This window comes from Arthrobacter sp. NPDC056727 (assembly GCF_042790555.1).
In the GTDB taxonomy this organism is placed as follows: Bacteria; Actinomycetota; Actinomycetes; order Actinomycetales; family Micrococcaceae; genus Arthrobacter.
In genome coordinates this window covers 1-55,915 of sequence record NZ_JBHTZA010000017.1, presented here as the reverse complement: position 1 = coordinate 55,915, position 55,915 = coordinate 1, and the positions used below count along the sequence as shown (strand labels likewise).

Annotated in this window: 51 protein-coding genes; 29 read left to right on the top strand and 22 right to left on the bottom strand. The window is 67.3% G+C overall.

Annotated elements, in window-relative coordinates:
- Positions 1-103: 103 nt before the first annotated feature.
- Positions 104-319: an AsnC family protein gene (locus ACFRAH_RS16850; protein ID WP_377992048.1), complete on the bottom strand. Its 216-nt coding sequence runs from the start codon at positions 317-319 to the stop codon at positions 104-106.
- Positions 320-592: 273 nt separating this feature from the next.
- Here ACFRAH_RS16850 and ACFRAH_RS16845 point away from each other — a divergent pair, with 273 nt between their 5' ends.
- Positions 593-775 carry a hypothetical protein gene (locus ACFRAH_RS16845; protein WP_377992047.1) on the top strand — a complete coding sequence of 61 codons (183 nt, stop codon included), beginning with the start codon at positions 593-595 and terminating at the stop codon, positions 773-775.
- A gap of 76 nt (positions 776-851) precedes the next feature.
- The gene (locus tag ACFRAH_RS16840) at positions 852-1,385 is read left to right on the top strand and encodes a GNAT family N-acetyltransferase (RefSeq protein ID WP_377992085.1); all 534 of its coding nucleotides are present in this window, start codon (positions 852-854) and stop codon (positions 1,383-1,385) included.
- On the opposite strand, the gene ACFRAH_RS16835 is transcribed toward ACFRAH_RS16840, so the two are convergent.
- The 3 genes from ACFRAH_RS16835 to ACFRAH_RS16825 form a co-directional block, all read right to left on the bottom strand.
- Positions 1,369-2,655 carry an MFS transporter gene (locus tag ACFRAH_RS16835; protein WP_377992046.1) on the bottom strand — a complete coding sequence of 429 codons (1,287 nt, stop codon included), beginning with the start codon at positions 2,653-2,655 and terminating at the stop codon, positions 1,369-1,371. The genes ACFRAH_RS16840 and ACFRAH_RS16835 overlap by 17 nt on opposite strands.
- Complete coding sequence (locus ACFRAH_RS16830) at positions 2,652-3,113, bottom strand: MarR family winged helix-turn-helix transcriptional regulator (RefSeq protein ID WP_377992045.1); 462 nt, start codon at positions 3,111-3,113, stop codon at positions 2,652-2,654. The genes ACFRAH_RS16835 and ACFRAH_RS16830 overlap by 4 nt, the downstream gene beginning before the upstream one ends.
- Before the next feature lie 101 nt (positions 3,114-3,214).
- On the bottom strand, positions 3,215-4,051 hold the full coding sequence (locus ACFRAH_RS16825) for a helix-turn-helix transcriptional regulator (RefSeq protein ID WP_377992044.1): 837 nt from the start codon (positions 4,049-4,051) through the stop codon (positions 3,215-3,217).
- An 85-nt stretch (positions 4,052-4,136) separates the two neighbouring features.
- Here ACFRAH_RS16825 and ilvD point away from each other — a divergent pair, with 85 nt between their 5' ends.
- Entirely contained in the window at positions 4,137-5,996 is a 1,860-nt protein-coding gene (gene ilvD, locus ACFRAH_RS16820) for a dihydroxy-acid dehydratase (RefSeq protein WP_377992043.1), read from the top strand.
- A 27-nt stretch (positions 5,997-6,023) separates the two neighbouring features.
- Here ilvD and ACFRAH_RS16815 read toward each other — a convergent pair whose 3' ends face one another.
- Complete coding sequence (locus ACFRAH_RS16815) at positions 6,024-6,482, bottom strand: MarR family winged helix-turn-helix transcriptional regulator (protein WP_377992084.1); 459 nt, start codon at positions 6,480-6,482, stop codon at positions 6,024-6,026.
- Between the two features lie 94 nt (positions 6,483-6,576).
- A complete protein-coding gene (locus tag ACFRAH_RS16810; RefSeq protein ID WP_377992042.1) occupies positions 6,577-7,695 on the bottom strand; it encodes a LacI family DNA-binding transcriptional regulator in 1,119 nt (372 codons plus the stop codon).
- 104 nt (positions 7,696-7,799) lie between these two features.
- Here ACFRAH_RS16810 and ACFRAH_RS16805 point away from each other — a divergent pair, with 104 nt between their 5' ends.
- From ACFRAH_RS16805 to ACFRAH_RS16785, 5 genes are read left to right on the top strand one after another with little or no spacing between them, the layout of a single operon-like run.
- Positions 7,800-8,735: a carbohydrate ABC transporter permease gene (locus ACFRAH_RS16805; RefSeq protein WP_377992041.1), complete on the top strand. Its 936-nt coding sequence runs from the start codon at positions 7,800-7,802 to the stop codon at positions 8,733-8,735.
- A 2-nt stretch (positions 8,736-8,737) separates the two neighbouring features.
- Complete coding sequence (locus ACFRAH_RS16800) at positions 8,738-9,682, top strand: carbohydrate ABC transporter permease (RefSeq protein ID WP_377992040.1); 945 nt, start codon at positions 8,738-8,740, stop codon at positions 9,680-9,682.
- A 43-nt stretch (positions 9,683-9,725) separates the two neighbouring features.
- Positions 9,726-11,069: an ABC transporter substrate-binding protein gene (locus ACFRAH_RS16795; protein ID WP_377992039.1), complete on the top strand. Its 1,344-nt coding sequence runs from the start codon at positions 9,726-9,728 to the stop codon at positions 11,067-11,069.
- Between the two features lie 34 nt (positions 11,070-11,103).
- Complete coding sequence (locus ACFRAH_RS16790) at positions 11,104-13,131, top strand: beta-galactosidase (protein ID WP_377992038.1); 2,028 nt, start codon at positions 11,104-11,106, stop codon at positions 13,129-13,131.
- Positions 13,132-13,180: 49 nt separating this feature from the next.
- Positions 13,181-16,363, top strand: coding sequence for an Ig-like domain-containing protein (locus ACFRAH_RS16785; RefSeq protein WP_377992037.1), 3,183 nt, complete (start codon positions 13,181-13,183; stop codon positions 16,361-16,363).
- A 59-nt stretch (positions 16,364-16,422) separates the two neighbouring features.
- On the opposite strand, the gene ACFRAH_RS16780 is transcribed toward ACFRAH_RS16785, so the two are convergent.
- Positions 16,423-17,634, bottom strand: a complete 1,212-nt coding sequence (locus tag ACFRAH_RS16780; protein ID WP_377992036.1) for an ROK family protein — start codon at positions 17,632-17,634, stop codon at positions 16,423-16,425.
- A gap of 10 nt (positions 17,635-17,644) precedes the next feature.
- Entirely contained in the window at positions 17,645-18,931 is a 1,287-nt protein-coding gene (locus tag ACFRAH_RS16775) for an FAD-binding protein (RefSeq protein ID WP_377992035.1), read from the bottom strand.
- Between the two features lie 212 nt (positions 18,932-19,143).
- Between ACFRAH_RS16775 and xylA the strand changes: the two genes are divergently transcribed.
- From xylA to ACFRAH_RS16760, 3 genes are all read left to right on the top strand, one after another.
- A complete protein-coding gene (xylA, locus tag ACFRAH_RS16770) occupies positions 19,144-20,334 on the top strand; it encodes a xylose isomerase (protein WP_377992034.1) in 1,191 nt (396 codons plus the stop codon).
- An 18-nt stretch (positions 20,335-20,352) separates the two neighbouring features.
- Complete coding sequence (gene xylB / locus ACFRAH_RS16765) at positions 20,353-21,828, top strand: xylulokinase (protein ID WP_377992033.1); 1,476 nt, start codon at positions 20,353-20,355, stop codon at positions 21,826-21,828.
- A 199-nt stretch (positions 21,829-22,027) separates the two neighbouring features.
- On the top strand, positions 22,028-23,779 hold the full coding sequence (locus tag ACFRAH_RS16760; protein ID WP_377992032.1) for an HNH endonuclease: 1,752 nt from the start codon (positions 22,028-22,030) through the stop codon (positions 23,777-23,779).
- Here ACFRAH_RS16760 and ACFRAH_RS16755 read toward each other — a convergent pair.
- Genes ACFRAH_RS16755 through ACFRAH_RS16725 form a run of 7 tightly spaced genes read right to left on the bottom strand, consistent with a single transcriptional unit; the run spans position 23,776 to position 31,015 of the window.
- Positions 23,776-24,906 (bottom strand): Gfo/Idh/MocA family protein, encoded by a 1,131-nt coding sequence (locus tag ACFRAH_RS16755; RefSeq protein ID WP_377992031.1) that lies wholly within the window; start codon positions 24,904-24,906, stop codon positions 23,776-23,778. The genes ACFRAH_RS16760 and ACFRAH_RS16755 overlap by 4 nt on opposite strands.
- The gene (locus tag ACFRAH_RS16750) at positions 24,891-25,589 is read right to left on the bottom strand and encodes a ThuA domain-containing protein (protein WP_377992030.1); all 699 of its coding nucleotides are present in this window, start codon (positions 25,587-25,589) and stop codon (positions 24,891-24,893) included. The genes ACFRAH_RS16755 and ACFRAH_RS16750 overlap by 16 nt, the downstream gene beginning before the upstream one ends.
- A gap of 50 nt (positions 25,590-25,639) precedes the next feature.
- Positions 25,640-26,644: a sugar phosphate isomerase/epimerase family protein gene (locus tag ACFRAH_RS16745; protein ID WP_377992029.1), complete on the bottom strand. Its 1,005-nt coding sequence runs from the start codon at positions 26,642-26,644 to the stop codon at positions 25,640-25,642.
- A gap of 8 nt (positions 26,645-26,652) precedes the next feature.
- The gene (locus ACFRAH_RS16740; RefSeq protein ID WP_377992028.1) at positions 26,653-27,861 is read right to left on the bottom strand and encodes a Gfo/Idh/MocA family protein; all 1,209 of its coding nucleotides are present in this window, start codon (positions 27,859-27,861) and stop codon (positions 26,653-26,655) included.
- A gap of 21 nt (positions 27,862-27,882) precedes the next feature.
- Positions 27,883-28,785 carry a carbohydrate ABC transporter permease gene (locus tag ACFRAH_RS16735; RefSeq protein ID WP_377992027.1) on the bottom strand — a complete coding sequence of 301 codons (903 nt, stop codon included), beginning with the start codon at positions 28,783-28,785 and terminating at the stop codon, positions 27,883-27,885.
- Positions 28,785-29,687 carry a carbohydrate ABC transporter permease gene (locus ACFRAH_RS16730; RefSeq protein ID WP_377992026.1) on the bottom strand — a complete coding sequence of 301 codons (903 nt, stop codon included), beginning with the start codon at positions 29,685-29,687 and terminating at the stop codon, positions 28,785-28,787. Before ACFRAH_RS16730 ends, ACFRAH_RS16735 begins: the two co-directional genes overlap by 1 nt.
- 5 nt (positions 29,688-29,692) lie before the next feature.
- On the bottom strand, positions 29,693-31,015 hold the full coding sequence (locus ACFRAH_RS16725; protein ID WP_377992025.1) for an extracellular solute-binding protein: 1,323 nt from the start codon (positions 31,013-31,015) through the stop codon (positions 29,693-29,695).
- Positions 31,016-31,295: 280 nt separating this feature from the next.
- Here ACFRAH_RS16725 and ACFRAH_RS16720 point away from each other — a divergent pair, with 280 nt between their 5' ends.
- From ACFRAH_RS16720 to ACFRAH_RS16700, 5 genes are all read left to right on the top strand, one after another.
- A complete protein-coding gene (locus tag ACFRAH_RS16720; RefSeq protein WP_377992024.1) occupies positions 31,296-32,333 on the top strand; it encodes a LacI family DNA-binding transcriptional regulator in 1,038 nt (345 codons plus the stop codon).
- A gap of 137 nt (positions 32,334-32,470) precedes the next feature.
- Positions 32,471-34,150, top strand: a complete 1,680-nt coding sequence (locus ACFRAH_RS16715; protein ID WP_377992023.1) for a sensor histidine kinase — start codon at positions 32,471-32,473, stop codon at positions 34,148-34,150.
- Positions 34,151-34,169: 19 nt separating this feature from the next.
- Positions 34,170-34,988, top strand: a complete 819-nt coding sequence (locus ACFRAH_RS16710; protein WP_377992022.1) for an HAD family hydrolase — start codon at positions 34,170-34,172, stop codon at positions 34,986-34,988.
- A 106-nt stretch (positions 34,989-35,094) separates the two neighbouring features.
- Entirely contained in the window at positions 35,095-35,337 is a 243-nt protein-coding gene (locus ACFRAH_RS16705; RefSeq protein ID WP_377992021.1) for a hypothetical protein, read from the top strand.
- 23 nt (positions 35,338-35,360) lie between these two features.
- A complete protein-coding gene (locus ACFRAH_RS16700; RefSeq protein WP_377992020.1) occupies positions 35,361-36,191 on the top strand; it encodes a glycerophosphodiester phosphodiesterase in 831 nt (276 codons plus the stop codon).
- A gap of 13 nt (positions 36,192-36,204) precedes the next feature.
- On the opposite strand, the gene ACFRAH_RS16695 is transcribed toward ACFRAH_RS16700, so the two are convergent.
- Positions 36,205-36,639: a hypothetical protein gene (locus tag ACFRAH_RS16695; RefSeq protein WP_377992019.1), complete on the bottom strand. Its 435-nt coding sequence runs from the start codon at positions 36,637-36,639 to the stop codon at positions 36,205-36,207.
- A gap of 184 nt (positions 36,640-36,823) precedes the next feature.
- Here ACFRAH_RS16695 and ACFRAH_RS16690 point away from each other — a divergent pair, with 184 nt between their 5' ends.
- From ACFRAH_RS16690 to ACFRAH_RS16680, 3 genes are all read left to right on the top strand, one after another.
- A complete protein-coding gene (locus ACFRAH_RS16690; RefSeq protein ID WP_377992018.1) occupies positions 36,824-37,045 on the top strand; it encodes a DUF6480 family protein in 222 nt (73 codons plus the stop codon).
- Positions 37,046-37,090: 45 nt separating this feature from the next.
- Positions 37,091-38,956 (top strand): thiamine pyrophosphate-requiring protein, encoded by a 1,866-nt coding sequence (locus ACFRAH_RS16685; RefSeq protein WP_377992017.1) that lies wholly within the window; start codon positions 37,091-37,093, stop codon positions 38,954-38,956.
- A gap of 74 nt (positions 38,957-39,030) precedes the next feature.
- A complete protein-coding gene (locus tag ACFRAH_RS16680; RefSeq protein ID WP_377992016.1) occupies positions 39,031-40,155 on the top strand; it encodes a glycerate kinase in 1,125 nt (374 codons plus the stop codon).
- 4 nt (positions 40,156-40,159) lie between these two features.
- Here ACFRAH_RS16680 and ACFRAH_RS16675 read toward each other — a convergent pair whose 3' ends face one another.
- Entirely contained in the window at positions 40,160-40,657 is a 498-nt protein-coding gene (locus ACFRAH_RS16675; protein ID WP_377992015.1) for a DUF6328 family protein, read from the bottom strand.
- Between the two features lie 177 nt (positions 40,658-40,834).
- On the opposite strand from ACFRAH_RS16675, the gene ACFRAH_RS16670 reads away from it, so the two are divergent.
- Positions 40,835-41,734 (top strand): SDR family oxidoreductase, encoded by a 900-nt coding sequence (locus tag ACFRAH_RS16670; protein WP_377992014.1) that lies wholly within the window; start codon positions 40,835-40,837, stop codon positions 41,732-41,734.
- Positions 41,735-41,793: 59 nt separating this feature from the next.
- Complete coding sequence (locus tag ACFRAH_RS16665) at positions 41,794-42,336, top strand: hypothetical protein (protein ID WP_377992013.1); 543 nt, start codon at positions 41,794-41,796, stop codon at positions 42,334-42,336.
- Between the two features lie 144 nt (positions 42,337-42,480).
- Here the strand turns inward: ACFRAH_RS16665 and ACFRAH_RS16660 are convergent, their stop codons facing one another.
- Positions 42,481-43,833 (bottom strand): uracil-xanthine permease family protein, encoded by a 1,353-nt coding sequence (locus ACFRAH_RS16660; RefSeq protein WP_377992012.1) that lies wholly within the window; start codon positions 43,831-43,833, stop codon positions 42,481-42,483.
- Between the two features lie 287 nt (positions 43,834-44,120).
- Here ACFRAH_RS16660 and ACFRAH_RS16655 point away from each other — a divergent pair, with 287 nt between their 5' ends.
- Positions 44,121-44,726, top strand: a complete 606-nt coding sequence (locus tag ACFRAH_RS16655; protein ID WP_377992011.1) for a malonic semialdehyde reductase — start codon at positions 44,121-44,123, stop codon at positions 44,724-44,726.
- A gap of 199 nt (positions 44,727-44,925) precedes the next feature.
- Here ACFRAH_RS16655 and pgm read toward each other — a convergent pair whose 3' ends face one another.
- Positions 44,926-46,575: a phosphoglucomutase (alpha-D-glucose-1,6-bisphosphate-dependent) gene (gene pgm, locus ACFRAH_RS16650; protein WP_377992010.1), complete on the bottom strand. Its 1,650-nt coding sequence runs from the start codon at positions 46,573-46,575 to the stop codon at positions 44,926-44,928.
- Positions 46,576-46,978: 403 nt separating this feature from the next.
- Between pgm and ACFRAH_RS16645 the strand changes: the two genes are divergently transcribed.
- Positions 46,979-47,866 carry an NERD domain-containing protein gene (locus tag ACFRAH_RS16645; protein ID WP_377992009.1) on the top strand — a complete coding sequence of 296 codons (888 nt, stop codon included), beginning with the start codon at positions 46,979-46,981 and terminating at the stop codon, positions 47,864-47,866.
- A 61-nt stretch (positions 47,867-47,927) separates the two neighbouring features.
- Positions 47,928-48,458, top strand: a complete 531-nt coding sequence (locus tag ACFRAH_RS16640; protein WP_377992008.1) for a DUF4190 domain-containing protein — start codon at positions 47,928-47,930, stop codon at positions 48,456-48,458.
- A 4-nt stretch (positions 48,459-48,462) separates the two neighbouring features.
- Here ACFRAH_RS16640 and ACFRAH_RS16635 read toward each other — a convergent pair whose 3' ends face one another.
- Positions 48,463-49,947, bottom strand: coding sequence for an amidase (locus ACFRAH_RS16635; RefSeq protein ID WP_377992083.1), 1,485 nt, complete (start codon positions 49,945-49,947; stop codon positions 48,463-48,465).
- Positions 49,948-50,116: 169 nt separating this feature from the next.
- Between ACFRAH_RS16635 and ACFRAH_RS16630 the strand changes: the two genes are divergently transcribed.
- From ACFRAH_RS16630 to ACFRAH_RS16620, 3 genes are all read left to right on the top strand, one after another.
- Complete coding sequence (locus tag ACFRAH_RS16630) at positions 50,117-50,443, top strand: rhodanese-like domain-containing protein (protein WP_377992007.1); 327 nt, start codon at positions 50,117-50,119, stop codon at positions 50,441-50,443.
- A 52-nt stretch (positions 50,444-50,495) separates the two neighbouring features.
- On the top strand, positions 50,496-51,476 hold the full coding sequence (pheA, locus tag ACFRAH_RS16625) for a prephenate dehydratase (protein WP_377992006.1): 981 nt from the start codon (positions 50,496-50,498) through the stop codon (positions 51,474-51,476).
- A gap of 92 nt (positions 51,477-51,568) precedes the next feature.
- Entirely contained in the window at positions 51,569-51,784 is a 216-nt protein-coding gene (locus tag ACFRAH_RS16620) for a hypothetical protein (RefSeq protein ID WP_377992005.1), read from the top strand.
- Here the strand turns inward: ACFRAH_RS16620 and ACFRAH_RS16615 are convergent.
- A complete protein-coding gene (locus ACFRAH_RS16615; RefSeq protein WP_377992004.1) occupies positions 51,781-52,842 on the bottom strand; it encodes a diacylglycerol/lipid kinase family protein in 1,062 nt (353 codons plus the stop codon). The genes ACFRAH_RS16620 and ACFRAH_RS16615 overlap by 4 nt on opposite strands.
- 55 nt (positions 52,843-52,897) lie before the next feature.
- On the opposite strand from ACFRAH_RS16615, the gene serS reads away from it, so the two are divergent.
- The gene (serS, locus tag ACFRAH_RS16610) at positions 52,898-54,178 is read left to right on the top strand and encodes a serine--tRNA ligase (protein WP_377992003.1); all 1,281 of its coding nucleotides are present in this window, start codon (positions 52,898-52,900) and stop codon (positions 54,176-54,178) included.
- A 126-nt stretch (positions 54,179-54,304) separates the two neighbouring features.
- Complete coding sequence (locus tag ACFRAH_RS16605) at positions 54,305-55,150, top strand: HAD family hydrolase (protein ID WP_377992002.1); 846 nt, start codon at positions 54,305-54,307, stop codon at positions 55,148-55,150.
- Positions 55,151-55,191: 41 nt separating this feature from the next.
- On the opposite strand, the gene ACFRAH_RS16600 is transcribed toward ACFRAH_RS16605, so the two are convergent.
- Positions 55,192-55,791: a hypothetical protein gene (locus tag ACFRAH_RS16600; RefSeq protein WP_377992001.1), complete on the bottom strand. Its 600-nt coding sequence runs from the start codon at positions 55,789-55,791 to the stop codon at positions 55,192-55,194.
- Positions 55,792-55,915: the final 124 nt, after the last annotated feature.

Genomic DNA, 55,915 nt, shown 5'->3' with positions numbered 1-55,915 from the left:
CGCGACTTCAGGGGCCTCCAACCCGTGGTATCTGGACAAAAACTCCTCCGCAGCGGGGGAGCCCCGCATGAACTTCGAGGAGTTCATGCGGGGCTCGTTGGCTTTATCTCTTGCCGTACTTCTTGTGCACAGCCTGCTTGCTGACGCCGAGTGCGTGCGCGATTGCCTCCCAGGACAGGCCCGCCAGCCGGGCCCGGCGGACGAGGGCCGCTTCCGCCCGCCCGATCTCGCGGTGCAGCTCGGCGACCGCCTGCAGTCCGTTCACCGGGTTGTCGCCATCCATGGATCCCACCAGGGTTTTCATACGCTCCACCTCCATTCCGTCAACTTTAATTGACGGCGAGGGTGGCGTCAACGAAAGTTGACCAGCTTTTCTTCGCCATTAGCGACCTGCGTCTCGATTCGTCAACCGGTTGACCGCTCTGGAATAATGGGTGGGAATCGGGTGTCCGGCGGAGCCGGGCACGGCCCCAGGGCGACGCAACAGACCCGCTGAACAGCCGGCGTCGTACGCCTTCTGCCCTGGCCCTCGCGATTTCCCCCATCACCATTTCTTGAACATCGCTCTGGAGAAAATATGCAAAGCGCCGGCATGATGGCCCTCTTCCTGTCCCGCTCCGACAGCCTGGCCACAAGCGCCCTGCCCGGGGCCCCGACTGTCGTTGAGGAGGCAGCGCCGCGGTCGGCGGCCTGGAATACGTTCCGGGGCCGGACTGCCAGCTTCCTGCACCGCCTCGCGTGGGCGGTCGAGCCCAGCGTGACCGACGGCCGCTGACCTAACTCATGGGGGCGACCCCAGCTGGGCCGGGCATAGACTCTTTCTGTTGCCCGCTCTCACGCTTGGAGTTTCGATGATCCGGAAGGCCGTTGCAGGGGACACTGCCGCCCTGGCTGAGCTGGCGGCGGCCACCTTCCCGCTCGCCTGCCCGCCAGGCGCCTCGCCCGAGGATATCGAGCTCCACCTCAAGCGGACGCTCAGCGCGGAGAAATTCGCGGAGTATCTCGCGGACACCAGGAGTGCCATCCTGGTGCTCGAGGAGGGCGGCCGGCTGGACGGCTACACTCTGCTCGTCGACCGCCAGGCAACTGACCCGGACGTGCTCCGTGCCCTGGGCGCAAGGCGGTCCGTCGAGCTCAGCAAGTGCTATGTGCACCCGGACCATCACGGCCGGGGCGCAGCCTCCACGCTCATGCGGGCCTCACTGGACTGGGCCGCGGAGCAGGGGGCTGCCAGCGTCTGGCTGGGCGTCAACAGCCAGAACGCGAAGGCCATCCGCTTCTACGGGAAGTCCGGCTTCACCAAGATCGGGGCCAAGTCATTCACCCTGGGCGACTCGGTGGAAAACGACTTCATTCTGGAGCGCGCCCTCACGCCGAAGGGCTGACGGGCTCGGCCGGTCCGCGCGGCGCACGCCTCCCCGGGAAGGAGGCGGACAGTTGCTGCCGCCAGGTAAGCGGGCTTTTCCGGACGACGGCGGCCACGGCAAGCAGTCCGGCCAGCAGCACCACCGCGCCGCCGGCGGCTACGGACCACCGGGCCCCGAAGGTGGTGCCCAGCCAGCCCATGAGCGGCGCCCCCAGTGCAGTCCCGCCCTGCAGGGTTGCCAGGTAAAGGGCCAGCACACGTCCGCGGAACTGCGGCTCCACGGAGAGCTGGATGCTCGTGTTGCAGCTGTTCAGGAAGGTCAGGGAGGCCAGCCCCACCGGGACCAGAACGGCGGCGTACAGCCAGAACGACGGCGACACGCTGGCTATCAGCGTGAACAGGCCCAGGCCCAGCGCCCCGCCAAGCAGGAAACGCAGGCGGGGGCGGGCCCTGCGCGCCGCCAGCAGTGCGCCGGACAGTGTTCCGACCGCCATGACGGAGCCCAGAAGCCCGAATTCGCCCGGCCCCATTCCGAATTCCGCCGTGGACATCAGGGCGTTGGTGATGGGGAAGTTCATGCCGAACGCGCCGAGAATGGCGACCAGGACCAGGATGAGCACCAGGTCGGGGCGCCGGCGCACGTAGGCCAGCCCCTCGGCAACCTGGTGCTTGCCCCGGACCGCCCGTACGGCCGGGGCCAGCTCTGATCTGCGGATCCGGGTCAGCGAGATGATGACGGCAATGAAGCTGGCCGCGTTGAGCAGGAAAACGGGGCCGGTGCCTGCCCACGCAATAAGGACGCCTGCGATCGCGGGGCCGGTGAGCCGTGCCGTGTTGAAGGAAGCCGAGTTGAGGGACACAGCGTTCGCGATGTCCTCCTGCCCGACGAGTTCGGAGACGAAGGCCTGGCGCGCCGGCCCGTCGATGGCGCTGGCGAGCCCGAGGAACAGGGCTGCCGCGTAGACCTGCCACAGCTGCGCCGAACCGGTCACCACCAGAAGCCCAACGACCAGCCCGCACAGGCCCATGGCCGACTGCGTCCACAGCAGGATCGCACGTTTGGGGTACCGGTCCGCCAGGACGCCCGCATACGGCCCGAGCAGCAGCATGGGAAGGAACTGCAGAGCCGTGGTGATGCCGACAGCGGTGCCCGAGTGGTCCGTGAGAACCGTCAGGACCAGCCAGTCCTGCGCCACCCGCTGCATCCAGGTGCCGATGTTGGAGACCAGGGCTCCGCCGGCCCACAGCCGGTAGTTTGGGTTGCCCAGCGCCCGGAAGGTGGTGCTCATTGGGCGATCATCTCCTGGAGGATGTGCGCGGCGCGGCTCAGGGTAAGCCGGTCCTCCGGGCTTAAGCCGGCCACGCGCTGGGCCAGCCAGGCAGTCCGCTGGTCCCGCGCTTCTTCCAGTGCAGCCTCCCCGGCGGGGGTGATGCTCACCTGGACCTGGCGGCCGTCCGCCGGGTGGGCCGAACGGGACACGAAGCCCTGCTCGGCGAGGGCGTTCACGATCCGGGTCATCGACGGTGCCTGCACGTGTTCACGCTCCGCCAGCTCCCTTGGTGTGTGGGGTCCGTTCCCGTTCAGTTGGGCCAGAACTGTGTACTGGCCCGGCGTGATGACATCGCCGGTTGCCTCTACGCGCAGCCTGCGGGAGGTTCTCATGACCGCCGTTCGCAGGTCGATGGCCAGGGCGTCCGGGCTGGTGAATTCGGTGGCTTCTGCGTCTGCCGCTCGGGTTGGTGGCATTTCGCGCCTCCTAAAATGGTGGTTAGCGCAGCTAATTAGCATTGCTAACTATTATTCTCCGAAGTTCGCGGTGCGGCAAGGGGGTGCCGTGTGAAGTGTGTCTAGCGGGAGCCGGACATCAGGCGCTGCATCTGGTGGCTTGCCTCGCTTCCGGGGGCGGGCGTGTAGACCACGATGTGGAGATCGGGCCGGTCCGAGGGGGAGAGCTGGTGGTGCTCCAGCTGCAGGACTCCCACCGCCGGGTGGTGGAACAGCCGCTCCCGGGATTCGAAGCCGAGGATGTCGTACCGGTCCCAGGCCGCCCGGAACTCTTGGCTGGCCTCCTGGAGCCGTTCCACCTGGTACTTGATGTCCGGATCACCGAGGCGCTGCCCGGTTTCGGCCCGGAACTCCGCGAGGAACCGCTTGCTGGTGACCTCCCAGTCGGGAAGCAGGTCCCGGACGTAGGGATCCGTGAAAACCAGCCACAGGAGATTGCGGTCCGGCGCGGGAACCGTGGCGATGTTGGGGTACAGTGCCGCGTAGGCGGTGTTCCAGCCCGCGACCCCCCAGTCGGGGAAGAGTGCGAACGCCGGGTTCGGATCCAGCGCATCCATCAGCCGCTGAACGTGGGCGGGCGCCGTGGCGGCCGCGGGGCTGGACGGCGCCGTTGATGCGTAGCCTCCGAGCGACAGGACGTACGCGAGTCCCGTGTCCGAAAGATGCAGGGAGCGGCAGATGGACTCCAGGACCTGCCGGGAGGGGCTGATGTCCCTGCCCTGCTCAAGCCACGTGTACCAGGTGACGCTCACCCCGGAGAGGAAGGCGATTTCTTCGCGGCGAAGACCGCGCTCGCGCTTCCGGGCTATGGGCGGCAGGCCGTACTCGGCCCGCACTGCCTGGTCCCGCCGGGCCCTGAGGAAGAGACCGAGCTCCTTGCGTGTTTCCGAACCCTGCACCCGTAAATACTATTACTCTGGTACCCCCACTACTAGTATCAGGACCGTCTTCCACCTGCCCCAAGGACCACGCAGGATGGTATTCATGCCTGCACTACGCTCAAAAACAGTCACCCACGGCCGCAACATGGCCGGAGCCCGCGCACTGCTGCGCGCCTCCGGCGTCGCCAACTCGGACATCGGCAAGCCCATCATCGCCGTGGCCAACTCCTTCACCGAATTCGTTCCCGGCCACACCCACCTCGCGCCTGTGGGCCGGATCGTCTCCGACGCGATCCTCGCCGCCGGCGCCGTGCCGCGCGAGTTCAACACCATCGCCGTGGACGACGGCATCGCCATGGGCCACTCCGGCATGCTCTACTCGCTGCCTTCCCGCGACCTGATCGCCGACTCCGTGGAGTACATGGTCAACGCGCACTGCGCCGACGCCCTGGTCTGCATCTCCAACTGCGACAAGATCACCCCGGGCATGCTCATGGCCGCGCTGCGCCTGAACATCCCCGTCGTGTTCGTCTCCGGCGGCCCCATGGAGGCCGGACGCGTGACCCTGACCGACGGCTCCGTGCGCTCCCTGGACCTGGTGAACGCCATTGCCGACGCCGTGGACGAGTCCATCTCCGACGAGGACATCAACCTCATCGAAGAGAATGCCTGCCCCACCTGCGGTTCCTGCTCCGGCATGTTCACCGCCAACTCCATGAACTGCCTCGCCGAAGCCATCGGCCTGGCCCTGCCGGGTAACGGCTCCGTGCTCGCGACCCACACCGCCCGCAAGGCTCTGTACGAGAAAGCCGGCGCCACCGTCGTCGAGCTGGTGAAGCGCTATTACGACGGCGACGACGATTCCGTGCTGCCGCGCTCCATCGCCACCGCCAAGGCCTTCGACAACGCCATGGCCCTGGACATCTCCATGGGCGGCTCCACCAACACCATCCTGCACCTGCTGGCCGCGGCCCAGGAGGCGGGCGTGGACTACGGCCTGGCCGAGATGGACGCCAAGTCCCGCCAGGTGCCCTGCCTGGCCAAGGTGGCCCCGAACGTCGCCAAGGACAAGACCTACTACATGGAGGACGTGCACCGCGCCGGCGGCATCCCCGCCCTCCTGGGTGAGCTGAACCGCGGCGGCCTCCTGCACAAGGACGTCCACTCCGTGCACTCCGACGACCTGGACGGCTGGCTGGATGACTGGGACATCCGCGGCGGCAAAGCCACCGAGGAAGCGAAGGCCCTGTGGCACGCTGCTCCCGGCGGCGTCCGCTCCTCCACCGCCTTCTCGCAGTCGAACGAATGGACCTCCCTGGACACCGATGCCGAAGGCGGCTGCATCCGCTCTGTGGAGCATGCCTACTCCAAGGACGGCGGGCTGGCCGTGCTGCGCGGCAACGTCGCAGTGGACGGCGCCGTGGTGAAGACCGCCGGCGTGGACGAGTCCATCTGGACCTTCCAGGGGCCGGCCGTTGTGTGCGAGTCCCAGGACGAAGCCGTGGAAAAGATCCTGAATAAGACCATCAAGGAAGGCGACGTGGTGGTCATCCGCTACGAAGGCCCCAAGGGCGGCCCGGGCATGCAGGAAATGCTGTACCCGACGTCGTTCCTCAAGGGCCGCGGCCTGGGCAAGAAGTGCGCCCTCATCACGGACGGCCGCTTCTCCGGCGGCACGTCCGGCCTGTCCATCGGTCACATCTCGCCCGAGGCGGCGTCCGGCGGCGCCATCGCCCTGGTGGAGGACGGCGACATCATCAGCATCAACATCAGCGAGCGTTCGCTGCAACTGGAGGTCTCCGATGAGCTCCTGGCCGAGCGCCGCGAAAAGCTCCTGATCAACGGCGGCTACAAGCCCAAGGACCGGGAGCGCCAGGTGTCGGCCGCACTGCGCGCCTACGCCGCGATGGCCACCTCCGCGGACAAGGGCGCAGTCCGGGACGTTTCCCTCCTGGAAAACTAACCGGCGGGCATTGCTGTGGGGCGGGGGTCAGGCCCCGCCCCACAGGGCCTTGCGAAGCAGCATCCTCAACTGGCCGGCTTCGGCGTCGGAAAGTGCCGTGAGCTGTTCCTGTTCGCAGGCTTCCAGTAATGCGCGGGCTTTGGCGTGGATCCGGCGGCCCTCCGCCGTCGAGACAATGATCTTGGCCCGCCTGTCCTGCTTGCCGGTGGCGCGCTCCACCAGGCCCCGGCGCTCGAGGTCGTCCACGAGGCTGACCACCTGGCTGGGATCCAGGCCCAGGAAAATGGCCAGTTCCCGCTGGGTCGGCTCCAGTCCGCTGCAGGCGAGCGTCAGCACCGAGAAGGACCGTTCCCGCAGCCCAAAATCCCCGAGGACCCGGTTGTTCAGTGCGGATCCGGCCGCGTGCAGCTTGGCCAGCAGCAGGCCGACGTCGTTGCCGATTTCAGCCGCCGCCAACCGCGGCGTTCCGGCTTTAGTGTCCTGCATAGCGATGCCTGCCCCGGTAGTGGTGAAAAACAATCATTGATCGTATCAACAATCGATCGTCACCTTTGCTGATGACAGGGGCTGCCGGGCCCCGTCAGTCCGCGCGTGGGGCCGCCGTGCTCTGCCGGATCACGAGTTCGGTGGGCACCAGGGTGACGCCGGGTTCGGTGGTGTTGGTGCTGAGCTGCTCTAGGACGTTGTCGACGCAGCGTTCGCCGACGTCGGCGAAGTTCTGGTGGACCGTGGTGAGCGGGGGAGCGTAGGAGGAGGCTTCGGGGACGTCGTCGAAGCCGAGGAGGCTGATGTCGCCAGGGACTGATTTCCCTTTTTCCCGGAAGGCCCGCAGCAGGCCGAGGGCCATGTGGTCGTTGGCGGCGAAAACGGCGGTGCACCCGGGTTCGTCGGCGAGCCGCAGGCCGGCGGTGTAGCCGGAGTCGGCTGACCAGTCGCCACGGAGCACCGGCGGGACGGGCCTGCCGGCGGCGGTGAGGGTGCCCCGCCAGGCGGCGGCGCGGCGTTCGCTGGCGAAGGATTCCTCGGGGCCGGCGACGTGCCAGACGGTCCGGTGGCCGAGGTCCAGAAGGTGCCTGACGGCTTTTTGGGCGCCGTCGGCCTGGTCGGTGTCGACAACGCTGTACTGCTCGCCGGCGTCGGAATCAACGACGACGACCTTCACTCCCGGTGGCAGCGTCACCGTGGCGGCGTCCAGAAGGTGGACTTCCATGATGGCGATCACCGCGTCGACCGCGAGTTCGCCCATCCTTGAGAACGCTCCCTGGATCCCGGCCTGTGTCGGGGCAGTGACCGGGATGAGCGTGATCGCGAAGTCCTGCCGGGCGGCGTGCAGGGCGATGGCCTCCAGGGTGCGCATGTTCCCCAGCGAGGAGAGCGAGAACGTGATGACGCCGATGGTCCGGAAGCTGCCGCGCTTGAGCGCCCGGGCGGCACTGTTGGGCCGGTACCCCAGCTCGTTCATCGCGTCAATGACCTGGCGCCTCGTGCTTTCGATGACGTCCGGGCTCCCGTTGGAAACGCGGGACACCGTCTGGGCTGACACGCCGGCAAGCTTGGCGACGTCGGCCATGGACACCTGCTGCTTCCGCCGCGGCGGTGAGCCCTCGGACGGTCTCGAGGAGGGCGCTGCGGCGATGTCCTGCGCGCGCAGCCCGGGCGACGCATTCTGGGCCGGGGGTTGACCGGGTAGGTGCTCCATGTCACCATCGTACCAACCATGTTTGCGCAAACACTCACAAAAACACTCACCAATGTTTACGCAAACAGAACACGTTCCGTCACCCGCCCGACAGAGGACCTTCCATGACAATGACGTCCCCGCACCTTGCGGCGCCGGCCGCCCCGGCCGCCCCGGCAGGCCGTCCCAGACGCACCAACCGCCGGTCCTGGGCGGGCTGGTGGTTCATCGGCCCCTTCATGGCGGTCTTCGCCCTGGTGTTCCTGGCGCCGATCGCCTATTCCATCTACCTCAGCGTCTTCCGCAACCAGCTCATCGGCGGCACGGCGTTCGTGGGCCTGGACAACTACGCCCGGGCCTTGGGAGACCCGCAGTTCTGGTCAGCGCTGGGCCGGGTCTCGCTGTTCCTGGCAGTCCAGGTGCCGGTCATGCTGTTCATCGCCCTTGTGGTGGCGCTGGCCCTGGACAGCGGCCGGCTCTACGGAAAGTCGTTCTTCCGGATCTCGATCTTCCTGCCCTACGCCGTTCCGGCCGTGGTGGCCACGCTCATGTGGGGCTTCATGTACGGCACCCGCTTCGGCCTGGTGGGAAACATCAACCAGGCCTTCGGCCTGAACCTGCCCAGCCCGCTCTCCCCGGAACTGGTCCTGGCCTCCATCGGCAACATCGTCACGTGGGAGTTCATCGGCTATAACATGCTGATCTTCTACTCCGCGCTGACCGTCATCCCCAAGTCCCTCTATGAGGCCGCCGAGATCGACGGCGCCGGCCAGCTGCGGGTCATCGCGGCCATCAAGCTCCCGGCCATCCGCGGCGCCATTGTGGTGGCCACCATCTTCTCCGTGATCGGCAGCTTCCAGCTCTTCAACGAGCCCAGCATCCTTAAGAGCCTCTCACCGAACACCATCTCAACGTTCTTCACGCCCAACCTGTACGCCTTCTCCCTGTCGTTCTCCGGGCAGCAGTACAACTACTCCGCCACGGTGGCGATCATCATGGGCCTGATCACCATGGCCATCGCCTACGCCGTCCAGGTCCGCGGCATGCGAAAGGAGCGCTGACCATGAGCGTCCAGACAGCCGCCCAGCCCCGCAGCGTTGGCACAGGCACGTCATCCCCGGCAAAGCTCCGCACCACACGTCTGCGGACCCCACGGACAGCACGGCGCTCGCGCCGGAGTGTGGCACTGACCCTCCTGATGGGGCTTGTCCTTCTCTACAGCCTCGCCCCGCTGTTCTGGCTTCTGGTCAATGCCACCAAGACCCAGGACGGGCTCCTCAACTCCTTCGGCCTCTGGTTCGCCGGCGATTTCGCCCTCTGGGACAACATCGCCCGGACAGCGACATACGACGGCGGGATCTTCCTGCGCTGGTTCGCCAACACAGTCCTGTATGTCGTCCTCGGCGCCGGCGGGGCCACCTTCCTGGCCGTCCTCGGCGGCTACGCCCTGGCCAAGTTCGACTTCCCCGGGCGGAAGGCCGTGTTCGCCGTCGTCATCGGTGCAGTTGCCGTTCCCGGCACGGCCCTGGCCGTTCCCACCTTCCTGATGTTCAGCCAAGTTGGCCTCACGAACACGCCCTGGGCCGTGATCATTCCCTCGCTCATCTCGCCCTTTGGCCTGTACCTGATGTGGACCTTCGCCTCGGAGGCCATCCCCACCGAGATCATGGAGTCCGCCCGGATCGACGGCGCGAGCGAGGCGCGCACCTTCTTCCAGGTCTGCCTTCCGCTGCTGACCCCGGGCATCGTCACCGTGCTGCTCTTCACCATGGTGGCCACCTGGAACAACTACTTCCTGCCGCTGATCATGCTGAAGAACCCGGACTGGTATCCCCTCACCCTGGGCCTGAATGCCTGGAACGCGCAGGCCGGCACAGCCGGCGGGGAAGCCATCTTCAACCTCGTCATCACCGGTTCCCTGCTCACCATCCTGCCGCTGATCGCAGCGTTCCTGCTGCTCCAGCGCTACTGGCAGTCCGGCCTGTCCGCCGGAAGCGTCAAAGAATAACGGCCCCCTCCCCCTCAATAACACCGCAGTTAGAAGGAAAACCATGATCAAGACCCTGACCCGCCGCGGCCTGCTGCAGAGCTCCGCCGTCGCCGCAGCACTCGCCCTCGGGCTCACCGCCTGCGGAAGCGGCGGCACCGCAGCACCGCAGCAGACCGTCAACAGCGACGCCGTCGAAGCCGCCCTCCAGAAAGGCGGCAAGCTCACGGTGTGGGCCTGGGACCCGTCGCTGAAGAAGGTCGCCGAAGGCTTCGAGGCCAAATACCCGAACGTGGACGTCAACCTGGTTAACGCCGGCACCGGCAACGACCAGTACACGGCCCTGCAGAACGCGATCTCCGCCGGCTCCGGCGTGCCCGATGTCGCGCAGATCGAGTACTACGCGCTTCCGCAGTTTGCCCTGGGCAAGTCACTGGCTGACCTGGGCCAGTTCGGCGCCAAGGATCTCGACGGCACCTTCACCGCCGGCCCGTGGTCCTCGGTGCAGGCACAGGGCGGCGTCTACGGCCTGCCCATGGACTCCGGCCCCATGGCGCTGTTCTACAACAAGGAACTCTTCGACAAGCACGGCATCGCGGTGCCCACCACGTGGGACGAGTTCCTCGAGGCCGGACGCGCACTGAAGAAGGCAGACCCCAAGGCCTACATCGCCAACGACACCGGCGACGCCGGCTTCACCACCAGCATGATCTGGCAGGCCGGCGGCAAGCCCTACCAGGTGGACGGCACCAACGTCGGCATTAACTTCTCCGACGAGGGCTCCGCCAAGTTCGCCGAAACCTGGCAGAAGCTCATCGACGAGAAGCTCCTGGCCCCCATCAGCTCCTGGAGCGACGAGTGGTACAAGGGCCTCGGCAACGGAACCATCGCCACCCTGTCAACCGGTGCCTGGATGCCCGGGAACCTCGTCTCAGGCGTCGCCGGCGGGTCCGGCAAATGGCGGGTCGCCCCGCTGCCGCAGTGGGAGAAGGGCGCCAGCAGCAGCGCCGAAAACGGCGGCAGCTCGCTGGCCGTCCCCGCCGCCAGCAGCCAGGCCGCACTCGCCTACGGCTTCCTGAAGTACACCAGCGTGGAGGACGGCATTCAGACCCGGATCGACCACGGGGCATTCCCCGCCACGTCCAAGGACCTCGCCTCGGAGAAATTCCAGAACACCGAGTTCAAGTACTTCGGCGGCCAGAAGGCCAACCAGATCTTCGCCGAATCAGCCAAGAACGTCCCCGCCGGCTGGTCCTACCTGCCCTTCCAGGTCTACGCCAACAGCATCTTCAACGACACCGCCGGCCAGGCCTACGTCTCCGGCACCAAGCTCAAGGACGGCCTGACGGCCTGGCAGGATGCCTCGCTGAAGTACGGCACCGAGCAGGGCTTCACGGTCAAGCAGTAACCACCCGCAAACACACCTCCGAAAGAGGAAATCCATGCCCTACCCAACCCACCACCGCTGGCTGCGCTGGCCGTCCCCGGGCACCAAGCGGCTGGCCTTCGGCGCCGACTACAACCCCGAGCAGTGGCCCCGCGAGGTCTGGGCAGAGGACGTCCGGCTCATGAAGGAAGCCGGGGTCAACATCGTGTCCCTGGCGATCTTCTCGTGGGCACGCCTCCAGCCCGCACGGGACACCTGGGACTTCACCTGGCTCGACGACGTCATCAACCTGCTGCACGCCAACGGCATCGCCGTGGACCTCGCCACCGCCACGGCGTCGCCACCACCCTGGCTTGCCGCCGAACACCCGGAAATCCTCCCGGTCACCCGGAACGGCGAAACCCTCTGGCCGGGCGGCCGCCAGCACTGGCGGCCCACGTCGCCGGTGTTCCGTGAGCACGCGCTGGCGCTCGTGCGGACCATGGCTGAGCGGTACAAGGACCACCCCGCCGTTTGCGCCTGGCACGTCTCCAACGAGCTCGGCTGCCACAACATCTATGACTACTCCGACGATGCCGCAGCCGCCTTCCGCGTCTGGCTCCAGGACCGCTACGGCACCCTAGAGGAGCTGAACGCCGCCTGGGGGACCGACTTCTGGTCCCAGCACTACGCGGACTGGAACCACGTCCTCCCGCCGCGCCAGGCCGCGTCCTATCCGAACCCTACTCAGCAGCTGGACTTCAAGCGCTTCTCCTCGGACTCGCTGCGGGACTACCTCCGCGCCGAGCGCGCGATCCTCGGCAGCATCACCCCGGACATCCCCGTCACCACCAATTTCATGGTGATGGGGGAGACGAAGGGGATGGACTACGCGGCCTGGGCAGCCGACGTCGACTTCGTCTCCAATGACCACTACGTGGTCCCGGGCCCGCAGGACCATGACGAGCTGTCCTTCTCCGCCAACCTGACCGGCAATATCGCCGGCGGCAACCCCTGGTTCCTCATGGAGCACTCCACCAGTGCGGTCAACTGGCAACCCGTCAACACCCCCAAGAAGCCCGGAGCCCTGGCCAGGGATTCCCTCACCCATGTTGCCCACGGCGCCGATGCCGTCTGCTTCTTCCAGTGGCGGCAGTCGCGGGCCGGTGCGGAAAAATACCATTCCGCGATGGTTTCGCACGCAGGCAGCAACAGCCGGCTCTTCCGTGATGTCACCGCCCTGGGGCAGACGCTGGACGGGCTGTGGGCGCTCGCGGGCAGCCGTCGTGAACCGGCCCGGGCCGCGATCCTGTTCGACTGGGACTCCTGGTGGGCGAGCGAGCTGGACTCGCACCCGACGGACCGCCTCCGGTACCGGCAGGAGGCGCTCGACTGGTACTCGGCGTTCCTGGCCAACGGCATCCGCGCGGATGTCCTCCCGGTGGCGTCCTCACTGGAGGGATACCAGCTGGTCATCGCGCCCGTCCTGCACGTGGTGCCTGCTGAGGTGCGCTCCCGCCTGACCGGCTTTGTCGAAGCCGGCGGCCACTTGGTGACCACCTATTTCTCGGGCATCGTGGACCAGAATGACCACGTGTGGCTCGGCGGGTACCCGGGGGCGCTCAGCGGGCTTTTGGGAATCCGGGTGGAGGAGTTCGGCCCGCTGGCGCCGGGGGAAGAGGCCATGCTCGACGGCGGCTCACCAGGCACGCTGTGGGCGGACTCCGTGGCCACCACGTCCGGGGAGACCAAGGTCCTGCGCCGGTTCACCTCCGGTGACCGCGCCGGAGAACCGGCCGTGACGCGGCGCAGCGTGGGCGGCGGGTCGGCCGGCTACGTGGCCACACGGCTTGGGCCCGACGGCCTGGTCCCCGTCCTGCGGGAATTCGCGGGCCTGGCCGGCGTCGAATCTGAACTGCCCGCGGAACTGCGGGGCGCCGTCGAACTCGCCGTCCGCACCGGGGAGAACGGCCGCTTCCAGTTCCTGATCAACAGGACGGACCACGCGGTGGACATCTCCGCAGTGCCCGGAGAGGCGCTGGCGGGCGAACGCACGGCCAAGCTCGCCGCCCGCGGCGTGGCAGTCCTCAAGAGCCCCGAGTAAAAGCAGCAATCCCCAGAGACCAGCACTTCACCGCACCGAAGGGACTTCAATGACGAACAGATCCAGACGGCCCTGGGCCGTGACCGCCGCAGGCGTCACCGCGGCGGTCCTCTCCGCAGGGCTCGTGGCCGGACCTGCGCTGGCCAGACAGGCAACCGATGAACCCGTGCCTGCCGGCGCCGTGACCGTGCGGCCGGACCCGTCCTACCAAGGCGACGCCTTCGAGGGGTGGGGTACCAGCCTGGTCTGGTTTGCCAACGCCACCGGCGGCTATCCGGACGAGATCCGCAACAAGCTCGCCGACATGGTTTTCGGCGACGAGGGGCTGAACCTCAACATCGCCCGGTACAACGTCGGCGGCGGCAACGCCCCCGACGTCAAGGACTACCTCCGTCCCGGTGGCGCGGTGCAAGGCTGGTGGAAGGCCCCCGCGGGCACCACCCGGGCGGACAAGGACTGGTGGGACCCGAAGAACCCGGACCACTGGAACCTTGACGCTGACCAGACGCAGCGCTGGTGGGTGGACCGGATCAAGAACGACATCACGCACTGGGAAGCCTTCAGCAACTCCCCGCCGTGGTTCCAGACCGTCAGCGGCTATGTGTCGGGCGGCTTCAACTCCTCGCAGGACCAGCTGCGGACCGAGAGCATCGACGACTTTTCCGCCTACCTGGTGGGCGTCGTCAAGCAGTTGGAAAAGGCCCACGGAATCAAGATCGATACGATCGATCCCCTGAACGAACCGAACACGCCGTACTGGGGAACCAGCCTGAACACAGCGGGCGAGCCGGTGGGCGGCCGACAGGAAGGCGCCCACGTCGGCCCGGAACTGCAGCAGAAGGTGGTCCAGTCGCTCGCCAAAACCTTGGCCGGTGCGGACACGGGCGCCGTCATCAGCGCCATGGACGAGACCAACCCCTCGACGTTCGCCAGCAACTGGAACAGCTATTCCGCCGAAGCCAAGGCCGATGTCGGGCAACTGAACGTCCACACCTACGGGACCGGGCAGCGCACGGCGGTCCGGGACATCGCCAAGGGCGAGGACAAGCCGCTCTGGATGAGCGAAACCGGCGGCTCCTGGATGGACGGGCAGAACTTCACCAGCATGCAGCCCGGCCTGGGCCTGGCCCAGCACATGGTCAACGACCTCCGCGAGCTGGAACCCTCGGCCTGGGTGTTCTGGCAGCCGGTCGAGGACTACAACAACATGAAGCCCGGCGGCGAAAGCGCCATCGGATCCAACTGGGGCGAGATCCAGCTGCCCTTCAACTGCGCGTCCGGGGACACCCTCCAGAGCTGCCCGATCTACACGAACACCAAATACAACACCGCGCGGAACTTCACGCATTACATCAAGCCCGGGGACCGCCTGGTCAAGGTGAACGACCAGAACAGCACGGCCGCGGTCACGGACGCCGGCGCCACCGTGGTGCACGTGAACGACAGCAAGCAGCAGCGCCCGGTCGCCCTGGACCTTTCCGGATTCGGGGCCGTCCAGGGGAACGCCACCGTGACGCCGGTGACCAGCGACGCATCGGGCGCCCTCGTGGAAGGTCAGCCGGTCGCCGTCGGAAAGGACCGCACGGCGGTCCTCACGGTGCCGGCCGAGTCGGTCACGACGTTCCTCGTCAAGGGCGTGCATGGCGTGGCCAAGGACGCCGCCCTTGTGCAGGCAGACCATGTCTACCGGCTCCAGGGCGTTGAGAGCGGCAAGTCCCTCACCCAGGGAACCGACGGTGCCGCCGTTATCCGTTCCGGTGCCGGCGCCGGCCAGCAGTGGAACCTTCGCCGCCTCAGCGGCGAGGACAGCAACCGTGCCCGCTACGCAATTGAAACGCCCGACGGCGGCCGGCAGCTCGCCGTCGTCGACGGCAAGCCTGCACTGGTCCCGGCGGAGCCCGCACCGGCTGCCGCCTCGCAGTGGACCATGTCCACCACCGGCGACGGCACGTACACGTTCGTCAACGCCGCCACCGGCCGGCTGCTCGAAGTAGGCGGACACGCCACCGCTGACGGGTCGCCGGTGACGCTGTGGACCGGCAACTCCGGCGAGAACCAGCGCTGGCGGGTCAGCGATGAAACTGTTCAGGGATTCCAGAACGTCACGGCCTTCACCGTCCCGGGCAGCTCTCCGCAACTGCCCGCCACCGTGGTGCCGGTCTACCGCGACGGCGCGCGCGGCGAACTGCCGGTGACGTGGACCATGCCGCCGTCGAGCCGCTGGAGCAAGCCGGGAACCGTTGGCGTGCGCGGAACGGCGACCGACGTCCTGGGCGTTGCCCATCCGGTGACGGCCAAGGTCACCGTGGACACGCTGGTCTCGACGCTCCCGGCCCGCGCCAAGACCTATGCCGGCGGAACGCCCGAGCTGCCTGCCACCGTGACTGCTGTGACTGCCGGCGGCAGCAAGGTGGAGCGGCCGGTTGCCTGGAATGCGGCCGGACCGTTCACCACCACCGGCGTAGCCACCGTTGAAGGCACAGCCGACGCCGCCGACGGCCGGTCGCTGCCGGCCACCGTGCGGGTGCAGGTGACCGAAGGAACGGCCGAGAACGTGGCCAATGATCCCGGCACGGTCTTCAGCGCCAGCTTCACCGAACCGGGCTACGGCGCCGCGGGGCTGGGCAACGGCAACCTGACGGACAAGGCCTGGTCCAACTGGAAATCCGGTACCAAAAATGCCAGCGACACGCTGTCCGTGGCGCTGGCCAGCCAGAAGACAGTGACCGGCGTGAAGGTCCACTTCTTCCGCGACGGATCCACCGACAGCTACGCCCAAAGCCTGCAGGTGCAGACCAAAGCGGCCGACGGCACGTGGCGGAACGCCGGCGGTGCCGTGCAGGTTCCCGGCGGCAGCCCCGCACCGGTCGTCACAGTTCCGGTTGCCAACGTGGACACCAAGGACGTCCGCGTGGTGCTCGCCGCCCGCCCGAACACCCACATGACGGTCAGTGAAGTGCAGGTTCTGGCGCTGGCCCCGGGCAAATCCTCCGACGCCGCTGCGGCAGGCATCTCAGTTGATGGCCAGCCGCTGGCCGGCTTCGACCCGGCCGTCACCTCGTACCGGGCCGGCGCTCAGGGCAACCGGCAGGAGGTCACCGCCACCGCGGTGGACCCCTACGCCACGGTCACCGTGCAGCAGGCGGACACTCAGTCCGGCACCGCCGTCGTCACGGTACGAAGCGAGGACGGAAGCCAGACCCGGACGTACGAGGTGGTTTTCGGCCGGTAGGTTCAACGGCGGTTTCACCGCAGGGCACCGGGCGTCCCCGACGGGCGCGCCCGGTGCCCTTATTCCGTGGCGGAACCCAAGCCGGCAGGATCCGCCAGGAAGCGGGCGAACCCCAGTTCCGCCGCGCCGATCATCATCAGGTTGGACCCAAGCGCCGCGGGGTGGACCTTGACCTGGCCGGCCGGGCCGTCCATGGCCTGGGACAGCAGTAGGTCATCGAGCGCGGACGGGGCGAGCCCGTAGAGGACACCCAGGAACCCGTCGAGGATGATCACTTCCGGATTGAAGGTGTTGACGGCGTTTCGCAGTGCGATGGCCAGGTAGCCCAGCTGCCGGGCGACTTCCCCCGTCACGGCGGGGCTGTCCGAAGCGCGCAGGGCCTGTTCCAGCTGGGCTGTATCACCGCCGGGGAGATCCAGCAGCTCGAAGAGCCGACCCTGCGACACCTCCGTTTCCAGGCAGCCCGTGGCGCCGCAGTGGCACCTGGCGCCATCAGTCCGCACGAGCGTGTGGCCCAGTTCCCCGGCATAGCCGGATGCGCCGCGCAGCAGCCTGCCGTCGGAAATGATCCCGCCGCCGATGCCGCTGGCCCCGCCGTTGAGGTACACCAGGTTGTCCCGCCCGGCACCTGCCCCGAAGATCAGCTCCGCCTCCGCCGCGAGCGACGCGTCGTTGGCGGCCTGGCATGCGTAGCCCGTGGCCTCGCCAAGCATCCGCGCCACCGGCTCGTCCCGCCAGCCCAGGTGCGGCGCATGGCGGACCGTCCCGTCGTCGGGGTTTACCAGGCCGGGGACAGCCACACCGATCCCGGTGATTCGGTACGAGTGGTCCAGCTCGGTGCGCATCCCCTCGATCACTGCCGCGGCGATATTGACCGCTTCCCGGGCGCTGGGAATCCGTTCGGTGGCGAAGCGGATTTTTTTCTGGACGATGCCGCCGAGGTTGACCAGCCCGATGGTGACTGCGTCGATCTCCGGGTAAACGGCCAGCGCCGCGATCGAAGGACTCGGTCGCACTTCGGGACTCGGCCGGCCCACCTGGGCTTCACCCGTCGGCGCCGTCTCGTACACCAGGCCGAGCGCAGCCAGCTGGCCGATCAGGGTTCCCACCGTCGACCTGTTGAGCCCAGTCCTTCGGGTCAGTTGCGCCCGGCTGAGGACACGGTGATGGTGGACCAGGGACGTGATCAGGGCCAGGTTGTTCCGGCGGGAGGGGTCGAGCTCGCTCGGCGGGGCGGTCGGGGCAGCCCGTTGGCGAGGGGAAGGCATCATCGGAACAGTATCAGCTGCCGAAAACTGCCCGGTCCAGGAAGCCGTTGCGGAACTTCCCCTCCGGGTCGAGCCGGCCGGCCAGGGCCTTAAAGTCGGCGAAGCGGGGGTAGAGCGGCGCGAGGCGGGCGGCGTCGCCGTCGAACAGTTTGCCCCAGTGCGGGCGGGCGCCGAATGGCGCCAGCTCGGCCTCGATCACGGGAAGAACGGCCTCGACGGCGGGCTGGTCCTGCCGCCAGGTGAGGTGCAGGCCGATGCCGTCGGTTCCGTAGTTCGGGCTCAGCCACAGGCTGTCCGCGGCCATGGTGCGGATTTCCGAGACCAGCAGCAGCGGCGTCACCAGGTGGGACAGCCGGCGCATCGCCTGGATGGCCTCGACTGCGTGCTCGCGGGGGACCAGGTACTCGCTCTGCAGCTCATCGCCCTTGCTGGGGGTGAACTCCATCCGGAAGTGGGCCAGCCTGTCGGACCACGGGCCGGGCACGCCGAACTGCTGCGTGCAGGTGGTTCCGGGCACGCCGGCGATCGGGTGCCTGGGTTCGGTGGCCGGGCTGCCGCCAAAGAACTCCGTGTGCTTCGCTTCCGGGTCAGTGCCCGCCGTCCGGGACTTCAGCCACGCCTGCGCAATCCTGTCGCCGCTCCAGTCCGTGAAGAGGCTGACGCTGTAGGCGGAGCAGGTGACGTCGTCGAAATTCTCCAGGACCCGGTCCCAGTCCAGGTCATCGAAGACTGTCTGCGCCACGTCGAATGTCGGCTCGATGTCCAGGATCAGGCTGCTGACCACGCCCAGGGCGCCCAGGCTGACCACCATGCCCTCGAAGTCGGCGTCGCCGCGGCGGGCGGTGAGGATCCCGCCGTCGGCCGTGACAATCTCAAGGCCGGCGACAGCGGTGGCCAGGTTCCCGTTGCGGTCGCCGGAGCCGTGGGTGGCGGTGGCGACAGCGCCGGCCACCGATATGTGGGGGAGGGATGCCAGGTTGTGCAGGGCGAAGCCCTGCCGCTGCAGTTCCGCCGCCAGGGTTCCATAGCGGGTGCCGCCGCTCACGGTCACCGTCAGCGAGTCAGGATCGACGTCGATGGCCGGCGCCAGGTGCTCCAGCGAAACCAGGACTCCGGACGTGTCTGCGATGCGGTTGAAGGAGTGCCGGGAGCCGAGGGCACGGAGCTTGGAGGCGCCGGCCACCAGTTCCTGGAGTTCGACGACGGTTGTCGGCTCCCGGAGCTCGGCTGCGGCGTACCTGAGGTTGCCCGCCCAGTTGTACTGCTCGGTGTGCAGCTCGGTTCCTGCTTCGCTAACCATCGCCAGCCCTTCGTTTGGTGTTTTAGAGAACATAACACCTTGTTGGAGGCCAGGGCTAGGTTTTTCGGTCCACGGGCTGCGAGTGAAGGCTGCGATAAGAGGGGTTGACAGTCGGAGGAAATCGAATATGTTTGTTTGTGGAACATTTACCCGGCTCTTCCCCGCTTTCCTTCTTCAGGGGCAGGTCCTCCACAACCAAACGGGAGCACTCAATGGCGATTCAGCCCACGCGTGAAGATAAGTTTTCCTTCGGCCTTTGGACCATCGGCTGGGAGGCGCAGGACCAGTTCGGGTCCGCCACCCGCCCGCCGCTGGACACTGTGGAGGCCATCAACCGGCTCAGCGACCTGGGCGCCTACGGCATCACCTTCCACGACAATGACCTCTTCCCGTTCGGCTGCTCGGCCGCCGACCGGCAGCGGGAAATCGACCGGTTGACCGGCGCGCTGAAGGCCACCGGCATGGTGGTGCCCATGGTCACCACCAACCTGTTCAGCCACCCGGTCTTCAAGGACGGCGGCTTCACCAGCAACGACCGCGGCGTGCGCCGCTTCGCCCTCCGCAAGGTCCTGGAGAACATCGACCTGGCAGCTGAGCTCGGCGCCGAAACCTTCGTGATGTGGGGCGGGCGTGAGGGCAGCGAGTACGACGCCGCCAAGGACATCCGCGGCGCCCTCGAGCGCTACCGCGAGGCCGTGAACCTGCTGGGCGACTACGTGACGGACAAGGGCTACAACATCCGCTTCGCCATCGAACCCAAGCCGAACGAGCCGCGCGGCGACATCCTGCTGCCCACCCTGGGCCACGCCCTGGCCTTCATCGAAACCCTCGAACGCCCCGAACTGGTGGGCATCAACCCGGAAACAGGCCACGAGCAGATGGCCGGGCTGAACTTCACCCACGGCATCGCCCAGGCGCTGTACCAGGGCAAGCTCTTCCACATCGACCTCAACGGCCAGCGCAGCATCAAGTTCGACCAGGACCTTGTCTTCGGCCACGGCGACCTGCAGAACGCCTTCTCCCTTGTGGACCTGCTGGAGAACGGCGGCCCCCAGGGCGGCCCCGCCTACAACGGCCCCCGCCACTTCGACTACAAGCCCAGCCGCACCGAGGACATCAACGGCGTCTGGGATTCGGCGGCCGCGAACATGCAGACCTACCTGCTGCTCAAGGAGCGTGCCAAGGCCTTCCGCGCCGACCCCGAGGTGCAGGCAGCCCTGGAGGCGTCGCGGGTTTCCGAGATCAACGTTCCCACCCTCAACCCTGGTGAGGGCTACGAGCAGCTCCTCGCAGACAGGTCCTCCTACGAGGATTTCGACGCCGACGCCTACTTCGGCGGCAAGGGCTTCGGTTTCGTGAAGCTCCAGCAGCTGTTCATCGAACACCTGCTCGGCGCCCGCTGACCCGTGGCGGCTGCTCCCATGAACCTCGTTGCCGGAATCGACTCCTCGACCCAAAGCTGCAAGGTGGTGGTGCTGGACGCGGACACCGGCGCCCTGGTCCGGGAGGGCCGCGCCGGCCATCCCGACGGCACCGAGGTCCACCCGGACCACTGGTGGCGGGCGCTGTCCGCAGCGTTCGACGACGCCGGCGGGCTCGCCGGGGTCAGCGCGGTTTCCGTGGGGGGCCAGCAGCACGGCATGGTGCTGCTGGACGCTGACGGCAACGTGCTGCGGCCCGCTCTGCTCTGGAATGACACCCGCTCGGCAGAAGCCGCCGCGGCACTCACTGACGAGGTGGGCGCTTCCGATTATGCCAAGCGGACGGGCCTGGTTCCGGTGGCCTCCTTCACCGTCACCAAAATCCGATGGGTCCGCGATCACGAGCCGGACATCGCCAGGCGGGTGGCCGCCGTCGTGCTTCCGCATGACTGGCTGACTTGGCGTCTGCGGGGCTACGGCCCTGCCGACGCCAGCCCGCTCGGTCCCGATCTGGGGCAGCTGACCACCGACCGCTCCGATGCCAGCGGCACGGGCTACTGGAACCCGGCCACCGGTGAATACGAGCTGGAGCTGTTCCGCCTCGCCTTCGGCCGGGATGCTGTCGAAGCCGGGGACGATGTTGCCGGCTCCGGTGATGCAGTGATCCTGCCGCGGGTCCTGGAACCGGGCGATTCAGCCGGTTCTGTCCATCCGTCCATCGCGGGGGAGGGTGTTCTCCTTGGTGCCGGTGCGGGGGACAACGCTGCAGCGGCACTGGGCCTGGGCGCCCGGGCGGGCGACGTCGTCGTGTCCGTGGGCACCAGCGGGACTGTGTTCGCCGTTTCCAGTGAGCCTCTTGGCGACCCGAGCGGAACCGTGGCGGGCTTCGCGGATGCGAGCGGGCTGTTCCTTCCCATTGCCGTGACCCTCAATGCTGCCCGGGTGCTGACATCCATTGCCGGGCTGCTCGGGGTGGACTTCGACGAGCTGTCCCGGCTGGCCCTGGAGGCGGAGCCGGGCGCGGGCGGCGTGGTGCTGGTTCCGTACTTCGAGGGGGAGCGGACGCCCAACCTGCCGCAGGCCACAGCGAGCTTCTCCGGGCTCAGCATTGCGTCCACGACGCGCAGCAACGTTGCACGGGCTGCCATCGAAGGAATGCTCTGCGGGCTGGCGGGGGGACTGGATGCGCTCCGCGCCCTGGGCCACCCTGCCGAGCGGCTGCTGCTGATCGGCGGCGCCGTGCAGAACCCCGCGGTCCAGCGGATCGCCGCCCAGGTGTTCGACCTGCCCGTGCTGATTCCCAGCCCCGGCGAGTACGTGGCCCGGGGAGCCGCCGTCCAGGCCGCCTGGGCGCTGACAGGAGAGCTGCCGAAATGGGACGTGGCACTGGACAGCACTCCCGAGCCGGACTTCCGGCCTGCCATCGCGGAGCAGTACCAGGCCGAGCAGCGCAAGGTGGCCCGGGCCGCCGGTTGAGCCTGTCGAAACCCGCGGAGCTTCTCCCCGACGACAAGCACAACCTCAGTAACAGATCAGGGCGTTTTCACATCTGGGAACGCCCTGATCCGGGCCATAGGTTTTGTCCCGGGCCGGATCCAAAAAAGTTTTTTAGATCCGTCTCCTTATGGGCTCTGAGCGGCCCTTTATTGTCGTACCCCCTTGGCAGACTGTGTGCATGGAGGTCATCGGGAATTCAGCACTGACAGCGGAGGCGCCGCAAGGCGACTTTCTGCATGCTGCCGCGGTTCCCGAAGCCCTTGTTCCGGCCGCAGTTTTCCCTGGGGGCGGGGTTCCCTTCGACGATCATCCCGACGCCGTGTATCCGGAGGACCCGTTCCCCGGAGGAGAGTATGCCGACGGCGATTTCCCGGAGGACCCGTTTCCCGAGGCGCTGTTTTACGGTTCCCAGGTCACCGGTGGCAGGGCCTCCTGCACGGGCACACCCCGGCCGAGTCTCGACGACCGGATCGGGGAGGTAAAGACTCTTTTACGGGCCGATCTCACCGCCGACGGTCCCGGGCTGATCGACCAGATCCGGGCGGGCGAGAACGTCAAGGCCATGATCGCCGGGCAACAGGCCAGGCTAGCCGTCGCGCTCGAGGCGAGACAGCGGCGGGAACAAGCCGAACTCGAAGCCGGGACCAGCCCGGGGCAGGCCCACCGCAGCGCCCTGGCGGCCGAGGACCTCGGCAAGAAACGCCCCAAAGAACACACGACCGGTGTGGCCGAGCAGATCGCCCTGGCCCGGGGCGAGTCCCCGCACCGCGGCGGCCGGCTGCTCGGCATGGCCAAAGCCCTGGTCACCGAGATGCCGCACGCCCTCGGTGCGCTGGATACCGGCCAGCTCAATGAAGAAAAGGCCATGTATGTCGTGAAGGAAACGGCCTGCCTGACCGTCGAAGACCGGGCCGCGGTCGATGAGGAACTCGCCGCCGACACCGGAACCTTCGACGGGGTCGGGACCCGCGGGGTCATCGCCGCCGTCAAAGCCGCCGCCACCCGACGGGACCCACGCTCCATCACCCAACGCGCCAGCCACGCCACCTCCGAACGGTCCGTCAGCCTGCGCCCGGCCCCCGACTGCATGACCTACCTGACAGCCCTGCTGCCCGCCCACCAAGGCGTCGCCCTCTACACGGCCCTCACCCGGCAGGCCGATGCCCTCCGCTCCGCCGGCGATCCGCGGTCCCGGAACCAGGCCATGGCCGACACCCTCGTCGAAAGGACCACCGGCACCCCCGGCGGCATCACCGGCATCGAGGTCAACCTCGTCATGACCGACCGCACCCTCCTCCAAGGCGACAGCGAACCCGCACGCCTCACCGGCTACGGCATCGTCCCCGCCGCATGGGCACGGAACCTCCTCAACCCCGAACAGGCACAGGAAACCGCGCACCAGGAAACCGCCGCAAAAGACGCGGTCAAGGACCTGAAAATCTGGCTCCGACGGCTCTACACCGCCCCGGACACCGGCGACCTCGTCGCCATGGACTCCCGGCGCCGACTCTTCCCGCCACCACTGCGCCGCTTCATCCAGGTCAGGGACGACACGTGCCGGACCCCGTACTGCGACGCCCCCATCCGCCACCACGACCACATCATCCCCTGGCACAACAACGGCCCAACATCCCTCGCCAACGGCGCCGGACTCTGCGAAGCCTGCAACCACATCAAAGAACTCCCCGGCTGGAAAACACAACCCAGACCAGGACCAAGACACACCATCGAAATCACCACCCCCACCGGCCACACCTACCGCTCAACCGCACCACCACTGCCCGGAACCAGCCGAACGCCGCCGGCCTGTCCGAGGACGGTCAGCGGAGTGGCCACGGCCCTCCCCGCAACGAGTAAGGCGGCGGCGGAAAATTCCGCCGCCGCCGAATCGGGCGCAACCAGGTTTGAGCCTCAGGACTTCCAGTCCTAGGAGCCGACCTCCGCGACCTGTGGTGCCAGGGTTGTCAGTTCCACGGCCTCCGGGCGTTCCGCCGTGCTCTGGATCTGCACCGCGGAACCGCTCTTAGCTGACGCGAGCACCGACTCCATCACCTCGAGGGCGTGGTAGGCGAGTTGGCCGCCGGCGCGCGGTTCGGAGCCGCGCGTGGTGGCGGCGAGGTCGGCGATCCCGAAGCCCCGGCCGGAATCCACGTAGCCGGCGGAGACGGGAAGTGTCTGCCAGTCCTCGGCGCCCAGTGCGAAAAGCTGGACCTCGCCGTCGAAATGATTCGGGTCCGGGACCACCAGCGAACCCCGCTCACCGTGGATTTCGATGTTCGGCGACTTGGACTTCACGGCATCGAAGCTCATGAACAGCGTCGACAGGGCGCCGGAGGCGTGCACCAGCACGCCGGTGACGTGGGAATCGATGTTTACCGGCACAGTCTCGCCGGTACGCGGACCGGACCCGATGGTCCGCTCGTCCCGGGTGTGGCTCGCGGCACCGATGACAGAGACGACCGGACCGAGCAGCGTGACCAGCGCGCTGACGTAGTAGGGGCCCATGTCCAGCAGGGGTCCGCCGCCGGGCTGGTAGTAGAAGTCCGGGTTCGGGTGCCAGCGTTCGTGGCCTGGCGTCACCATGGTGGCCGTGGCGCTGATCGGCGCGCCGATCAGGCCGTCGTCGATCGCCTTGCGGGCGGTCTGGATCCCGGTCCCGAGCACCGTGTCCGGGGCGCAGCCGACGACGACGCCCGCCTCGCGTGCCGCCGCCAGCACCTGCCGCGCCTCGGCGGTGGTCGCCGCGAGCGGTTTCTCCCCGTAGACGCTCTTCCCGGCGGCGATGGCTTTCAGGGCGACGTCGGCGTGGGCGGCCGGGATGGTGAGGTTCAGGACGAGGTCGACGTCGTCCGCGGCCAGGAGTTCGTCTACGGAGATTGCGCGGGCGCCGTCATAGTCGTCCGCGACGGCCTGCGCGCGTGCCGGGTCGAGGTCCGCCACGGCCACCAGTTCGATCTGGTCCAGCCTGCGGAAGTTCGCCAGGTACTGGGCGATGATCGCGCCGCAGCCAATGATGCCCACTTTCAACGGTGCAGAAGTATTTATCGGCTTGCCCACAGCAGGCCCCTTTCGATGATGGTGCGGACGTTCGTGTCCTGGAGGATGTCGACGCGGTGGCCGGGGGTGGCCACGAAAATCCGGCCCTTGCCCCACTGGCGGGTCCAAATGGCCGGGGATGTCACTTCGCGGTGCCAGGGGTCCCATTCGCGGACCTTCTGGGTGGTGGTGGCGAGGACGTCGATGTAGTCGTCGGCCAGGACCCAGTACTGCTCCGTGACGAGGTCAAAGTCGCCGATGCCAGCGGTGATGGGATGATCCGCGGCCGCGGGGAGCATGTTGACTGTGTAGGGGACGTAGTTGTCGGACTGCTCACCGGTGCATTCGTCGGGATGCTTGCCGGGGTGGCAGGCGAACTGGCCGCCGATCAGGTGCAGGTAGTCCGAGTTGTTCCGGTAGGAGTCAGCGATCCCGCCGTGCCAGCCGGCAAGGCCGGTGCCGTTTTCGACGGCGGCCCGCAGTCCCGCGAATTCGTCCTTTTCGATGGTGGTCATGGTCATGCACTGCATGATCAGGTCGACGCCGGCCATGTAGCCGGCGTCTGCGTAGACCTTGGGCGATTCCTCGACCCTGACGTCGTATCCGTTGTCCCTCAGGTACGGAATGAAAAGCTCGGTGGCTTCGAAGGGCTGGTGGCCGTCCCAGCCGCCCCGCACCACCAGCGCGGATTTAGGTTCTGTCATCACGGGAATTCCTTCTTGGTTGCAGCCGATAGCTGGTTGAGTGCATGGGGTCAGCGGGTGGCGAAGGCGGCGTCGAAAGCCGCGGCCGGCGGCGCAATCGCCGCAAGGCCCCTGACCAGCTCGAGCGCCTGCGGGGCGCCGGTCAGCCGGTCCATGCCGGCGTCTTCCCATTCGATGCTGGTGGGCCCGGTATAGCCGATCGCATTCAGCGTGCGGAAGATCCTGTTCCACTGCACATCGCCGTGCCCTGCAGTGACGAAGTCCCAGCCGCGGCGCGGATCCGCCCAGGCCAGGTGTGAGCCGAGCCGGCCGTTGCGCCCGTCGAGCTGCCGCACGGACTCCTTCACGTGCACGTGCAGGATGTGTTCGGCGAAGTCCTGCAGGAACATGACCGGGTCGAGGTCCTGCCAGATGAAGTGGGAAGGATCGAAGTTCAGGCCGAAGCCCGGCCGGTGGCCGATGGCTTCCAGGGTCCGTTTGGTGGTCCAGTAGTCGTAGGCGATCTCCGACGGGTGCACTTCGAGGGCGAAGCGCACCCCCACCTCGTCAAAGACGTCCAGGATCGGGTTCCAGCGGTCAGCGAAGTCCCGGTATCCGGCGTCGATCATTGCCTCCGACACCGGCGGGAACATGGCCACGGCCTTCCAGATCGAGGAGCCCGTAAACCCGGTCACGGTCTTCACACCAAGCCTTGCCGCGGCCCGGGCCGTGTCCATCATTGACTGTGCCGCACGGGAACGGACTCCCTCGGGATCGCCGTCGCCCCAGATGTCAGGTGTCAGGATGCCCTGGTGGCGCTCGTCGATCGGGTCATCGCACACGGCCTGGCCGGTGAGGTGGTTGGCGATGGCGAAGACCTGCAGGTTGTTCTTCGCCAGGATGTCCAGCCGGTCCTGGATGTACGAATCGTCCTCTGCGGCGCGGCGCGGGTCCAGGTGATCGCCCCAGCAGGCAATCTCCAGGCCGTCAAAGCCCCACTCGCCCGCGAGCCGTGCCACCTCCTCGAACGGCAGGTCGGCCCACTGGCCGGTGAAAAGCGTAATTGGTCGTGTCATCGGGGTTCTCAGACTTTCTGCCATTGGCTGGAGTTGGCGGCGCTGGCCTCCACCGCGGCCAGCACGCGCTGGACCTGCAGGGCGTCCGCGAAGGAAGGCCCAGGCTGCGTGCCCTGCGCGATCGCGGTGACCAGGTCCACCACCTGGTGCGTGAACCCGTGCTCGTATCCCAGGCCATGGCCGGTGGGCCACCAGTTGCCCACGTACGGGTGTTCCGGCTCGGTGACGAAGATCCGGCGGAAGCCGGCGTCGGGGGATTCGCCTGCATCGTAGAAGGACAGGGCGTTCATGTCCTCGAAGTCGAAGGCGAGGGACGCCTTGGTACCGTTCAGTTCCAGGCGCATCGCGTTCTTCCGTCCCAGCGCGTAGCGCGTGGCTTCAAAGACGCCGACAGCGCCCGGTGCGGCAGCGCCGCCGTCGAACCTTGCGTCTTCAAAGCGGGCGCTGAAGATGGCTGCGTCATCCACGGTGACGGCCCCGCGCGGGGCATCCCGGCCGGCGTCGCCGTGCCCGCCAAGCCCCACCAGGTCCCCGGCCAGGGGACGCTCCGGCACGAATGTCTCCAGCAGGGCGGAAACGCCGCTGATCTTCAGTCCGGTGATCCACTGGGCTGCGTCGATGCTGTGGGCACCGATGTCGCCCAGGGACCCGGACCCGGACTTGCTCCTGTCCAGCCGCCAGGTCATGGGGGCGTTCTCGTCGGACAGCCAGTCCTGCAGATACTGTGCGCGCACATGCCGGATGGTCCCCAACCGGCCTTCGTCCACCATCCGTTTGGCCAGCGCCAGGGCCGGCGTGCGGCGGTAGCTGAAGCCGCACATCGCGAACACGCCGCGCTTGGCGGCCGCCTCGGCTGCGACGGTCATGCGCTCCGCGTCCTCGACGGAGTTGGCCAGTGGCTTTTCGCACAGGACGTGCTTGCCGGCCTCCAACGCGGCGAGGGCGATCTCGGTGTGCGTGTTGCCCGGCGTGCAGATGTCGATCAGATCGATGTCGTCGCGTTCGATCAGGCGGCGCCAGTCCGTTTCAGTTGACTCCCAGCCGAGCTTGTCCGCGGCTGCCCTGACGCCGTCGGCATTTCTGCCGGCGACGGCGGTGAGCTGCGGCTGCAGGGGCAGGTCGAAGAAGCGGGGCGCTGTCCGCCAGGCATGTGAGTGCGCGGCGCCCATGAAGGCATAGCCCACCATGCCCACCCGCAGCGGCTTTGCCGTTGTCATCAGATGTCCTTTCGAGAAGATTTACTTGCTGAAGCCTGCGGTGAGGCCGCTGATCAGCTGGCGCCGGGCCACGATGTAGAGCACCAGCAGGGGCAGCGTGGCCAGCACCACCGAGGCGAGCACCGCCGGAATGTTGACGCTGAACTCGCCCTGGAACGTCCACAGGGACAGCGGCAGCACCCGCGTGGCCGGGCTCTGGGTCAGGATCAGCGGGAACAGGAAGCCGTTCCACACGTGCAGGGCGTTGTAGATGCCCACCGTGATCACGGCCGGCTTGGTCATCGGCAGCGCCAGGCGCCACAGCATGGCCCAGTCCGAGCAGCCGTCCAGGCGCATCGACTCGAACAGCTCGTTGGGGACGTCCCGCATGAAGTTCGACAGGATCAGGACGGAGACCGGAATCGCAAAGGCGATGGACGGCAGTATCAGCGCCAGCAGCGTGTCGTACAGGTGGGCGCGGGTGATCATCCAGTAGATCGGGATGATGGTGGCGTGGAGCGGAATGGCCAGACCCAGAAGGAAGAGGTTGTTGGTCCAGTTCACGAACCGGCCCTTGCCCCGGACGATGGCGTAGGCGGCCATGAACGAGACGAACAGCGCCGGAATGACAGTGCCCAGCGTGACCACCACACTGTTGACGAAGTACCGGGCAAAGTCGTTCTCCAGCACCAGCTTGTAGTTGTCCAGCGTGGGCTCGGCGGGCGGAAGCATCGGGTTGGTGGCGAAGAAGCCTGCCTGGTTCTTCAGGCTGGTGATCACCACGTAGTAGATGGGCAGGACGATCACGGCCAGCCAGAGCCAGCCGCCCAGGCCGCCCGGGAGGTTCAGCCGGCGCCGTCCGGCACGCCGGGACTTCAGCCGCGGCTCTGCCTGCGAAAGGGCCGGCGCCTCGGGGGCTGCGGGGAGCTGTGTCGTGGAGGCCATCAGGCTCCTTCCAATTGGCTGGCGTTGCGGTTCTTGCCGCCGAGGCGCTGCAGCAGCAGGGCCAGGCCCAGTCCGATAACGATGAGAATTACGCCGAGGGCGCTGGCGGCACCCATGTCGTTGGCCTTGAAACCGGTCAGGTACATGTGCAGGGGCAGCAGCCGGGTGCTGTAGCCGGGTCCTCCGCCGGTGAGGACGAAGATCAGGTCGAAGTAGGCCAGGCTGCCCACCACCATGAGGGTGGAGGAGGTGATGATGGTGTACTTCAGCTGCGGCAGTGTGATGTTCAGGAACTGCCGGACCCGCCCGGCGCCGTCGATCTCCGCGGCCTCATACAGGGACGTGGGGATCTGCCGCACGCCGCCTTGGTAGATGAGCGTGTGGAACGGGACGAACTGCCACGCGATGACGAAGACCACCACGAACAGGACGAGGTCCGAGTTGCCCAGCCAGTCCTGGATCAGGATGGGTACCTGAAGGCCCGGGCCGAGGCCGAAGTTCGGATCCAGGAGCGCCTTGAAAGCGATGGCGACGGCGGCCGAGGAGAGCAGGAGTGGCAGGAAGTACAGGACAGCCAGCGCTGCCCGGTATTTCTGCTTGCCGGCCGTGAAGACGCCGAGGAGCAGGCTGATCGGTGCCTGGACGATGAAGGAGAAGAACATGATCTTGGCGGTCACCAGCAGGGCGTTGCCCGTCACGGGATCGGTGAGCACTGTCGCCCAGCTGGATAGGCCCTCCAGACGGATCTCGCGCAGTCCGTCCCAGCTGGTGAAGCTGAGGAATACGACGCCGGCCAGAGGCACGACGGCGAACACCAGGAAGAAGACAAGGGCTGGCGCTGCCAGCCACCCCGAAGGGCCCGCGTCGCGGACCCTCCGGCGGACGGGACTGGTGGTGGACACGTCGTTTACTTCCCGATCGTGGCGTTCATCGTGGCGGCGAACTGCTCCGGGGTGAGCTTCTTGAGGAAGATCTGGTCCAGGTTGGACAGCATCGCGTCACCCTGGGCGGGACTCAGCGCCTGGTCCCAGGAGAGGGTGAAGCTCGGGGCCTTCTTGGCCAGGCCGTAGACAAAGGTGAGGAAGTCCTTGTCCGGTGATGCCTCGAGCTTGCTGTCGATGCCGTTGACCACCGGAACTGCTCCGGAGGCGATGAGGGCGTCGGTGTCGGCACCGGTGAACATGCCGTCCTTGACGTATGCGAGGGCCGCCTTCTTCTGCTCGTCGGTGGCCTTCGACGAGATCGACCAGAAATTGGACGGGTTGCCCACCACGTTGGCGGGGTCGCCCTTGCCGCCGTCGACCGTCGGGAAGGTGGTGAAGCCAAGCTTGCCTCCGCTGACAAAGCTGCCGGCGTCCTTCTTCATGCCCTGGTAGATCCAGCCGCCCTGCAGCACCATGGCAGCCTTGCCCGTGTAGAGCAAGGCCTGGTCGGCGTTGCTGTCCGCGGCGATGGAGGAGAAGCCGTTCACGAAGCCGCCGGCGTCCACCAGTTCCTGGATCTTGGTCAGTGCCTGCGTTACTGCCGGATCCGACCAGGCATTGGGCTTGTTGGCGGCGATGTTCGCGAAGACCTCGGGGCCACCGATGCGCTCCACGAGGTACTCCAGCCACATCAGGTCGGGCCACTTGGACTGCCCGCCCAGCGAGAACGGTGCGACCCCGGCTTCCTTGAACTTCGGCACGAGGGCCATCAGTTCATCCCAGGTCTTCGGCGGCTGTGCACCGACCTTGTCGAAGACTTCCTTGTTGTAGTAGAGGACCACGGGCTGGACGTTGTTATTGGGCAGGGCGTAGGTCTTGCCGTTGATTTCGCCGTTCTTCAGGACAGCCGGAAGATAGCGGTTCTTCACTTCGGGATTGTCCTTGACGAAGGACGACAGGTCCTCCACCTGGCCCGCATCGACGTAGGACTTCAGGACGCCGCCGCCCCAGCCGTAGATGAACGTGGGCCCTTCGCCGGCGCCGACGGCGGTGCGTACCTTGGTCTTGTAGGCATCGTTGGCGAAGAAATCCAGTTTGATGGAGCTGTCGGAGTGCGCGCTGTTCCAGGCTTCCACCGACTTCTGCAGCACCGGCTGGTTGCCGCCTGTCAGTCCCCACATGGTGGCCGAGCCTTCGCTGGCACCGGTGGATCCCGCGGGGCCGCTGGAGCCGCAGGCCGCCAGGCTAAGGGAGAGGGCTGCCGCCGAGAATGCCATCGCGGCAGAACGCAACTTTCGAGAAGTCATCTAAACATTTCCATTCATCCATCGGGCTCGACGCTGATCGCCCGGCTTGTGTGTGCGGCAGCCCGCCTGGAATCAGGCGGCACTGCCCTTGAACTGGTTGCTGAGACAGGGACCGCAGTTTCGAAATATTTCGCTAAACTTTGCGGTGTGAGATAAAACATAGCGGCGGGCTGGCGGTGCGTCAATAGCCAAAATAGGCCTGTTTCAGGCGGAAGTGCGTTGACGAAAGGCGCGAAGGCATGCAGACTGAGGTCTCGAAAACTTTCGAAAAGGTGGCCGGATGACCAGAACTGAATCTCAGGGCAAGCTGACGCTCGCCGCCGTGGCGCGGGAGGCAGGCGTGTCCACGCCTACCGTCAGCAAGGTGATCAACGGCAGGGACGATGTCTCTGCGGACACCCGCGCCAAGGTCCTGACCGCCCTGGCGCGTACGGGCTACAAGTCCCCGCTGCAGAACCGCAGGAACGTTGCCGGCCGGCAGATGGTGGAGGTTGTGATCGACAACCTCGAATCCGGCTATGCAGTGGAGGTACTCAACGGCGTGGTTGAGTCCGCCGCAGCCTCCGACATTGAAGTTCTCCTGAACGTCACCGGCAAGCAGGGCGCCTCAACCCTGACCCCGGAGCAGCGCGCACAGCGGATCGTCGACGAGGGACGGTGCGGCATGATCGTGGTGACCTCCGCCTTCGGCGATGCCCAACTGGATGCCTTTCACCGCCGGAAAATCCCCGTTGTGGTGATCGATCCGCTGAACCCGCCTCCGGCTGACGTGGTCAGCGTCGGCGCAAGTAACTGGGCAGGCGGCAAAGCCGCAACGTCACACCTGCTGGAGCTGGGCCACCGCAGGATCGCCTTTCTGGGGGGACCGGACGCGGCGGAATGCAACCAGGCCAGGCTGCACGGCTACATGGCCGCCATGAGGTCGGCCGGTGTGGATATCGAGGACGGGTATGTCCTGTCGGGGCAGTTCCGGTCGGATCACGGCGCCAAGGGCATGAAGCACCTCCTTGGACTGGACCGGCCTCCAACCGCCATCTTCGCCGGCAGCGACAGCATCGCCCTGGGCGTGCTTGCCGAGGCACGGCGGCAGGGCATCCGGGTGCCGGAGGACATGAGCCTGGTGGGCTTCGACGGCACATACCAGGCCGAGGAGTCGGTGCCGCCGCTGACCTCGGTTTCCCAGCCGCTGCAGGAGATGGGAGCCACCGCACTGCGCTTCGTCCTCCGCCAGATGCGCGGGGAGCTGCTTGACTCGCGGCGGGTGGAGCTCGCCACGCAGCTGGTGGTGCGGGAGTCCACTGCGCCGCTGCGCAACTAAAACCGGCCCCGAAGACAATCGCAGCGTAAAATTTGGTCTGCCCCGCGCCAGTTTCCGCCCTGCGCGCTAGGCTGTGACCATCGTCCTTCAAGCAGCCGGAGGCAGTTACTTCGCGCTGCTTCGGGGGGAACAGTCTGATGAGCCGTGTAAAAGAGCCTGCTGGCTGGCCGGGCCTTCCGCCGGGCGACGGGTCCGCCGCTGCGCTGGCCGACAGGGTGGACGCGCTGTTTAGTAGCGTCGGCCAGCGCGGTCGCGTCATTGTCCGGCAACTGCCCCTTTCGGTCACCGTGCTGCTGGTGGTTGCCGCTGCCTGGGTATTTCATCCCGAGACGCTCGCCGACCCTCGCTTCCGGCTGGCCCTGATGGCGCACACAGCGCTTTTTGTCCTTAGTGTCGCCGTTCCCTGGGGGCGGCTTCCCGGTGGTTCCTACGCCGTAATTCCGGCGCTCGACTGTGTGGCCGTCGGCTTCACCCGGGAGGCCGGCGGTCCCAACTTCAATGTTTTGAGCCTCCTGCTGGTCTTTCCGGTGGTCTGGCTGTCCGTCGACCGCAACCGGGCCGGCGTCGTCCTCGCCGTGGCCGCGACCTTCCTTAGCACCGTCCTGCCCGCGGCTGCCCTGGGCAGTCCGCCCACCCAGGGATCGGTGATCAGGACGATCTTCCTGCCCCTCGTCATGGCCGCCATTGCCGTCAGCGCCCATGTGCTGGCAGGCACCCTCTACCGCCAGCGCCAGAATCTGGTGTGGAAGGATAAATCCCTCGCGGACACCGCCGCCGAAAGTATGCGCCGGCAGCAACTTCTGGACGCTGTGCTCTCGACGGTGAATGTGGCCGTCTGGGTGGTGGACCCGGACGGCAATGACGTGCTGACCAACAAAGCCCTCCGGGCGGACGCCGCCCTGTCCCTCACAGCGCATCCGGCCGGCCGGCCGCGGCTCTTCCAAGCGGACGGAACCACTCCGGTGCCGCCGGAACTCTTCCCGGCGGCGCGCGCGGCCCGCGGCGAGACCTTCACTGACGAACTCTTTTGGGCCGGCGAGGATGAAGAGATGCGCGCCTACTCCGTCACGGCCCGCTCGATGGGCTCCGGAAACGGCGGCCATTCCGGCGCCGTCATCACCTTCGCGGAGGTCACGGCCCTGATCCGTGCGCTGTCAGCCAAGGACAACTTCGTGGCCACCGTCTCCCACGAGCTCCGCACCCCGCTGACCTCCATCCTCGGCTACCTCGAACTCGTGCTCGACGAGCCCGGCCACGAGGACGTCGAGGAGGAACTGAAGATCGTGCAGCGCAACGCCCACCAGTTGCTGGGGCTTGTGAACGACCTGATCGCGATCGCTTCGGAGCGGATCGAGCTGGCATTGCAGGAGGCCGATGTGGCCAGCCTGCTGGCCGGCGTCGTGGCCTCCTCCACCGCCAAGGCAGCCGGCAGCGGCGTGGAACTCGTCCTCGACGTCGAACAGCCCCTGACTGCCCGCGTCGATCCCGGCCGGATCCGGCAGGTGTTCGGCAACCTGGTCTCCAACGCCATCAAGTTCTCGCCGGACGGGGGCAGGGTCATTGCCCGCGCGCACCGGGCGGGCAGCCACGTTGTCTGCTCCATCACGGACACCGGCATCGGCATGGACGGGGAAGAGCAGGAGCAGGCGTTCACCAAGTTCTTCCGGGCCGCCCGCTCGCGCGAAACGGCCATCCCGGGCGCCGGCCTTGGCCTGCCGATCAGCAAAACCATCGTCGAGGGCCACGGCGGTTCCATCAGCCTGCGCAGTGCGCCGGGCGAGGGGACCACGGTGACCGTGAGCCTCCCCGTCTCCTGAGCCCACGTAAACTGGCAGCATGCGGTTGGTAGCGAGTGACATAGACGGAACGATTCTGGGGCACGACGGAAAAATCAGTGACCGCACCGTCCGTGCCTTCCACGCCTGCCGGAGGGCCGGCGTCGAACTCGTCTTCGTCACCGGCCGCCCGCCGCGCTGGCTGCACCCGCTCGAGGAACAGCTGGGCCACACAGGCACCGTGATCTGTTCCAACGGCGCCGTGGTGTGGGACCTCGAAGCGGACAAGGTTGTCTCGGCCCAGACCATGGCCATCGACGACATCTTCGAAATCCGCCGCATCATCAAGAAACTGCGCCCCACGGCCCTCTTCGCCGCGGAGACCCTCACCGGCTTCCACCTCGAGCCCGGCTTCATTGAAAACGGCTCCAGCGAGCTGCTGTCCGAATTCACGCCCGCCCCGCTGGACTCGACGCTCACAGCGGAAGACGCCGTCGTCAAGTTCCTTGCCATCGTCCGGGAGGGCACGGCCGACGAGTTCCTCGCGCAGGTGGGTCCCGCCGTCGGGAACCTCGCCTCGGTGACGCACTCGGCGCCCACCGTTGCCATGCTGGAGCTTGCCGTGCCGGGAATAAACAAGGCCGTCACCCTGGCCGGCTACGCCGCCTCGCTGGGGATCGACGCCGCGGACGTGGTGGCATTCGGCGACATGCCCAATGACATCGAGATGCTCCGCTGGGCCGGCCACGGCTACGCCATGGCCAGCGGCCATCCGGAAGCCATCCGGGCTGCCGGCCAGCAGGCGCCGCACTTTGACGACGACGGCGTGGCCCAGATTCTCGAGGAAAGGCTCGCCGCGCTGGGCCTCCAGTTGCCGTAAGCACACCGTCGCCGGCCTGCCACCGAACTCCCTGCTGGCGGTCAACTTGCGTTCATGTCGGCATCCTAGGGTGTGCCTGTTGGATGAGTGACCGATAGGGGACATCGTGGCCAGGAAAAAGACCAAAATTGCCGCTGAGGCTCCGTTGCGCCCGGTGGAGCCGTCCGAGCACTGGTCGGCGCTGCGTGAGGGGGACCGGGTCAGCGTCCGGTTGTCGCCGGGATTCGAAACCGGCGGCCGCGTTTCGGCCGTCACGCCGGACCGTACCGTGGTGTGGGTGGACCTCGACGGCGGCCGCGGCCGCACGCTGCTGCACTGCAGCGATGACGTGGAGATCCTGCCGGCCTGACGGCGCTCCGTTAAGCTTCGGGGATGACCGGACCCCTGCCCTACTTCTCCGCCGCCGGCTCTTCTTCCGGCCGTTCTGCCGGCTCGGGCGCCCCGGTGGCCATGGCGCACCGCGGATTTTCACTGGCGGGCCTGGAAAATTCGTTGTCGGCGTTCAGCGCCGCCGTCGAGCTTGGTTATGCCCACCTTGAGACGGACGTCCACACCACGTCCGACGGCGAGCTGCTCCTCTTCCACGACCGCACCCTGGACCGGGTGACGGACGGCCACGGCAGGATCCACGACCTCACCGCGGACCAGGTCCGGCGGGCGAGGATTGGCGGGACGGAGCCCGTGCCAACCTTCGATGAACTTGTGGCGGCGTTTCCGGACGCGCGGTTCAACCTCGACGTCAAGGACTGGCACTCCGTGCCCAGCGTCGTGGCCGCCATCGAGCGCCACCAGGTCCATGACCGCGTGCTGATCGCCAGCTTCTCCGACCGCCGTCGCCGCGCGGTCCTGAAACAGCTCAGCCGCAGGACCGCATCGTCGGCAGGAACTTTGGCGAACGCCCTATTCCTGGTGCTGGGGCCGTTGCTGTCAGTTCCCGGACTCGGTTTCCCGGTGCGGGCCGTGCTGCGCCGGGCCCTGCGCGACGTGGACGCCGTGCAGGTGCCGGTCCGCTACCGGGCCGTTCCGGTCGTCACGCCGGGATATGTCCGCCGCGCGCATGAACTGGGCATGTATGTGCACGTCTGGACCATTAACGACCCCGCCGAGATGCACCGGCTGCTCGACCTCGGTGTGGACGGGATCGTTTCAGACCGCGCCGACCTGCTGAAGGACGTCCTGCAGGCGCGCGGGCAGTGGGGTTAGCGAGGCAGTGGGGCTAGCCGCGCCCCAGTCCGGTGCCCGGGTCCCGGTCACCCTCGGAAGGATCGGCGCGGAGCTCCTCCGGGTCCGGATCGGGAAGCCCCGCCGGGCCTGGTACCCCGCGGGCTGCCTCCGGGGCGTCCGTGGCGCCTGTTGCGCCGATGCCTCCGGATGCCGCGGCTCCGGCTGATTCGTCCGTGCTGGAAGTTCCGTGGCTTCCGCTCGCTTCCGTGCCCTGGCTCTGCGGCGTGTGGGCGGTGTGGGCACTCTGCTGCGGGCCGTCGTCACCGTCCCTGGCGTTGGAACCTTCGCTGATGGAGGAATGGACCTGGATGTCGTCGTCCTCTGCTCCGGGCTCGGGCACATGGGCGTCGTCGGTCGGGTCCGACGTCTGCGCCAGGTCCTCCATCGCGTTTTCAGCCGCCTTGCCAATGCTGTCGCCGATTCCCATCAGTTTGCTCCTTCGATACGTTCCGGCCGGGCCGGACTGGCATCTGACTGTTCCAGAATTATCAGCATGCTTACAATTAGTCCAGTGTTGCCGGACTGGCCGAGTGTTGCCAGACCCGGTAGCGCGAGTCCGTCACCGTGCGCCGCCGCGCCGGCGCACCTGTTCCAAGGAGGACCGCAGGACCATGAGCACGTACCATCCCGAAAATGACCCGGCCAATCCGGACCGGAACGCCGCGAACACAGACGAAGCCAACAAGAACGGCCGCGGGGACTCGGCCGCCACGCCCAACCCGGATCCGCTGGACGGCAACATCACGGGCCTCGAACCCGGAGGAGGAGTGCCGCCCGGAGAGACGCCGCCGGCAGAAGACCAGATGAGCGGGGACCAGGGACACGACGAATAAGCAGGGCGACTGTCAGAACAGGACGACTGTCAGGAGGAGTGTGCAATGGCTGACCGACTGGTTGCCGACGTAATGGTGGAGCGACTCAAAGCATGGGGCGTCAGCAGGGTCTTCGGCTACAGCGGGGACGGCATCAACGGCTTCATGGGCGCCCTTCGCCGCAGCGCCGGGGGCGGCGCTGGAAGCGCCGGAGGCAGCGGCGGCGGGGTAGCCGGCGTCGAATTTTCCGCCGTCGAATTCGTTCAGGCCCGGCACGAGGAGACGGCGGCCTTCATGGCAGTGGGACACGCCAAGTACACCGGCCAGGTGGGCGTGGTGACGTCCACCCAGGGCCCCGGCGCCGTCCATCTCCTCAACGGGCTCTACGATGCCAAGCTGGACAGCGTCCCGGTGGTGGCCATCATCGGACAGCAGAGCCGCAGCGTGCTGGGATCGGCCTACATGCAGGAAATCGACCTGCTCACACTCTTTAAGGACGTGGCGGCGCAGTTCGCGCAGATGGTCAGCACGCCGGAGCAGCTGCCCATGGTCCTGGACCGCGCCTTCCGAACGGCCCTCGAAACCCGGACTCCGTGCGTCGTGATTGTGCCGCACGACATCCAGAGCGCCCCGGCCCCGGAGCTCGATCAGGAGCACGGCATCGTGGTCACCGCCCCGGAATGGCAGCCTGCCAGGGTGCTGCCCCATGAAGACGACCTGGCCCGGGCCGCCGACGTGCTGCGGGCCGGCAGCAAGGTGGCGTTCCTGGTGGGCCAGGGTGCGAAGAACGCCCAGGCCGAGGTGGTCGCCTTGGCGGAACAGCTGAATGCCGGCATTGCCACCAGCCTCCTGGGCAAGCCGCACATGGATGAGTCGCTGCCGTTCGCGGCGGGCACCATGGGGCATCTCGGCTCCACGGCAAGCGCCCACCTGATGGGGAACTGCGACACCCTCCTGATCATCGGCTCCAACGATCCCTGGACTGAGTTCTACCCGAAGCCCGGGACCGCCCGCGCCGTGCAGGTGGACATCGACGGCCGGAAGGTCGGCAACCGGTACCCCGTCGAAGTGGGTCTGGTAGGCGACGCCGCGGAAACCCTTGGCCTGCTGGCGGACCTGCTCGAAGACGGCGGCGGGGAGCCACAGGCCGAAGCGCGCAAGCAGTGGCGGGTTGAGGTGGAGGAGCAGGTCCGCAGCTGGCGGTCCCTGTCCGAAGAGCGCTCCCGCGTCCCTGCCAGCCCGGTCAACCCTGAGCTCGTGGTCCGCGAGCTCAACGGCCGGCTGCCGCACAACGCCCAGGTGAGTGTCGACGTCGGAAGTTGCGTTTACTGGTACGCCCGCCAGCTGACCCTTCCGCCCGGAGTGCCGGCGCACCTTTCGGGAACGCTTGCCAGCATGGGCTGCTCGGTTCCGTACGGGATCGCGGCCAAGCTGGCCCGGCCGGACAGGCCCGTGGTGGCCCTGGCCGGCGACGGCGCCATGCAGATGGCGGGCATCGCAGAACTGGTCACCGTGGCGCACCGCTGGCGGCAGTGGCAGGACCCGCGGTTCGTGGTGTGCGTGTTCAGCAACCGCGATCTTGCGGAGGTCACGTGGGAGCAGCGGGAAAACGAGTCCGAGCCGAGGTTCCCGGCCAGCCAGGAAATCCCGGACTTCCCCTACGCCGGGTACGCGGAGCTCCTGGGGCTGACCGGCATCCGCGTGGACTCCCCGGAGCAGCTGGCCGGTGCCTGGGACAGGGCGCTCGCCGCGGATCGGCCGGCCGTGATCGAGATCCTGACCGATCCGGACGTGCCGCTCCTGCCGCCGTTCCCGGCGGGGGCGGAAAAGCTGGACGACATGCGTTCCGCACTCTCCGCCGAGGGCGGATCCGGGGATGGGGCGGCAGCTTTACTCGAGACGTATGCGGGGCAGGAGGAGTCACGCAGCTGAGCGGGTGCCGGATCTGTGACGTGCATTACGCGCTCAGCAAACGCATTCCCGCGCCGAAATGGCAGGATAGAGGGATGCGTATCCTCATCGCCCCTGACAAGTTCAAGGGATCACTCACCGCCGTCGAAGCCGCCGCCGCCATCGCCGAGGGTGCACTCCGCGTCTACCCGGACGCCGTAACCACCCAGTTTCCGGTGGCCGACGGCGGCGAGGGAACCCTGGAAGCCGCCGTTGCCGCCGGCTACGAGGAGCGGATCAACGCCGTCGTTGGTCCCATCCTCGCCCCGATCGGTGCTGCCTGGGCCCTCCGGAAGGACGACTCCGGTGCCACCACCGCGGTCATTGAGACCGCCCAGGCCTCGGGCCTGGCCCACATGGAGCCCACGCCGGAAAACTCCCTCCGCGCCCACAGCTACGGCTGCGGCCAGCTCATCGCCGCCGCGCTTGACGCGGGCGCTACGGAAATCGTGCTGGGCGTCGGTGGCTCGGCCATGACCGACGGCGGCAGCGGCGCCCTGCGTGCACTGGGCCTCAAACCGCTCGACGCCGCCGGCAACGTGGTGCCACTGGGCGGCGGCTCACTGGCCGACGCCGTTTCCCTCGACGTTTCCGGGCTGGACCCGCGGCTGTCCGCGGTCCAGTTCCGGATCGCCTGCGATGTCCAGAGCCCCCTCTACGGCACCACCGGTGCTGCGCACGTCTTCGGCCGCCAGAAGGGTGCCGACGACGACGCCATTGAGAAGCTCGACGCCGGCCTGCGCAACTGGGCCTCGCTCCTCCGGGAGGCGACGGGGCGGGACGTCAACGTTCCGGGCGCCGGCGCGGCCGGCGGCTTCCCGGCGTCGTTCCTAGCCTTCACCCGGGCCACGCTGGAAGGCGGCTTCGCGCTGGTGGCCGCGCTGACAGGACTGCCCGAGCAGCTTGCCGAGGCCGACCTGGTGATCACCGGCGAGGGTTCCATGGATTCCCAGTCGCTCACCGGCAAGGCGCCGATCGCGCTGGCGGAGGCCGCCCGGGAGCGCGGCATTCCCGTGGTCGCGGTGGCGGGACGCATCCTGGTCACGCCGGAGGAACTGGCCGAACACGGCGTGGTGGCCGCGGCGCAGCTGCTGGACGTCGCGCCCAGTCCGCAGGACGCCATGGCCGACGCCGGCAAATACCTTGCGTGGGCAACCCGCCAGGTGCTGGAAGGGGCCTGACGCCTCAGTCCCCTTGCTTCTTGGCCTTCCGGTGCAGGTGCATGGGAACGTAGGCCAGGAGGACGGCCAGCACGGCGAGGAGTATGCCTCCGGCGGTAAGCCCCACCGTGCGGCCGGCCGTCACATCGAACACCAGCGCTGCCGTGCCCACGCTGAGGGCGGCCACGCCGCCCAGGGCGATCTTCGTGATGTTGTCGGCGCTGGCGACGAGGGTTTCCTTGAGCCGTTTCCGGAACAGCCGGCGGTGGACGCTGACCGGCAGGAGGATGAAGGCGGTGGTCAGCGCCGCGAGGCCCACGTTCACGAGGTACAGCGTGACCTGGAAATTGTCGAGGGATTCGAAGCGCTGCTGGAACGGGAGCGTCAGCAGGAAGCCGGCAAGGATCTGGACGCCTGTCTGCAGGACACGGAGCTCCTGGAGCAGCTCCATCCAGTTCCGGTCCAGCTGCTCCTCGCGGGTCTCGTTCCTGCCGCTGCCGGCAGGGGCGTCCGGATCGGTCATGAACCCTCCTCTGTCTGGCCTGCAGCGGGCGTGCTTGCCTCAAACCTAGGCTCAAGTCTGCCCTAATTCAACAAATGCTAAGTTTACTGACTAGCTTTGCGTCAGGTGGTGGACTTGCTCCTCAAACCTGCGTTAGGTTCGAACAACCGGCAGCCCGACAACGTGAGCAGGTGAACGATGAGCGACCCAGCCAAGCAGTCTGACCAGCCAGGTAATCCGCGGGGAACCTACCATTCGGGGCCCTTTCCCAGGCAGGAACAGAAACAGCCCGGCCTGACAGCACCGATGGATCCGCAGCCGGACCACGGCGAGCTGAGCTATGAGGGAAGCGGGGCGCTGGAAGGCAAGGCGGCCCTCATCACGGGCGGCGATTCCGGCATCGGGAAGGCGGTGGCCATCGCCTTCGCACGTGAAGGGGCCGACGTCGCCATTTCCTACCTTCCCGAGGAGGAAGATGACGCGCAGGACACTGCCGAATGGATCCGCAAGACCGGCCGGCGGGCACTGCTCCTCGCCGGTGACGGCAGGAACGAGGACTTCAGCACGGCGATTGTGCAGGACACCGTTGCCGAGTTTGGCCGGCTCGATGTGGTGGTCCTGAACGCCGCGTACCAGAAGAACCGCGACAGCTTTGAGTCGCTGCCCACCGAGGAATTCGACCGGGTCTTCAAGACCAACCTGTATTCGCTGCTGTGGACTGCCCGGGCGGCGGTGCCGTTCCTGTTAGCGGGTGCCTCGATCATCACCACGGCCTCCATCCAGGCCTTCAACCCGTCTCCCGGGCTCATTGACTACGCCATGACCAAGGCGGCCCAGGTGGCCTTCACCAAAGCCCTCGCCCAGGAACTCGGGCCCAAGGGTATCCGCGTCAACGCCGTGGCGCCCGGGCCCATCTGGACGCCTCTCATCCCTGCCACCGAATGGCCGGACAAGCTGCCCGAGTTCGGCCAGGACACCCCGCTGCAGCGCGCCGGCCAGCCCGCCGAGCTTGCCCCCGCCTACGTTCTGCTGGCGTCCGATGCCGGCTCGTACATGTCCGGGGCGGTGGTTCCCGTCACCGGCGGCAAGGGCCTTTGAGTTTCCCGCAGCGCCAAGCATTTCCCAGCCAAGCATTTCCCATCAAGCAGGAGGAACAGATGAGCCAGGATAACCAGCACGCAGCCCCTGAAGAGGAAGTGGGAGGCTATGGCACCCCCACCGCGGAACAGGAAGCCGGCGGCCAGCAGTTCGCCCAGCCCCGTGAAGAGGAGGACTTCGACGCCGCGGGCCTGAACCAGAACAGCCCCGAGGGGGAAACCTTCCAGACCGGCACGCCGAACCTCAGCCACTTCGCCGAGGAGGACCAGGACAGCTCGGGCGAACCCGGGGCCGGACGCTTTGGCGGAACCGACGAGCAGCTTCACGCCGAGAGTGAGAGCTCCGAAGCCGGCTTTGACCCGGTCCCGGGCGAATCGCCGCTGCCGCGTGATCCGGACGCATCGCCAGGGGCCGGCGCCGAGGACACGGCCGTGCCGTCGGCAGACGCCGAAATCGATGAAGGCAACGCTGACGAGTCCGGCGCCGGGCAGTTTTCCTCTGAGCCGGACCAGGAGGCTGCGGGCATCCCGGACGGCAGTGGAAACGACCTGCCGAAGGAAAAGTCACCCAACGACGACGACGAAACGTTCGACGCCGGATAAACGCTGCGGCCTGCACCGCATTTCTGCACCACATCGAAACCGGCCGCACCGCTTTTTAAGACCAGCAAGGCCGCGGCACCCCAATGAAACCGGGGTGCCGGGCCTTGCCGTTTGGCCGAAGCCGCGAAAAGTGGTGCAGAACTGCTAGCGCTTCTTCGGCTGCCTCTTCGCTGCGGCGTTGATGGCCGCCTTCGCAGCGGGCGGCAGGCCCTGCTGCTCGGTCTCGGGCTCGGCCGCCGTGCCGCGGGCCTTCGCGATGGCCTTCATGCCGTGGTAGATCACCAGGGCCGCGGCGGACCCGAGCGCGATGCCCGTGAACTTCAGGTCCCCGACGGTCCAGGTATAGTCCGCGATCCCAATGATGAGCGAGACCGCGGCTGTGGTCAGGTTCACCGGGTTCGAGAAGTTGACCTTGTTCTGGACCCAGATCTTCACGCCGAGGATGCCGATCATGCCGTACAGCATTGTGGCGGCGCCGCCCAGCACGCCCGCCGGAACGGTGGCGATCAGCTCGCCGAATTTCGGTGAGAAGCTCAACAGGATGGCGAACATGCCGGCCACCCAGTAGGCAGCCGTGGAGTAGACCTTGGTGGCCGCCATGACGCCGATGTTTTCCGCATAGGTGGTGGTGCCGGAGCCGCCGCCGAAGCCGGCAAGCACCGTGGCGGCGCCGTCGGCCATGAGGGCGCGGCCGGAGACCCCGTCCAGGTTCTGCCCGGTCATGGCGGACACGGACTTCACGTGGCCGATGTTCTCCGCCACGAGGACCAGGACCACGGGAACGAACAGGCCCACGACGCCGAGGTGGAACTCGGGGGTCTGGAAGTGCGGGAGGCCCACCCATGCGGCTGCATCCATCTTGGCGTAGTCCACCTCGCCGCGCATCATGGCTACGAGGTAGCCCACCAGCACACCCACCAGGATGCTGAGGCGGCCCACGATCCCGCGGAAGAGGACGCTCACCACGATGATGGTGGCCAGCGTGATGAGTGCCGTTACGGGGGCGGCGTCGAAGTTGTTCTTGGCCGCGGGAGCCAGGTTAAGGCCGATCAGGGCCACGATGGCGCCGGTGACGATCGGCGGCATCAGCCGGTTGATCCAGCCGGCCCCGAACTTCTGCACAATGGCGCCGATCACAGCGAGCCCGGCTCCGGCGAGCACCACGCCGCCCAGTGCCCCGGGGATGCCGAACTGCTGCTGGGACGCCGTGATGGGCGCGATGAACGCAAAGCTCGAGCCCAGGTAGCTGGGAACGCGTCCCTGGGTGATGACGAGGAACAGCAGCGTGCCGATGCCGGAGAAGAAGAGAGTGGTGGCCGGCGGCATTCCGGTGATGATTGGCACCAGGAAGGTGGCGCCGAACATGGCCACAACGTGCTGCATGCCGACGCCGATGGTCAGCGGCCAGGCGAGCCGTTCGCCGGGAGCCACCACCTCGCCCGGACGTACGGCCTTGCCGTTGCCGTGCAGCTTCCATTTGATTCCGAGCATGCTCATTGGCCGGGCCTTTCGGAGAGGGAGTGTGCCCGCTCGCCGGGCTGGATCTTCAGGAGCAAGAATACCCCGCCGGAGGCGGCCGCGAGAGGGCTTCCGGCCAGCAGGCTGCGGAGCAGGCCGGCAGCCTGCCAGCTACAAGGGAGGGACGCCGGGGTGTGGCAAACGTCACGCCGGCTATTTGGCTGTTCCGGGAAGAGCGCGCCATTGGATCGGGTTGAACCCACCGAAAGCAAACAGGATTGCCCGACGCCGCACTCAGCGATGCCGGCCTAGTGAAAGGGGCGCGAATGACCATCGCCCATGAAGAAGCAGTGATCGATTCCGCAGCCGTGGACGCCATCTTCGCCGAAGCCCGCACCGCCAACGCCTTCACCGGTGAGGTCACCGAGCAGCAGGCCCGCGCCATCTATGAACTGACCAAGTTCGGCCCCACGGCCTTCAACTCCCAGCCGCTGCGCGTCACCTACGTGCGCTCGGAGGAGGCCCGCGCCAAGCTTGTGGCCACGCTGTCCTCGGGCAACCGGGCCAAGACCGCTTCCGCACCCCTGGTGGCGGTCCTCAGCTACGACACCGCATGGCAGGAACAGTGGGACAGCTTCCTCCCCGGCTACAACGCGCCCAAGGCCATGTACGACGCCTCCCCGGACCTGGCCACCTCCACGGGCAACAACAACGCCCACCTGCAGGCCGGATACTTCATCCTGGCCGTGCGCTCGCTTGGTTTCGCTGCAGGCCCGATGACCGGCGCGGACTTCTCCGCCATCGACGCGGAATTCTTCCCGGCAGGGGACCAGAAGAGCTTCCTGGTCGTTAACATCGGCCAGCCCGGCCCCGACGCCTGGGGCGGCGCAAAGCCCAAGTTCGCCTACGAGGACGTTGTCCGCACGGTCTAGGTTTTTGGCCCCGGGACACGGAATGCCTCCGGCAATATGGGGGACATTCCGGAGGCATTCTGGACAGTATTTCTGCAGTTCAGAACTGCAAGGCATGCATCCGGGCCACTTCCATAGTAGTCCTGTTTGGAGCTGTTGAGCCGAAAGAAAGCGCCGGATGGCTAATGCCGTCCGGCGCTTTCTTAGTATCCGGGGGAACCTACGAGACGACCCCGTCCACCAGCGCCTTGGCTTCGGCCTGGACCTGCTTGAGGTGGTCGGCGCCCTTGAAGGACTCCGCGTAAATCTTGTAGACGTCCTCGGTGCCGGAGGGGCGTGCCGCGAACCAGGCGTTCTCGGTGACCACCTTCAGGCCCCCGATGGACGCGCCGTTGCCAGGTGCCTTGGTCAGCTTCGCGGTGATCGTCTCACCGGCCAGCTCAGTGGCGGTGACGTCCTCCGGGGACAGCTTGCCGAGGGCAGCCTTCTGGTCCCGCGTGGCGGCGGCGTCGATCCGTGCATAGACCGGGGCGCCGAACTGGTCCGTGAGGCCCTTGTAGAGCTGGGACGGCGACTTGCCGGTGACGGCCGTGATTTCCGACGCGAGCAGCGCCAGCAGGATGCCGTCCTTGTCCGTGGTCCAGACGCTGCCGTCCCGCTTGTTGAACGAGGCGCCGGCCGATTCCTCGCCGCCGAAAGCACCCTCGCCGGAGAGCAGGCCGGGGACGAACCACTTGAAGCCCACGGGCACCTCCACCAGCTTGCGGCCCAGGCCGGCCGCCACACGGTCGATGATCGAGGAGGACACGAGGGTCTTGCCCACCACGGAGTTCGGGTTCCAGCCGCTGCGGTTCCGGTACAGGTAGTCGATGGCCACGGCGAGGTAGTGGTTGGGGTTCATCAGGCCGCCGTCGGGGGTAACGATGCCGTGCCGGTCGGCGTCGGCGTCGTTCCCGGTGGCCACATCGAAAGTGGCGCCCTCAGACATCCGGCTGATGAGCGAGGCCATGGCCGACGGCGAGGAGCAGTCCATCCGGATCTTCTCGTCCCAGTCCAGGGTCATGAAGGCCCATTGGGGGTCCACGGTGGGGTTGACCACCGTGAGGTTCAGCTGGTGGCGTTCGCCGATCTCACCCCAGTAGTCCACGGACGCACCGCCCATGGGGTCCGCCCCGATCCGGACGCCGGCTTCGCGGATGGCGTCCAGGTTCAGGACGGAGGGCAGATCGTCCACGTAGCTGCTCAGGAAATCGAACTTTCCGGTGGTTTCGGCCTCGAGGGCCTGGGCCAGCGGAATCCGCTTTACGCCGCGGAGCCCGTTCTCCAGCAGTTCGTTGGCGCGGTTGGCTATCCAGCCCGTCGCGTCGGTGTCGGCCGGGCCGCCGTGCGGAGGGTTGTACTTGAAGCCGCCGTCGGCCGGGGGATTGTGGCTGGGCGTAACAACAATGCCGTCAGCCTGCGGGGCTCCGGCCGGAGCGTTGCGGTTGTAGGTGAGGATGGCGTGGCTCAGGGCCGGGGTGGGGGTATAGCCGTGACGGGCGTCGATGAGGACGTTCACGCCGTTGGCGGCCAGCACCTCAAGGGCGGAGTTCTGCGCCGGTTCGCTCAGGCCATGGGTGTCCTTGGCCAGGAACAGCGGGCCGGTGATGCCCTGTCCCGCGCGGTACTCAACGATCGCCTGCGTGATCGCCACGATGTGCCCCTCGTTGAAGGACGCTTTCAGGCTTGATCCGCGGTGCCCGGAGGTTCCGAACGCCACGCGCTGGCCGGGATCCCCCAGGTCAGGCTTGACGTCGTAGTACGCGTCGAGCAGTGCGGTCAGGTCGACAAGGTCTTGGGGTTGGGCAACTGTGCCCGCTCGGCTAGCCATGGCACCAGCATGCCAGACGACGGCGGAGGGCAACATCGGGTGTCCGGAATCCGGCCCCTGTGACGCGAAATGTCACGAATTTTCCGGGCTGCGTGCATTTATCCGGGTAAAAACTGAGTAGTGCAGGAAAAGTACTTATATACCCGCCCCTGCGGGGGCTGTTACGTTCAGACCGCAGGAACACCCGGTGCCAAGTACGACGCCGGGCGTCCGGACCAGCGGAAACGTCCCGGGGGCCTGTGGCTCGATTTCAGCCGTGCCATCCGCCGGCCTGAAATTCGGCTCGTTTGGGCCGGAAAAATTGCCCGGCCTTTCAGGGCCGGGCCAATTACGGCCGGGCGATTTGGTTCGGTTGAATTGGGCAGGTCATTTGCAGGACGAGAAAGCAATGCAGAGGTGAACAATGGGGGCTGGAGATGCAGCATTCGAACGGACGAGGCTTGCCTCCGAACGGATCGCGCGGCTGAAGCGCGACCTCGCCCCCAGTGATTCCGGCACCCAAGGCGGTTGCGGCCCCGCCGGCCCGGACCATTTTGGCGCGGGCTCTGTCCGCATGGAGCAGACAAGCCATCTCGTGGCGGAAAAGCTTGCCCAGCTTGGGGCGTACGGCTGGTTCCTCCTGCACGACGTGCATTGGCCCGGCCGCCCGCTGGCCCGGCTGGAGCATGTCCTGGTGGGACCAGGCGGAGTAGTGGTGGTCAACGCCAAAAGCTGGTCCGGCGACGTCGGCGTCGTGGATGGTTCCCTCCGGCAGAACGGCCATGACCGGTTCCCGGCGGTGGAGACGGCGCTGGCACAGGCAGCCGCGGTGGCAGCGGTCCTGCCGGCACAGCGGCGGAGGCTGGTCCGTTCGCTGATCTGCCTGACTGGCCAGCCGGAACTGCAGGGCACCACCGGTGCGGGGATCGAGGTCCGGGGGATCGGCTGCATCGCGGCCGCCGTAGCCGGCCTGCCGGATGAACTGGATGCGCCGGCGGTTCTGTTGCTCTACGCACAGCTCGGGCAACTCCTCACCCGCCCGCAGGTAGCGGACCAGGGCGCCGTCCGGAACCTCGGGTACCGGCCGGCAGCGGGCGGTGCGGGCGCAGGTCGTCCCGGCCCTGGCGGCGCTGGCGCGGATGTCCGGCGACCCGTTCACAGGCGTCCCGTTCCACCGCGTTACCTGTACGGCCGGGACCAGCGCACGGGCAGCGTGCTGCGTGTCGTGGGAAGGTCGGTCGTCGCCGGCCTCGTCTCTGCCGCCCTCCTGGCGCCGCCCCTGTGGCTGTTGTGGGAGCTGCTCCCCAAGTGAGCAGGGCCATTGTCCGGGGGCGGCGGTAATGTTCTGTTGAGGACCACTTGAGGGGATTTCCATGACAGAGCAGCGTCCCGGATCCGGCGACGAGCCGGCGCCGGACACCCGCCAGCAACCGCCGTACAGTACCCAGGGCCCGGACATCCCGGCCCCGCCACTGTACGATCCGCCGCAATACAACCCGGCGCAGCACACCGCGCCCGGCCAGCCGTACGGTGCCCAGCAGCCTGGTCCCCACGGCCAGCAGTACGGCCAGCAGTACGGCTATCAGTATGGACAGCAATACGGCCAGCAGTATTCGAGCCCGTACGGCCCGGCGTCGTACTTCGGCGCTGTGCCCCAGCCGAAGAGCCTGAGCATCGCCAGCATGTGCTGCGGCATTGCCGTCTACCTGGGCTTCGGGGTCTTCATCCTGCCGCAGCTGGCCGCCGTGATCCTGGGACACCTGGCGCTGCGGCGTGAACCGTGGGGCCGGGGCTTCGCCATTGCGGGCCTCGTGATGGGCTACCTCGCCCTCGTCCTGACCGTCCTCGCGATCGTGGGGTTCGCCATCCTTGCGAGTGTGGCCAGGACATCCAGCACGTTCTGATTGGCTAAAACCCCAGCTGGGCCGCCACCTGCAGGAGCAGTGCTTCCGAGCCGGGCCGGCCTATCAGCTGGATACCCATCGGAAGCCCCGCTCCGGGGCTGCCTCCGGTCCAATGGACGGGAATGCTGACGGCCGGCAGCCCGCACACGTTCACCATGGACGACCATGGTGCGAACTCGCACTGCCTGCGGTAGTCGCCGTCGGCGTCCCCTGCCCATTCCGGCGCCGGCCACCGGCCGTCCCCGTGGCCTGAGCCGGTGAACCAGCCCACCGGTCGCGGCGTCTGGGCCAGCGCCGGCGTCAGGATCAGGTCCCAGGTTGAGTACTGAGCCAGGGTGTCGCGCTCGAACTGCCGCAGGAACGCCAGGCACTCATTGAGTTTGGCGGCGCTGCGCTGCTGGGCGCGCCGCCGGAAGGTGCGCGTGAGTGGCGTCAGCAGGGCTTCCCGGTGCGGCGCGATCCGGGCCGACCCCACTCCTGCCGTCCAGGCGGTAGTGAACGCGTCGGGGTAACGGTTGTCGTACCGGATCTCAGCCTCGACCACGTCGTGCCCCGCCCCGGTGAGGAGCCGGACGCCGGCGTTCAGCGCGTCCAGCGCCTCCGGTTCAGGGGTGAACGGGAAGATTCCTGCCCATGGGCTGTCCAGGCTGAGGCCGATCCGCAGCGCGGCGGGCGCCCGGCTGACGGCATCCAGGTAGCCCGCGCCGTCCTGCTGTCCCGGGTCATCTGGTTGTCCCGCGTCGTCTGGTTGTCTTGGGCCGTCTGGTTGTCTTGGGCCGTTGGGCGCCAGGACATCGAGCAGCAGCGCGGCGTCGGCCGCCGAGCGCGCCAGCGGCCCGGCCACCACCAGGCCGGCGGGATCCCCGCTGCTTTCGCCCGCCGGGACCACGCCCCGGCCGGGCTTCAGGCCCAGCAGGCCGCATGCCGCCGCCGGAATCCGGATCGACCCGCCGCCGTCGGTCCCGGGTGCGAACGGCACCAGTTCTGCTGCCACGGCAGCGGCGCTGCCGCCGGACGAACCACCCGAGCTCCTGCTCAGGGCATGCGGATTGCGCGACGGCGGGGCGATGCGGTTTTCGCTGTAGGCCGTCAGCCCGAATTCGGGCACCTGCGTCTTGCCGAGAGAGATGGCGCCGGCGTTCCGAAGAGCTGCCGCCAGGGCACCGTCCGCCGGTGCCGGTCGCCGGTCCAGGGCTGCGCTGCCGTGGGTGGTGACCACACCGGCAACATCGGTGAGGTCCTTGAAGGCGACCGGCATTCCGTGCAGCGGCGGGAGGGGCTGGTCCCGGCGGCGCCGTGCGAACAGTGCGTCGGCCGCGGCGGCATCCGCCATCGCCCTCGGCCCGGTGACGGTGATGAAGGCGCCCAGCCTCGGGTTCGATTCCTCGATCCGCGCCAAAAAATGGGCTGTGACTTCGCGGGCGGAGAGTTCTCCGGAACGTAGCGCTGCCCGCAGCTGGACGGCCGTCAGGCGGTGGATGTCAGCCAAGCGGTGTGGGGCGGACACTGTGCTCCTTTGCTGTGCTCCTCTTTAACCGGCTCGCGGGCTTCGGACCAGCGTAACCTGTGCCGGCCGAAGGGTGCGGGGTGCTGCGCTGGCGATACGCTGGAGCTGAGAGCTTGAGACCTGAAAGCTTGCAGCCAAGGAGAGGACTCCCATGAGCGACTTCGACACCGTCACCGTGAACGACGTCCCCGCGGACGCCACCATTCTGGATGTGCGGGAGGACTACGAGTGGGCGGCAGGCCACGCCGAGGGCGCCCTGCACATCCCGATGGACCAGCTGCCTGGACGCCTGGACGACCTCGACCCGGACGAGGACCTGTACGTCATCTGCCGGACCGGCGGCCGCTCCTTCCGTGCGGCGCATTGGCTGGTGGGCCAGGGCTACTCGGCGGTGAACGTGGCCGGCGGCATGGACCAATGGCTGGAATCGGGCAAACCGCTGGTGTCCGACAACGGCCTCAAACCCGTAGTTCTCTAAGACAATCCGCCGGCCTCCGCTCTGCCCTCCCATATCCCCGTAAGGAATATCCATGCCCGCCGCCCGCCGCACCTACACCTTCCTCGGCCCCGAGGGCACCTTCACGGAGGCGGCGCTGATGCAGGTTCCGGATGCGGCCCAAGCCGTGCGCATCCCGTCCTCCAACGTCAACGCGGCACTGGACAGGGTCCGGGACGGCTCAGTGGATGCTGCGATGGTGCCCATCGAAAACTCGGTGGAGGGCGGGGTTACGGCCACCCTGGACGCCATCGCCAGCGGACAGGAACTGCGGATCATCCGCGAGGCCCTCGTGCCGATCAGCTTCGTGCTGGTGGCCCGGCCCGGCGTCGAGCTGTCCCGGGTCAGCCGGATCTCCACCCACGGGCACGCCTGGGCGCAGTGCCGGCTATGGGTGGACGAGTATATTCCTGGTGCGGAATATATCCCGGGTTCTTCCACGGCTGCTGCCGCGATGGGCCTCCTGGAGGACGGTGCGCACTATGACGCCGCCATCTGCGCGCCGATAGTCGCCGCAGAGCAACCCGGCCTGCAGGTATTGGCCGAGAACATCGGCGACAATCCCGGTGCGGTGACCAGGTTCATCCTGGTCAGCCGCCCCGAAGCCCTGCCGGCCCGGACCGGCGCAGACAAGACAACAGTCGTGGTGCCGCTTCCCGAGGACCGGCCGGGCGCCCTGATGGAAATCCTGGACCAGTTCGCCACCCGCGGCGTCAACCTGAGCCGCATCGAATCCCGGCCCACCGGGCAGTACCTGGGGCACTACTTCTTCAGCATTGACGCCGACGGCCACGTGGGCGACGCACGCGTGGCCGACGCGCTCGCCGGCCTGCACCGGATCAGCCCGGCCACGAGGTTCCTCGGGTCCTACGCCCGGGCCGACGCACAGACTCCCGTGGTTGCGGCGCACACGTCCGACGACGCATTCCAGGCAGCGCATGCATGGGTCAACGGGATACTCGCTGGCGGCTCGGCGGGGCCGGAGACGCCGGTGCAAGCTTCGCCGTCAGCGTAGATAAATGCACTTCGGGGCACTTCCCTGCCCCTGCTGCTGTGCGTATGCTTGCTTGATCAACAAAGGGATGGCCCCAACGAAAGGAGCGGGTCATGTCGGACAAGAATGACAATGACGGCCAGGGAATGATCGTCAATCCCAAGCCCACAGCTGAGAACCAGGACTGGGACGGGGACGAGGCCGACCGTGCTGACCGCCTGCGCTTCGAAGAGGAGCAGGCCATGATCCGCGAACAGTCCGAAGCCCGGGCAGCCGCCAAGGCCGCAGCCGAGGCAGCCAAACACGCCGACTCCGCAAAGTCAGCCTAGGCGCGCAGTTCCTCCCTGACCCGCACCAGCAGCGATCTCGGTTCCACCTGCACTGTCACCTTTGTGGCGTCACCGGACGTGTCGCCGTCCAGCTGGGTGGGCATCGGTTCGGGGCACTTGATGACCACCTTGCCGGAGCGGTACACGCTCATGACGGGCAGGTGCCGTTTGTGCTTGAACAGGATCTTGGCGTACATCGCCAGCCAGCCCACGGCGCTGCGGGGGCTCATGACCACCACGTCCAGCATCCCGTCGTCGATCATGGCCTGCGGAATGAAGTCGATGCCGCCCGGAACCAGGCCGCAGTTTGCAAAAAGGATGCTGCGGATCTTCCTGGACTGGTCCGGCTGGTCATCCAGCGAGATGGCGACCTTCTTCCTGCGTCCGGGAAGGTGGCGGACGCCCGCCTCCGTGTAGGCAAGCCAGCCGACCGCCCGCTTGAGGTCGGCGTTCGTGTCGCCCACCACCTCTGCGTCCATGCCGATCCCGGCAATGACAAGGAACGAGTGGCTTGAGGAGTGGCCGGTGTGCGAGTTCTCTATCTCCATCCGGGCGGTATCGATGAACCGCTGGTGGCCAAAGAGCGCGGTCTGGATGTTGCCGTACAGGTCGTAGACGTCCAGGTCCACGTTGCGGGCCAGCAGGTTGCCGGTGCCCAGGGGAATCAGGCCCATCGCCACGCCGGTGTGGGCCAGTGCTTCGGCCGCCACGCGCACTGTACCGTCGCCGCCGCCCACCAGGACGACGTCGGCACCGTACTCCAGCGCCGCCCGGACCTGTGAGTGGCCCGGGTCCTCCGGCGTCGTTTCGAAGAACCGGGGCTCCTCCCAGCCGGCGGCCAGGCACGCACGCTGGATGGTGGCACGGGCTTCATCGGCCTTGGCCTTAATGGGATTGAGGATAACGGCGACGCGCTGGTGCTCGAGGCCGTGTTCATGGGCCTCCTCGCGCACGGCGCTGCGGATGTGCAGGGCCTTCAGCCTGCGCACGCCCCACCAGCTGGAGACGGCGAAAGCCAGGGCTGCAGCGATCAGGACGTAAAGAAGCAGGTCGCTCATGGTGCTCCAACACTATCCCGCCCGGAGTGTCCCGCGGATTCGATACCCTTGTCTGGTGATCGACGTAAAAGACCTCAGCGAAAACCCGGACAAGTTCCGCGCCAGCCAGCGCGCCCGCGGTGCGGACGAAACCCTGGTGGACGCGATCATCGACGCCGACGCCGCGCGCCGCACGGCACTGATCAGCTTCGAAAACCTCCGCGCGGAACAGAACGTGTTCGGCAAGAAGGTGGCTCAGGCCAAGGGCGAGGAAAAGCAGGCGCTGCTCGCCGAGGTCCGCGAACTGGCGGGTGCGGTGAAGGCCGCCTCGGCTGAGGCCGACGCCGCCCAGGCCAAGCAGGAAGAACTGCTGCGCACCATTCCCAACCTCATTGAAGAGGGTGTGCCGGCAGGCGGCGAGGACGACTACGTTGTGGTCAAGACCGTGGGCACCCCCCGCGAATTCCCGGACTTCGAGCCCCGCGACCACCTCGAGATCGGCGAGCTGATCGGCGCGATCGATATGGAGCGCGGAGCCAAGGTCTCCGGTGCGCGGTTCTACTTCCTCCGCGGCGTGGGTGCCCGGCTGGAAATGGCCCTGCTGCAGATGGCCATGGAACAGGCCATCGAGGCCGGCTTCATCCCCATGATCACCCCCACGCTCGTCCGTCCCGAGACTATGCAGGGCACCGGCTTCGACGTTAAGCACGACGCCGAGATCTACCGTCTCGCTGAAGACGACCTTTACCTTGTGGGCACCTCGGAGGTGCCGCTTGCCGGCTACCACGCGGACGAGATCCTGGATCTCTCCGCCGGGCCCATCCGTTTCGCCGGCCAAAGCTCCTGCTACCGCCGGGAGGCCGGTTCGCACGGCAAGGACACCCGCGGGATCATCCGCGTCCACCAGTTCAACAAGGTGGAGATGTTCATCTACACCACGGTGGACGAGGCGGCAGCCGAGCATGAGCGCCTGCTGGCCTGGGAAGAACAGATGCTGGCCAAGTGCGAGCTTCCCTACCGCGTGATCGACACCGCCGCCGGCGACCTCGGCATGTCCGCCGCCCGCAAGTTCGACTGCGAAGCCTGGGTACCCACCCAGGGCGCCTACCGCGAGCTGACCTCCACGTCCAACTGCACCACGTTCCAGGCGCGCCGCCTCAACATCCGTGAGCGCGTGTTCACGGAGGACGGCAGCCCCAAGGGCACCCGTGCCGTGGCCACGCTCAATGGCACGCTGGCAACCACGCGCTGGATCGTGGCCCTGCTGGAGCACCACCAGAACGCCGACGGCTCGGTCAACGTGCCCGCAGCGCTGCAGAAGTACCTCGGCGGGCTGCAGGTCCTCCCGGTTCTCTAAGCTTCAATTCCGCACGGCGGGTAAATACTCACACCGGGGACAACCTGTGAATATTTACCCGCTGTTCACGCGCTGCTGTGGTCTGCGTCCTAGCTGGTGTCAGGGGCGTCTGCTCTACTAGGAAGCATGACTACACTGACTGAATCCTCAGCCGCTGGCATCGAAGACCAGCGAGAAGCACAACAGAAACTCATGATCGCCCTGGACGTGGACGGCACACTCGTGGACCACGACGGCCACATGTCCGCTCCGGTCCGCGACGCCGCCCAGGCCGTGGTCGCTGCCGGGCACGAGGTCATGATTGCCACCGGACGTTCGCTTAACGCCACGCTCCCCATCATCGAACAGATCGGCCTGGACCGCGGTTGGGCCGTCTGCTGCAACGGCGGCGTGACGCTGCGGCTGGACCCCGGACTGCCCGACGGCTACGACATCATCCACAAGGCCACCTTCGATCCCGGCCCGGCGCTCCGTGCCCTCCGCAAGCGCCTGCCTGCCGCGAAATATGCGCTGGAGGATGAGGACGGCAATTTCCTGTCCACCGAGCGCTTCCAGGACGCCAGCTTCGGGGTCGAGGCCATCGGCGTGGATTTCCAGACCATGCTCGAAGCCACGGCCGTCCGCGTCGTGGTTTTCAGCGCGGAGAATACGCCGGAGGAGTTCAACGAAGCCATTGAGCACATCGGCCTGGCCGGTGTGACCTATTCGGTCGGCTGGACTGCGTGGCTGGACATCGCCGCGGCCGGCGTCACCAAGGCCAGCGCGCTGGAGAGCCTCCGCAGCCGCCTCGGCGTTGATCCCGCCGCCACGCTTGCCATCGGCGACGGCCGCAACGACATCGAGATGCTCGCCTGGGCGGGCCGCGGTGTGGCCATGGGACAGGCTCCTGAGGAAGTGGTCGCCGCCGCGGACGAGGTCACCAAATCGGTCTACGACGACGGCGCCGCCCACGTGCTGCGCGGCCTGCTGTAAGGCGGGGCTACTTCACCTGGCGAATCAGCGCAGCCCGGGACTCACCGCACGTCGAGAATCAGCGAGAGCAGCCTGGCCGCCGCCGGCCGGGCTGCATGCTCCTCGTTCCACTGCGACCTCGCCACGGCCTTGCTGACAGCCTGGGAGGTAATGCCGAGCTCGGCGGCCACAGTCTTCTGCTGCCCGCGCACCCCGGGGGTCATCAGGTCAAGCACCCGCCACTCGGCCTCGCTCCTGTCCCGGACTATGTGGCCCAGCAGGCGGAGCACTGACTCGGATTCGGCCGCAACATCTGCCAGGGGACCCTCCACGGCCACCGGAATGCGTTCTTTGCTGTTGCGGAGGCGGTCCACGGCACGGCGGGCGTAGATCAGGCCGTGTCCGCTCGCGTCCTTGATCTGGTTCGGCAGCGGCTCGTTGACCGGGCCCACGCCGATTCCCACATACCAGCTTCCGCAGCGGAGCGCGATCAGGGCTGCATCCACCGTCTGGTGCGGGCAATCGAGGATGCCCTGCACCTCGTCCTCGACGGATCGGTCAAAATCCAGTCGCGCCGGGATATGCCGTAGGTCCCTAAGGAGATGCGGGACCCGGTCGCCGTCGCGCCGGCTGTCTGTTTGATTGATAGTCAGCGTGAACATGGTGGACATCAGACTACCCGGTGGTAGCTGCGAGGCAAGCTGGGGCCGGCGGCACGTTACGGATCTCACTCGAGGCGCGTTAAAGAACGACGGCGGCCGGTGCGGTTCAAGAAGAACCGCACCG

Coding starts and splice junctions, on each gene's coding strand:
- ACFRAH_RS16670 (WP_377992014.1), top strand. CDS start 40,835: ATGAGCGACCCAGCCAAGCAGTCTGACCAGCCAGGTAATCCGCGGGGA.
- ACFRAH_RS16810 (WP_377992042.1), bottom strand. CDS start 7,695: ATGGAGCACCTACCCGGTCAACCCCCGGCCCAGAATGCGTCGCCCGGG.
- ACFRAH_RS16750 (WP_377992030.1), bottom strand. CDS start 25,589: ATGACAGAACCTAAATCCGCGCTGGTGGTGCGGGGCGGCTGGGACGGC.
- xylB (WP_377992033.1), top strand. CDS start 20,353: ATGAACCTCGTTGCCGGAATCGACTCCTCGACCCAAAGCTGCAAGGTG.
- ACFRAH_RS16700 (WP_377992020.1), top strand. CDS start 35,361: ATGACCGGACCCCTGCCCTACTTCTCCGCCGCCGGCTCTTCTTCCGGC.
- ACFRAH_RS16850 (WP_377992048.1), bottom strand. CDS start 319: ATGGAGGTGGAGCGTATGAAAACCCTGGTGGGATCCATGGATGGCGAC.
- ACFRAH_RS16660 (WP_377992012.1), bottom strand. CDS start 43,833: ATGAGCATGCTCGGAATCAAATGGAAGCTGCACGGCAACGGCAAGGCC.
- ACFRAH_RS16760 (WP_377992032.1), top strand. CDS start 22,028: ATGGAGGTCATCGGGAATTCAGCACTGACAGCGGAGGCGCCGCAAGGC.
- ACFRAH_RS16845 (WP_377992047.1), top strand. CDS start 593: ATGATGGCCCTCTTCCTGTCCCGCTCCGACAGCCTGGCCACAAGCGCC.
- ACFRAH_RS16710 (WP_377992022.1), top strand. CDS start 34,170: ATGCGGTTGGTAGCGAGTGACATAGACGGAACGATTCTGGGGCACGAC.
- ACFRAH_RS16715 (WP_377992023.1), top strand. CDS start 32,471: ATGAGCCGTGTAAAAGAGCCTGCTGGCTGGCCGGGCCTTCCGCCGGGC.
- ACFRAH_RS16790 (WP_377992038.1), top strand. CDS start 11,104: ATGCCCTACCCAACCCACCACCGCTGGCTGCGCTGGCCGTCCCCGGGC.
- pgm (WP_377992010.1), bottom strand. CDS start 46,575: ATGGCTAGCCGAGCGGGCACAGTTGCCCAACCCCAAGACCTTGTCGAC.
- ACFRAH_RS16675 (WP_377992015.1), bottom strand. CDS start 40,657: ATGACCGATCCGGACGCCCCTGCCGGCAGCGGCAGGAACGAGACCCGC.
- ACFRAH_RS16620 (WP_377992005.1), top strand. CDS start 51,569: ATGTCGGACAAGAATGACAATGACGGCCAGGGAATGATCGTCAATCCC.
- ACFRAH_RS16605 (WP_377992002.1), top strand. CDS start 54,305: ATGACTACACTGACTGAATCCTCAGCCGCTGGCATCGAAGACCAGCGA.
- ACFRAH_RS16815 (WP_377992084.1), bottom strand. CDS start 6,482: ATGCAGGACACTAAAGCCGGAACGCCGCGGTTGGCGGCGGCTGAAATC.
- ACFRAH_RS16695 (WP_377992019.1), bottom strand. CDS start 36,639: ATGGGAATCGGCGACAGCATTGGCAAGGCGGCTGAAAACGCGATGGAG.
- ACFRAH_RS16600 (WP_377992001.1), bottom strand. CDS start 55,791: ATGTTCACGCTGACTATCAATCAAACAGACAGCCGGCGCGACGGCGAC.
- ACFRAH_RS16745 (WP_377992029.1), bottom strand. CDS start 26,644: ATGACACGACCAATTACGCTTTTCACCGGCCAGTGGGCCGACCTGCCG.
- ilvD (WP_377992043.1), top strand. CDS start 4,137: ATGCCTGCACTACGCTCAAAAACAGTCACCCACGGCCGCAACATGGCC.
- ACFRAH_RS16690 (WP_377992018.1), top strand. CDS start 36,824: ATGAGCACGTACCATCCCGAAAATGACCCGGCCAATCCGGACCGGAAC.
- ACFRAH_RS16725 (WP_377992025.1), bottom strand. CDS start 31,015: ATGACTTCTCGAAAGTTGCGTTCTGCCGCGATGGCATTCTCGGCGGCA.
- ACFRAH_RS16665 (WP_377992013.1), top strand. CDS start 41,794: ATGAGCCAGGATAACCAGCACGCAGCCCCTGAAGAGGAAGTGGGAGGC.
- ACFRAH_RS16830 (WP_377992045.1), bottom strand. CDS start 3,113: ATGCCACCAACCCGAGCGGCAGACGCAGAAGCCACCGAATTCACCAGC.
- ACFRAH_RS16740 (WP_377992028.1), bottom strand. CDS start 27,861: ATGACAACGGCAAAGCCGCTGCGGGTGGGCATGGTGGGCTATGCCTTC.
- ACFRAH_RS16645 (WP_377992009.1), top strand. CDS start 46,979: ATGGGGGCTGGAGATGCAGCATTCGAACGGACGAGGCTTGCCTCCGAA.
- ACFRAH_RS16640 (WP_377992008.1), top strand. CDS start 47,928: ATGACAGAGCAGCGTCCCGGATCCGGCGACGAGCCGGCGCCGGACACC.
- ACFRAH_RS16615 (WP_377992004.1), bottom strand. CDS start 52,842: ATGAGCGACCTGCTTCTTTACGTCCTGATCGCTGCAGCCCTGGCTTTC.
- ACFRAH_RS16840 (WP_377992085.1), top strand. CDS start 852: ATGATCCGGAAGGCCGTTGCAGGGGACACTGCCGCCCTGGCTGAGCTG.
- pheA (WP_377992006.1), top strand. CDS start 50,496: ATGCCCGCCGCCCGCCGCACCTACACCTTCCTCGGCCCCGAGGGCACC.
- ACFRAH_RS16735 (WP_377992027.1), bottom strand. CDS start 28,785: ATGGCCTCCACGACACAGCTCCCCGCAGCCCCCGAGGCGCCGGCCCTT.
- ACFRAH_RS16795 (WP_377992039.1), top strand. CDS start 9,726: ATGATCAAGACCCTGACCCGCCGCGGCCTGCTGCAGAGCTCCGCCGTC.
- ACFRAH_RS16805 (WP_377992041.1), top strand. CDS start 7,800: ATGACAATGACGTCCCCGCACCTTGCGGCGCCGGCCGCCCCGGCCGCC.
- ACFRAH_RS16630 (WP_377992007.1), top strand. CDS start 50,117: ATGAGCGACTTCGACACCGTCACCGTGAACGACGTCCCCGCGGACGCC.
- ACFRAH_RS16720 (WP_377992024.1), top strand. CDS start 31,296: ATGACCAGAACTGAATCTCAGGGCAAGCTGACGCTCGCCGCCGTGGCG.
- ACFRAH_RS16685 (WP_377992017.1), top strand. CDS start 37,091: ATGGCTGACCGACTGGTTGCCGACGTAATGGTGGAGCGACTCAAAGCA.
- ACFRAH_RS16680 (WP_377992016.1), top strand. CDS start 39,031: ATGCGTATCCTCATCGCCCCTGACAAGTTCAAGGGATCACTCACCGCC.
- ACFRAH_RS16785 (WP_377992037.1), top strand. CDS start 13,181: ATGACGAACAGATCCAGACGGCCCTGGGCCGTGACCGCCGCAGGCGTC.
- ACFRAH_RS16775 (WP_377992035.1), bottom strand. CDS start 18,931: ATGGTTAGCGAAGCAGGAACCGAGCTGCACACCGAGCAGTACAACTGG.
- ACFRAH_RS16835 (WP_377992046.1), bottom strand. CDS start 2,655: ATGAGCACCACCTTCCGGGCGCTGGGCAACCCAAACTACCGGCTGTGG.
- ACFRAH_RS16655 (WP_377992011.1), top strand. CDS start 44,121: ATGACCATCGCCCATGAAGAAGCAGTGATCGATTCCGCAGCCGTGGAC.
- xylA (WP_377992034.1), top strand. CDS start 19,144: ATGGCGATTCAGCCCACGCGTGAAGATAAGTTTTCCTTCGGCCTTTGG.
- ACFRAH_RS16800 (WP_377992040.1), top strand. CDS start 8,738: ATGAGCGTCCAGACAGCCGCCCAGCCCCGCAGCGTTGGCACAGGCACG.
- ACFRAH_RS16780 (WP_377992036.1), bottom strand. CDS start 17,634: ATGATGCCTTCCCCTCGCCAACGGGCTGCCCCGACCGCCCCGCCGAGC.